A 56948-nucleotide genomic window follows, 5' to 3' on the forward strand; every position below is an offset into this window, starting at 1 on the left:
CGATATGGAGCGTGCCCTGTTCGGGGTGAGTGTGCTGACTCGCCACCGACTTGATGCTCTCCACCTTGCCCAGGATCTCATTGGCAATCTTGATCACGTCCCGTCCAGCCGGGGTGATCTGGGTCAGGTGTTTGCCGCTACGCTCGAAAATCTGGATCCCCAGCTCATCTTCCAGCATGCGCACCTGCTTGCTGATCCCTGGCTGAGAGGTGTAGAGACTCTCTGCCGTTGCCGACACGTTCAGTCTGTGGTTGGCAACCTCAACGATATAACGCAATTGTTGGAGTTTCATGATGTTAGGCTCTAAAGGCGACTTGAACTAATACTAACAAACTTTTGCCTGATAGCCTTTCCTTCTTGGCCATTTATGGCTGTGCCTGCGCCAGCAGAAAATCCCGCAAAGCCCGGTTGGCCATGGAGAGCGGATCCCCCCGCCGCCACGCCACGCAGAGATCGAGAAAGATCGGGGGCGCGAACGGGATCCCGGTCAGGGCCGGCTCTTCGTCCAGCGCCATCCGCAAGAAGGTGGTCACCGCAAAACCCTGCTTTACCACCGCCTTGAGCAGCGGGATGAGATTGCTCTCAAAGGCGATGTCGGGCTCGCAGCCCAGTCCCTGAGCCAGCGCTTCCATGTGCTCGCGGTGATAGAAACCGCGGCGAAACATCGCCAGCTCCTGACTGAAAAACTCGCTCAGCGACACACTCCTGGCCTGACGCAGCGGATGCTCCTCCCCCACCACCACCAGCATCTCTTCACGCAGCAGCTGGGCCCCTTCCAGCGCCGGCGGCAGATCGCTGGTGATGAGGATGGCGAGATCCAGCGAACCGTCCACCATCCGGCTCAACAGCTCGCGGGTACCCGCCTCCTCCACCCGGATCTTGAGGCCGGGGTAGCGGTGCTTGAAGGCCATCAGGATCGGCGGGAAGTAATAGGAGCCCATCATGTAGGGGATGCCGATGCGCACTTCTCCGCGCTCCAGTCCCTTGAGTTCGGCCATCTCGGCCTCGGCCTGGTGCATCTGGCGCAGCAGGCGCTCGGCATGGCGGCAGAGCACCTCCCCTTCCGGGGTGAGCCGCACGTTGCGATCCTGGCGGTCGAACAGGCGCAGATCGAGCTGTTGCTCCAGCTTGGCGATGGCCATGCTGATGGCGGGCTGCGCCACGTGCAACCCGTTGGCCGCCTTGGTAAAGGAGCCGGCATCCCGCACCGCCAGCAGATAGGTGAGCTGTTTGAGGTCCATATCAATTTGGTTTATCAGATGGATAACTTAAATATATTATATTTATGTTCTGGCGCGCACTAACCTGCAACAAAGCTGTCAGGAAAATTGCATATGATCGAAGTCGGTAGTCGTGAATGGATCCGCGCCACCCTGGCCCTCAGCCTGGGCTCCTTCCTGGTGTTTCTCAATCTCTATCAGACCCACCCCCTGCTGCCGCTGCTGGCCGAGGTGTTTTCCGTCAGCTCGCTGTCGGCCGGCTGGGCTCTGGCTGGCTGCACCGCTGGGCTCGCTGTCTCGCTGCTCGTCTGCGCCCGGCTGGCGGATCGCTTCGGTCGGCGCCGGATCATGTTGTGGAGCCTGGCCGGTGCCATCCTGATCTCCCTGCTCATCAGCCTGGTCAGCCAGTTTGAACAGCTGTTGCTGTTGCGGATCCTGCAGGGTGTGCTGCTGGCAGGGCTGCCCGCCACCGCCATCGCCTACATGGGGGAAGAGTTCAGCAAGCGGGCCCTGCTCTCCGCCGTCGGCGTCTACATCGCCGCCAACTCGCTGGGGGGCATCGCCGGTCGGGTGGTCGGCGGTCTGCTGGCCGGCTGGTTTGGCGACTGGCAGCACACCTTTCTCGGCATCGGCCTCATCAGCCTGGCGCTGCTGCCCCTCGTCATCTGGCTGCTGCCGGCCCAGACCCGCTTCGTGCCCGTCATCGCCAAGCCGGGCCAGTTTCGCCAGGCCATCACCAGCCACCTCGGCAATCCGCTGCTGGTGGGGGCCTACCTCATCGGCGGCCTCAACTTCATGGTGTTTCTGAACCAATTCAGCTACCTCACCTTCCTGCTGGCCAGCCCCCCCTTCTCCTTGCCGACCCAGTGGCTCGGCATGTTGTTTCTGACCTATCTGTCGGGGACGGTGGCCTCCTCCCTCAGCGGGCGCTGCGCCCATCGCTGGGGGGCACAGCGTCTGCTGCTGGTCGGCATAGCCCTGATGGCGCTCGGCAGCGCCCTGCTGCTGTGCGGCTCGCTCGGCGCCATCCTCTCAGGCCTGCTCATCTCGAGTTTCGGCTTTTTCCTTGCCCACGCCTGCGCCAGCGCCTGGGTCGGCCAGCACGTGGAACACAACCGGGCGCTCGCCTCATCGCTCTATCTGGTGGGTTACTATCTGGGGGCCAGTCTGGGTGGACTTTATCTTCACCCCTTCTGGGAGCAGGGAGGACTCGGGGGATTGGTGCTCGGCATCGAGCTGGTACTGGTCATCACGGCGGGATTGAGCCTCTGGCTCGGTCACTTGAAGGGACGCCCCGCCCGCCCCCGCATCTGCCATCCTTGATGCTATCTCGGCTATGAAACGGGGCCGGTCAAGCGGCCCCGTTTCATCAAGCCTGGTCGTAGTAGCCGGCAGGCACCGGCACCACGGCGCCGCTCGCCACCTCTTCCTCGATCACCTCGGCCAAGGTGCGCAGATGGAATTTGATCTGCCCAGAGGCCAGCATCACCGCCACATCGGGATTGCGTTCATCATTCAGGTTGCCGGTCTTGAAGGCCACCTCGGGATGGGCCGTCAGCAAGGCGTCCAGCGAAGGCACCACCAGCTCGATATGTTCCAGCCCGGCCTGATGGCTGCGATCGGGTTTCGGCGCCGCCAGCTCGATGCAGGGCACGCTGCCGTGGGCATGGGGCACTGGTTGATGCAGGCGGTAGGTGGCGATGGGCCGTCCGCCGATCATCCCCTCCACCAGCAGGTCGCCATGGGTTGCCAGCAGCCCCTTCAGGGTCAGGTACTCCACCAGTGTGGCAGCCCGATAGCAGAGGTGGTCGACCTCGATGGCGGCGGGATGGATGGCAAGTGCGTCCAGCTCGGTCAACAGCTGGCAAACAAATGGGGCCATCGGCCCCAGTGTGGTATCGAGTGGATGTGACATGATCACCATTTCTTCTTGGGTTGGAACAAGACGTCCAGTTCGTCCGCCTCTTTGTCCTTGATGTTTTGCAGCTCTTTTTCGCTGTGCTCCTGCAGATGGGCGTCGAGTCCGGCCAGCCCCTGCCGCATGTCCTCTTCCCGCGCCATCAGGTAGGGATCTTTATCCGCGACGCTGGCCAGGGCGGAGAGCCCCTTGGTGTAGAGCTGGCGGCAGGTGCCGTATTGCCCCTGGATCTGGGCATCCATGGCCCGCTTCACCAGGTTGGCGATGTTGACCTTGAGCTGCATCAGCTCGAGGCGGCGATCCTCCTGGGCAAAGCCCTGCGGATCTATCTTGCCCTTGTTGTGCTCGACCCGCAGCACGGCCCGCATCTTCTTGACCAGCTGCAACATCTGGATGGCCTGACGATCCGATTCGGGGGTCTTGAAATGCCCCTCATCCTGGCTGCTGTAGTTCTCCTGCACGTTCTTGATCTGGGTCTGCACGTCGACAATGCGCTGCTTGATCTGGGCATTGGGCATCACCAGGGCGATGGCGCGATAGGCATCGAGGATCCTGTGCTGCAACAGCAGCACTATGTTCTTGGAGAAGGGCACCAGGTTGACGTTGAGCAGCATCTCTTCGGTTTCATCAACCACCGACTTGTAGCGGGCGATGGCGTGACGCTTGTCGGCCTCAGCCTTCTGCTTATATTGCTGCATCACGTTATAGGCGATGACCAGAAACAGGAGTGCGCCAATAGACAGCAATACCAAGGTTAAAATCATAGGAAGTCCAAACTCCTGTCCCAATTCAATTGCGTGATCCTACAACAGCTTACCTAGTTAAGGTAGTCCGCACCGCAAGGCTTGCCCCCGATTTGTGCCGCAAGGTGGGCACAAACACGGGGGAAAACCGGGATCACGCGGCGCTGGCGACACCGCCATTACTCCTTAGTATCGCCCATCGGGCTCATTACTTGAGGCTAAAGCCCCGGGATCGCAGGAAATCCTGCATGAAGGGCCGCGCCTCCTTGCCAAGAATGCCCCGGATCTGGCCGCTCCAGCTCTGCTGCTTGTTGTTGCTGCTGCGGGACTGGTAATACGCCTCGATCTGCCGGTCATAGCTGGCAAGCAGCTCCCGATCCAGTTCGGTCTGATAACGGTTTTCATGCACCACCAGAACGCGGGGCAAACGGGGTTTCTGTTCGGGTGCCTGGGCGGGATGGCCGAGACAGAGGCCGAACAGCGGGATCACCTGATGCGGCAGACCCACCGCCTCGCTCACCGCAGCCGGGTTGTTGCGGATCCCGCCGATGTAGACACCGCCAAGCCCCATGGATTGGGCTGCCAGCAGGGCATTCTGGGCCATCAGGGCACCATCGATGGCGCCGATCAGCAACTGCTCGACAAAGCCGGTCTGGGCATCCGGTACCACCTCGCAGTGGCGATGATAATCGGCACAAAAGAGCAGGAACTCGGCCGCCTGGGCCACATAGGCTTGATGCCCCGCCAGTTCGGCAAGCTGGCTGCGCAGGGCCTTGTCGGTCACCCGGATGATGCTGTTGGCCTGCAGAAAGCTGGAGCTGGAGGCGGCCTGGGCCGCACTCAGGATCTGGTCGAGCTGGGCCTCGCTGATGGGGTCGGCGGTGAATTGACGAATGGAGCGATGGGCAAGAATAAGGTCGAGAGTCGGGTTCATGTTGCCTCCATATGAAGAAGCCCACACTCTACCCAAAAACAGCGGGGGGCCCAAGGCCCCCCGCGCTCGCGTCACAGCACGACCGGCTAACCGGCCAGCGGATAGTTGCCCGCCTTGCAGCTGACCACGAAGCCGCTCTCTTCCACCTGCGCCACCGACATCGGCTTGCTGAACAAAAAACCCTGAAACACGTGGCAGCCCTGGGTGCGCAGGGCGGCCAGTTCGTGTTCGTCCTCCACCCCTTCGGCCATGATGCCAAGGCCCAGGCTGGTGGCCATGGCGACGGTGGCCCGGATCACCGGCAGGTTGAGCCCCACCACGAAGGAGCGATCCAGTTTGATGGTGTCGATGGGCAGCCGGTTGAGATAGGCCAGCGACGAGTAGCCGGTGCCGAAGTCATCGATGGCAATCTTGATCCCTTGCTCGCTCAGGCCATCGAGGATCTCGATGCACCCCTTCATGTCCAGCATCAATACCGTCTCGGTCAGCTCCAGCGTGAGCAGGCCGGCATCCACGCCAAACTCCTTGAGCTGCTGGGCCACCAGCTCCGGCAGGGAGGACGAGAGCTGAAAGCCGGAGAGATTGACCGACACCGGCACGCTCACCCGCCACTCCTTCTGCCAGTGTGCCATCTGGGCCAGTGCCGTCGACAACACCCAGCCACCTATCTCGCGAATGAGCCCCATCTCTTCCGCCAGCGGGATGAATTCCACCGGCGAGACATGGCCCAATACGGGATTATGCCAGCGCAGCAGCGCCTCGTACCCGAGCAACCTGCCTTTTGCCACATCCACCTGGGGCTGGTAGCAGAGGCTGAGCTCCCCCCGCCCGATGGCCTTGGCCAGGAATTGTTTCAGGGTCAGCTTGCGATGCAGGGTCTGCTGCATGCTGGGGGTGAAGCGCTGCCAGCGCAGCCGCCCCATCTGCTTGGCCTGGTACATGGCCATGTCGGCGCGGGTGATGAGATTGTCGCCGTCGTCCGCATCATCCGGATAGATGGCGATGCCGATGCTGCCGCCGATGGTCACCTCGGGCACCCCGCTCAGCTGCAACGGCTTGGTCATCTGGGAGAGCATGAGGTCGGCCACCTCCTGCGCCCGATCGCTGGAGTGGCTGAGCGGCACCAGCGCGGTAAATTCGTCGCCACCGAGCCGGGCCAGCTCCACATCGCGCGGACAGATCTGCTTGAGCCGGCCGGCGACGCGCTCCAGCAGCCGGTCACCGGCCTTGTGGCCGTAGTTGTCGTTGACCAGCTTGAAGTTGTCCAGGTCCATGAACACCAGGGCGAAACGCCCGCCCAGCCCGCAATAGGCTTCCAGCGATTTCATCAAGCCATAGCGATTGAGCAGCCCGGTCAGCGAGTCGTGCCAGGCCAGGTGGCGATGCTCCAGCTCCTCCAGCTTACGGTCGGTGATGTCACGCATGGTGAGCAGGATCTGGGCCCCCTGCTGGATGTGACGAAACTGGTACTGAAACCAGCGCATCCCCTTGAGGGTGCGGCACTCCCCCTCGGCCACCACTTCATCGAGCCGGGAGAGCTTCTGGTAGAAAGCGTCGTCATTGCCGGAGAAGAGCTGGGAGAGGTGATGTACCTCATCACCGAAGCACATCTCGAAGTGGTGATTGCCGCTCTCGAGCCGCCCCAGGTTGTCAAACAGGCAGGCCAAGGTATCGCCGGTGGCGAGGGAGGACTCCTGATAGAGGGTGTCGGCATCGATGACCGCCTCGGTCATCATCATCAGCCGCCCCGCCAGCTGGATGCCGGAGAGGCGCAAATAAACCTGTTTCTTGACCCCCTTTGGGGAGAGGGTCCACCACTCGCTGTAGCTGCGCCCCTGCTGAAAGTCCCCGAGGTAGCGCTGCAACAGCAGATCGATGGCCTGTGCCATGTCGGCCGAGAAATCACGCGACTGCAGTTCGTCCAGCGAGCTGGCTTCCCACACGTTCAAGGCGGCGCGATTGGCCCAATAGATATGGTGATGCCGGATGTCATACACCCAGATTGGGGTATGCAACACATCCATCCCGTTCAATAACCGTTCGTCTAGCGTATTCATCTAATATGGTGATTCATGGTATGTGATCACTGGGAAACCCAGCGGCGGAGAGCCCTCCCGGGCAACCGATGCTGGTACAAAATCGGATCCAGCCCATAATGGAAACAAGCATGCGCAAGGGGCTGACTTCATATGAAAACGCTACATGTGAAACCCATGGTCAGGAAAAACGGACTCACGTTGGTATTGTTGGGCATCATAGTAAGCATTGCTATGATTTTTATACTTTTTTTACTCGGTGAACAACCACTAATCCCCCCAGTCTCCGGCCTGTTGGCGGGTCTGATGATGATCTTTATCGGCTCATTGAAGCTGGTCGAGCCCCATTTCAGCCTGTCGCTCTGTCACGATTGTCTGCAATATCACCACAAATACGGCGGTTGGATCCTGAAATGGAGAAATATTCAGCGAATCGACCAGCCACGCATTCATCTGGGCTGGGATCTGGTCCCCCTGCCCTACATAGGTTTGAAGATCAAAGATTACGACGATTTTTTGACATTGATCACACCCAGATTGGCAGTGCGCCTGCTGACCGAGCAGCGTGGCGTCCTGTTGCAGGCACTGCGCAGTGAGCAACCCGAATGCATCGGCGGGGGCTGCGGCGACCCCTTTCAGGGGGAAGGCTTGCTGGAGGAGAGTCACTTTCGCTCCCCCTCCGGTCAACGCTATGAGGGGGTGATCGCCATGCTGGCCAACCGCATGACCCGGCTGCGTGATCTGCTCGGCTACGATCTGCTGGTGCCGGACAACAGCCTGGACCGGGATCCGGCCGAATTTGTCCGACTTTTGCACCAGTATCAGCGGGAGTCGAATCTAATCCAGATCAATTAAACGCCGGATTGAGCTTGCCAAGGCTGGCCGCACTTCTTAAGGTCACTGCCTTGTTACACCCAGAACACCGCTTATGAAGTACATCGAAGAGTTCTATCTGTTCGTCAAGGTGGTACAAGAGGGAGGCTTCTCCCACGCGGCCGCTGCACTGGGCATGCCCACCGGCACCATCAGTCGACGTATTTCTCAGCTGGAAGAGCAGCTCGGCTGCTCCTTGCTACACAGATCCACCCGCAAACTCCGCCTGACCGATGAAGGACTGCGCTACTACGAGCGCCTGTGCACCCCGCTCGGTGAAATCGAGCAGGCCACCGGCGAGATCCAGGGCAAAGAGGCCGACCTCAACGGCGTAATTCGCCTGGCAGCCCCCATCGCCCTCTCCAACACCATCCTGGTCGACATGCTGGCGGACTTTGGTCTGCGCTACCCCGAGGTGCAGTTCGACATCACCCAGACCAACGATCATCAACACCTATTCGACAACGACCGGGATCTGGTGTTTTTCAACGGTGAGCTCCCCCAGTCCCTGCCCAATGCGCTCTGCCTAGGTCACATCGAATACGGCCTGTTTGCCTCCCCCCTCTATCTGGAGAAGATGGGCACCCCCTCCCATCCGGGCCAGCTGGAGGAGCATGCGCTCATCTACTGCTGGCCCCATCAGCACTGGCAACTGACCGACCGGGAGGAGCAGACGATGCAGATCAAGCGGGCCGCCAGGCTCACCGTCAACCAGACCCAGGCCGCCGTTCGCGCGGCCAGACGGCACCTGGGGATCGTCAACGCCCCGCTCCACTACGTGCACCCCTTCCTGCAGGATGAGCAGCTGGTCGCGGTGCTGCCCGACTGGAAAACCGGCAACCGCCCCTTCTACATGTTGCGTTGCCAACCTCAGTTTGCCCCGTTGCGTGTTAAGATGTTCGCTGATTTTGTTGAAAAATACTCAGCGCGCTACCGGAGCCTGCAGTGGGACAACCAATTTTCACCGGCGACCAGCCTGTCTCATTGCATCTGACCGTTGGCGGGCCACACTTATAGCAATCCTCGTTGACCAGGCCGGCCTAACACTATGAATGTATTGATATGTGATGACTCAGGATTCGCCCGTAAACAGCTGGCCCGCGCCCTCCCCGCAGACTGGGACGTGACGCTCCACTACGCCGCCAACGGGCTGGAAGGGATAGAGCAGGTCCTGATGGGGCATGGGGATCTGATCTTTCTGGATCTGACCATGCCGGAGATGGACGGCTACGGCGTACTGGAGACCCTCAAGCGCGAAGGGCTGCGCAACAAGGTGATCGTGGTCTCCGGCGACATCCAGCCGGAAGCCTATCAGCGGGTGATGGGACTGGGGGCGCTCGACTTCATCAAGAAACCGGCCGCCCCGGAGACTCTCAGCGCCCTGTTGAAGCAGCATGATCTGTGGCAGGCCAAGGGTAGCGCCGTACCGGAAGCCGCCAGCCCCGCAGCTCAGGCGATGGTCGATGCCGGCAGCGTCGATACCGGCATCAAGATCAGCCCCGAAGTACGCGATGCCTATCAGGAGCTCGCCAATGTCTCCATGGGTCAGGCCGCCGACCTGCTGGCCCGCCTGCTCAACGCCTTCGTGGTGCTGCCCATCCCCAACGTCAACGTGCTGGAGGTATCCGAACTGCACATGGCCCTCTCGGCCGCCGCCGACTCGGACACCCTCTCCGCCGTCTGCCAGGGCTTCATCGGCGCGGGCATCGCCGGCGAGGCGCTGATCCTGTTTCACGACTCCAGCTTCAAGGATCTGGCCCGGCTGATGAACCATCAGGGCACACTCGATCGCAACGCCGAGCTGGAGCTCTTGATGGACACCGCCAACGTGCTGATCGGCGCCTTCCTGCGCGGCTACGCCAGCCAGCTCGATACCCCCTTCAGTCAGGGTCACCCCGTGGTGCTCGGCCAGCACAGACCCATCAACGAGCTCATCAACACTAACAAGAGTCGCTGGCGCCGCACGCTGGCCATCGAGATCAACTACCGGGTCCAGGATTATGCGGTGCAGTGCGATCTGCTGCTGCTGTTTACCGAAGATTCCATCGCCACCATGAACAACAAAATCATGCACATGCTCTAGGAGTGACCATGGAAATCCGTGAATTTCATTGGCTGATGAACATAGTCCAGAACCTGGACGTGGGGCTGGTCGTGCTCGACAAGGAGTACAGGGTGCAGGTGTGGAACGGCTTCATGGAGAGCCACAGCGGCCGGCTGGCCGGTGAGGTGCGCGATGGCGTGCTGTTCGACCTCTTCCCCGACGTGGATCGCGCCTGGTTCGAACGCAAGGCCAACATGGTGTTCAAGCTCAACAACCGCGCCTTCAGCACCTGGGAGCAGAAACCCTATCTGCTGCGCTTCTCCAACTACCGCCCCATCACGGGCTCAGCGCCCCACATGTTCCAGAACCTGACCCTGGTGCCGCTGGCCGACTTCGGCGGTCAGGTAACCCACATCGCCGTGATGATCTACGACGCCACCGACGAGGCCATGCTGATGAGCGGCCAGCGCCAGGGATGAAGACTCTTCACTGCACAATGAAAACAGGGCGCCAAGGCGCCCTGTTTTGTTGTGAGGCGCTCAGCGGGCCCCGAGGTACTCGGTGAAGGCGTCGATCACCTCGTCGATGTCGTCATCGGTGATCTGCAGATGGATCACCAGCCGCATCTCGCCGTAACCGGAGAAGAGGATCCCCCGCTCCTTCATGAAGGCAAGCAGGGGACCGCTCTGCTCTTTTGCCAGCTGCAGGAAGACCATGTTGGTCTGCACCTGGGCCAGATCCAGGGTGATGCCGGGCAAGGCGGCCAACCCCTCGGCCAGACGTCTGGCCCGGCGGTGATCGTCCGCCAGGCGGGCGACGTGCTGTTCGAGGGCAAACAGACCGGCCTGGGCCAGGATCCCCGCCTGACGCATGCCGCCCCCCAGCATCTTGCGCAGCCGTCTGGCGCGGGCAATGAAGGCGCGAGAGCCCACCAGCAGCGATCCCACCGGTGCCCCCAGCCCCTTGGAGAGGCAGATGGAGATGCTGTCAAAGGGAGCGGCCAGTTCGTGTACACCGTGACCGCTCGCCACGGCGGCGTTGAACAGGCGCGCCCCGTCCAGATGCAGCTGTAGCCCGCGCTCGTCGACGAACTCGCGCATCGCCTGCAGGTAGTGAAGCGGCAGCACCTTGCCATTGTGGGTGTTTTCGAGGCAGACCAGCCGGGTCTGCACAAAATGGGCATCGTCAGGGGCAATGGCCGCGGCCACATCGGCCACCGCCAGCGAACCGTCAGCCTGCATGGGCACCGCCTGCAGTGCGACCGAGCCCAGCACGGCGCTCCCCTGAGCTTCATAACGATAGATGTGGGCCCCTTGGCCCACGATGGCCCCCTCCCCGCGCTGACAATGGCTCATCACCGCCAACAGGTTGGACATGGTGCCGGAGGGGACAAACAGCGCGGCCTCCTTGCCCAGCAGCTCGGCCCCGCGGGCCTCCAGTGCATTGACGCCGGGATCTTCCCCGTAGACATCATCCCCCACCTCGGCATGCAGCATGCTCTGGCGCATGGCATCCGTGGGCTGAGTGACCGTATCACTTCGTAAATCGATATAGCGCATGACATCCCTCCTGAAGCTGGAGCATGACGTTAGCCAGCCATGGCTGGCTTGGCAAGCGGACCGTTTCCGGAATGTGAAGCCGGTGACGGCTTACCAGGGCAGCGGCTGGCCCTGCAGGTCGAGGAAGCTGCCGGACTGGGCCGGCGACAACTGGTTGAGAAGATCAAGCAGACGCGGCGCCACAAGCGCCGGATCCTGCAGGGTCTCGGTTGCCAGCTCATGCAGGAAGGGCTGATTCATGGGGGTATCCATCAGCCCGGGATGGACGGTGATCACTCCGGCGGCGGGAAAGCGTTCGCGCCACTCGTGGGCCAGCGTTTTCGCCCCCATGTTGAGCGCCGCCTTGCTCATCCGGTAGCTGTAACGGCTGCCCGTCTCGTTGGCGCCGAGGCTGCCGGCCAGATCGGAGAGGGTGCAGAGCCAGAGCCGGGTGTCCGGCGTCATGCGCCGGCTCAGGCAGGCGGCCAGAGCCAGGTGCGGCCAGGCATTGGCCAGCAGGCTGTCGCACAGCCACCTGGGGTTGACCTCCTCCACCCGCCGCTCCGGCATGAAGTTGATGTCGTGCAGCAGACCTATGGTGTTGATCACCACGCTCGGCAACGCCGCCGTGTCATAGAGGGTGAACAGGGCATCGAAGGAGAGTGCGTCCACCTCCTGCAACGGGAAATAACAGGCGGGATCCACCCCTTTTGGCAGTTGCCGGCCAGCCAGCACCAGCTCCTCGCCGCGAGCGGACAACTCATGTGCCAGTGCCGTGCCCAAGCCGCCGCTGCCCAAGATCAGATAGCCCATCGCCCTCTCCCCGCTGCCCTCATCTGTTTAGAGGGTATCAGAATAATCCCTGTCCGTAGCCGGGCCATCCCCATCCGGGCTTATGTCTCATGCAGGTGCCTGCCAAATTCGCGGGCCCGCGCCAGATCGAGAAACCCGTCAGCCTGCTTGTGGCTGCGCAAGAACTGGTAATAGGCGAGCAGGATCACCTGTGCGTCTGCTTCCGGCAGCGACAATCCGGGCTTCTGCTCCTGCAACAGGCTGCCGGCCGCCTCCAGGGCTTCCCGATCCACCACCTCCGCCTGTCGATAGAGGTAGCCACAGCCGGTGGCGAGCCACTCCAGCGAGCAGTTGGCGGCCATGGCTATCTGGTTCGCCTTGCCAAGCCCGGGTTCAGCACCCTTCAGATATTTACGGATCAGAGCCTCGCTCAACCCCACCTTGCGGGCAAAAGCGCTGACGCTGCCCGTTCCGATCAAGCTCTGCAAGCGTTCGGCAAAACCGTCCATTCCCTCTCCCTCAGAACCAAAGTTCGAATTAACAAAAGCCGCATTATTGCCTTGCCAACCAGAAGAGACCAAGATGCGGGCAGCATCTTTTTACCCTTATGAGCCAAGGAGCCTCCATGTCTGTATCTCGCCTCCCCCTCCACCCCGAGGGCCCGACCTTCTCCCGTCTCATCATGGGCTACTGGCGCCTGATGGAGTGGCAACTCTCCCCGAGCGCCCTGCTGGATCTGATGAAGTACCACCTGGATCTGGGGGTCACCACCATCGATCACGCAGACATCTATGGCGGCTACCAGTGCGAGCAGGCCTTCGGCGAGGCGCTGCGCCTTGACCCCTCCCTGCGCAACCGGATGGAGATCGTCAGCAAGTGCGGCATCGCCCTCACCGCCAAGCCGGAGCACGCGCTGAATCACTACAACACCGGCAAGGCGCACATCATCGCCAGCGCCGAGGCCTCCCTGCAAAAGCTCGGCACCGATCACCTGGATCTGCTGCTGATCCACCGCCCGGATCCCCTGATGGATGCCGACGAGGTGGCCGATGCTTTCATCACCCTCAAGCAGGCGGGCAAGATCAAGCATGCCGGCGTCTCCAACTTCACAGCCCGTCAGTTCGAGCTGCTACAGTCACGCCTGCCCTTCCCGCTGGTGACCAACCAGCTGGAGATCTCGCCGCTCAATCAGAGCACCACCCTGGACGGCACCCTGGATCAATGCCAGCAGCTGCGCATCAAGCCGATGGCCTGGTCCTGCCTCGGGGGGGGACGCCTGTTCCAGGCCCCCGAATATGCCCCGCTGCGCGCCGAGCTCGAGCAGATCCGCCATGAGGTGGGCGCCGAGCAGATCGAGCAGGTGGTCTATGCCTGGGTCATGATGCTGCCAAGCCAGCCGCTGCCGCTGATAGGCTCCGGCAAGCGGGAGCGGATCGCCGCTGCCGTGGCCTCCCAGTCCATCGTCCTCAGCCGCCAGCAGTGGTTCCGCATCCGCAAGGCGGCGCTCGGTTACGACGTGCCCTGACGAACCGACCAGAGGCGCAAACAAAAACGGCATGGGGGAAACCCATGCCGTTTTGCGTTATCGAGGCTGCTCAGCGATGACGCTGGGGGCGACCACGTGGTGCATCTGTCTTCGGTTTGGCCTGGTTGACCGTAATGGTACGGCCACCAATCTCGGTGCCATGCAAACCGGCGATGGCTTTTTCGGCCTCGCCATTGACAGGCATTTCAATGAAGCCAAACCCCTTGGACTGACCGGTATCGCGATCGATGATGATATCGACCTTGTCTACCTGCCCAAATTGGCTGAACACGGTTTTCAGTTCGTCGGCCGTCATCCGGTACGACAGATTACCTACGTAAATCTTCATGCCATCCACTCTCGATTCAAGGTGCCTTCTCTATCCAATCACCAACACAAAGGTAAGGGCACACCCCCCATGCCGGACCTGCCGGGACGTCGTGTCCGGGCACTTCCCCGCTCCGTTCACTCAACTCATTGATCTGTTGGGCGAACAGAGCAGACAAGATCAATTCGAGTCACTGGCAGTATCTGAGCTTTGGCAAAGATTGTCGAGAAAATAGTCAGCTCATATGGGGAGCAGGGCGTCCAGCAGCCCCTGCAGCGTACGCCGGCCATGCCAGGCCCGCTTAAAGCCGAAACGGTAGATGCCGGGCGCTACGGCGTGGGTTCCCTCGCGGCCGAGCCCCATCAGCGCGGTGGCGGCAGCCAGTTGTTCTTCATCGAGCGCCAGATCCAGACTGAAGGCCAGCCACTGGCCATCGTGGCCCACCTTGCGATCCCGCTCGACCCCGACCAATGCCGCCCTGGGCAGCGCCAGCGCCTGATCGTTGCTGCCATTGAGCAGATAGAGGTGGGTCTCGTCCCAGGCCAGCTCCGCCAGCCGCCAGCGCTGCCAGCTGCGAGGCAGCACCATCATCAGCAGCACGATACCGCCGAACACCAGCCCGACCCAGGGCAGCAGCCCCATCTGTGGGTAACCCAGACCGATGGCGGCCAGCACGGTGAGCAGGCTCGCCAGCAGCAAAACCGCCATCACCGGATAGAAACGGCGGGCGGGGGGCATCAGCCAGACCAGCCCCGTTTTGTTCACCAGCTCACTGACCTTCATTCATCTCTCCTTATTCACAGACGCTTGGGCGCGCCATTTTTGTCGCGCATTGTGCGCGAGCCGCCCCGCAGGATGCAACCCGTGCCGCCAGCTGGATGACGGCTTCGCCGCACTCTTGATATGATTCCCTCCATCTGAGTCCATTTGCACGCTTGTCGGGAGTCTCATGCTTGCCACCACCCTGCTTTTCATGGCCAGTGCCTTTCTTGCCGAACCTCACCCCCGCCAGGCCGAGGCCATTGGCGGCTACGCCGCCGGCTGCCTCAAAAATGGAGTAGCGCTGCCGCTGAGCGGTCCCGGCTATCAGGTGATCCGCACCAAGCGACTGCGCTACTACGGCCACCCCGAGCTCATCGCCTACCTCACCACCCTGGCCAACCAGACCCGCATGGCCGGCATGCCGGATCTCTACATCGCCGATCTCGCCATGGCCCACGGCGGCCCGTTCACCTCCGGCCATCGCAGCCATCAGACCGGCCTCGATGCCGACATCTGGTTTCGCATGGCCAACCAGCCCATCTCCCGCTGGGAACAGGATGCCCCCAAGGAGTGGGCGCTGATCGACGAACCCAGCTACCGGGTGCTGCCCGGACGCTTCGGCCCCCAGCAGCTCAATCTGCTGCGCCTGGCGGCCAGCAAGCCCGAGGTGGCCCGCATCTTCATCAACCCGGTGCTCAAGGCCGAGGTATGCAAACGGGCGGCCGATGAGCCCTGGGTCGGCAAGCTGCGCCCCTGGGTCGGCCACTTCAGCCACTTTCATGTGCGCCTGCGCTGCCCAGCCGACAGCCCGGATTGCCAGCCCCAAGCCCCGATCCCGCCCGGCAACGGCTGCGGTGCCGAGCTGGCCTCCTGGCTCAAGGACAAACCACAACTGCCCAAGGTTTCGATGGCTTATCACAAACCCAGGCTGCCCGCCCGTTGTGGCGGTTGACCACAAGCTGCTATGGTGAGCCGTTATCTGTAAAAAATATCAATGGAGAACAACAAGATGGGCACTTCACTCTGGCAACGGGCAACCCGCGCCCTGTTGACCCTGACGCTGCTGCTGGGCCTGACCGGTTGCGGCATGAACAACATTCCCACCCTGGATGAGCAGGTCAAGGCGAGCTGGGGCCAGGTCGAGAACCAGTATCAGCGCCGTGCCGATCTGGTCCCCAATCTGGTGGCCACCGTCAAGGGCTACGCCAGCCACGAGCAGGAGACCCTCAAGGCGGTGACCGATGCCAGAGCCCGGGTCGGCAGCCTACAGGTGAGCGATCCTGCCCAGCTCAAGGAGTTTGAAGCGGCCCAGAACCAGCTCTCCGGCGCCCTCTCCCGCTTGATGGTGGTGGTCGAGCGCTATCCCGAGCTCAAGGCTGATCAGCAGTTCCTCACCCTGCAGGCCCAGCTGGAAGGCACCGAGAACCGCATCTCGGTGGCGCGGCGCGACTACATAGAGGCAGTGCGCCAGTTCAATACCGAGATCCGCACCTTCCCGGGCGTCATCTGGTCCAAGCTGCTCTACTCGGATCTGGAGGCCAAACCCACGTTCAGCGCCAAACCCGGTGCCGATGAGGCGCCCAAGGTCAGCTTCCAATGAACCGCGTGCTTCCCTGGTTGCTCTCCTGCCTGCTGCTGTGGACGGCGGCGGTGTCCGCCGCCCCCACCTTCCCCGCCCTGAGCGGACGGGTGGTGGACGAGGCCAACCTGATGTCCCGCAAGCAGGCCCACCAGCTCACCCAGCAGCTGGCGGCGTTCGAGAAGCGCAGTGGCATCCAGCTGGTGGTGGTCTCCATCGACACGCTGGCGGGTGACACCATCGAAGAGTACGGCTATCAGCTCGGCCGGCACTGGGGGATCGGCCAGAAAGGCAAGGACAACGGCGTACTGCTCTTGATCGCCCAGGATGAGCGCAAGGTGCGCATCGAGGTAGGCTACGGACTGGAAGGGGCCCTGCCCGACGCCATCGCCGCCAACATCATCCAGACCCGGATCCTGCCCGCGTTCAAGCGCGGCGACATGGTAGCCGGGGTGGTCGCTGGCAGCCAGGCCATCATGCAGGCGCTGGCGGGCGAGTACAAACCGGTAGACAACGCCAGCAAGGACAAGCTGGGCGGCCCCTGGCTGTTCATCCTGATGGTGATTGTGATGATCGTGCTGCACAACCTGCGTGGCGGTGGCGGCGGCGGTGGTCGAGGTGGCCGGCGTCGTGCAGCTTACCTCGCCGGTGGCTTCGGTGCCGGTCGCTCCGGCGGCGGCTTTGGTGGTGGCGGTGGTTTCAGCGGAGGGGGCGGCAGTTTTGGTGGCGGCGGCGCCTCCGGTGGTTGGTAACAGGGATTAAGAGACGACACATGATTTCGAAACAGTTCTTTCACACATTGCAGGCCAGGGTCAAACAGGCGGAGCAGGCAACCGATGCCGAGCTGGTGACCGTGCTGGCCCCCGCCAGCGACGGCTATCGCTACATCCCCACCCTGTGGGCGGCCCTGCTGGCCATGCTGACACCGCTGCTGGTGTTCGAGCTCGGCTTCTGGCTCGGCTGGTACGAGATCCTGCTGGTGCAGTGGTCGGTCTGGCTGGTACTGAGCATCCTGTTCCACTGGACCCCCATCAAGATGTACCTGATCCCGAAACAGGTGCGCCAGCACAGGGCCGCCCTGATGGCACGCCTGCAGTTTGTCGAGCAAGGGCTGCACCGCACCCGGGATCGGCTCGGGGTGCTGATCTTCGTCTCGGTGGCCGAGCACTACGTGGAGATCCTGGTGGATGACGGCATCGCCCAGCACATCGACAACGGTCAGTGGCAGGAGATCATCGATGACTTCACCCGCCGGGTGCGCAACAAGGAGGTGGAACAGGGTTTCCTCGAGTGCATCGAGCAGACCAGCGCCATTCTGACCGACGCCTTCCCCGCCACCCGGGACCAGAACGAGCTGCCGGACAGCCTGATCATCCTCGACAAGCCCTGAACAGGATTAAAAAACCGGCATTCTGTTCAAGGGATAGGCATTCGATAAAGATTATGAAAAATAAGGGGAAAAGTGGTTGACCCCGGCAGCCCTTTCCCCTAAATTACGCCCCGTTCCAGCGCAACGGCGCAACGAACGACGTGCTGGCTGAGCACGTTAAACAACAGACCAAAATTTGGTGAGGTGTCCGAGTGGCTGAAGGAGCACGCCTGGAAAGTGTGTATACGGCAACGTATCGAGGGTTCGAATCCCTCCCTCACCGCCAAATTTTAAAGAACCGACCTGATGGTCGGTTTTTTGCTTTGGGGAAGAATTATCAGCTCATGTCGAAGAGGGAGGGTGAGAACCCTCGCCGGGTTCGAGCAGAGCAGCTTGCTGCGATGAACGGCCGCAGGCCGCCCCGAAGGGGTGAGCCACGCAGTGGCGAATCATCCCTCCCTCACCGCCAAATCTTAAAAAACCGACCTGATGGTCGGTTTTTTGCTTTCAGACTCTGACGAAAGCGGCCCTCTCACCCAGCGTCGAGCAGGCCGGCAGCCACTCTCTATCCTCCAGGCAGTCCTGCTGGCTATGACCCGCCCCATGGCGCACCGCCCATTTGAACGGCCAACCTGATGGCTGATTGTGGCATTCCGCCGCCAGCTCGCCTCTGCAGCCAAGCGCCTCAAACGCAAGACCACAGTACCGCCAAATTCCCTCTGCTGGCAGCAACGTCCACCTTGGTGGCTCACCCCTTTCCATCCGGAAAACACCTCTCCCAGGCGGCAGCTGACGCTGACGCGCGTTATTGCTCACCGATTGGATATCATTTTGAAAAACTGATACTTAAGTAGCTACACTAGCCATTATCAATCTTCAGGGATGCGTAATAAATGAGCTTAATCGGCCTGGTTCTGGCATTGATCGCCATTCTGGGCGGCAACATGATCGAAGGCGGCCACCCCAGCGCCCTGCTCGATCTGCCCGCCTTCCTCATCGTGATCGGTGGTACTGTCGGCGCCGCTCTGACCCAGTTCCCCTTCTCCGTCGTCGGCAGCACCCTCAAGCGTTTCAAGTGGTTACTGACCCCTCTCAAACTCGACATGCAGGAGCAGGCCGAACTGCTGGAGAACCTGGCGGGCAACGCCAGGCGCAGCGGCATGCTGGCCCTGGAAGGGATGATCGACGACATCAAGGACCCCTTCCTGCAAAAGGGGGTGCAGATGATGGTCGACGGCTACGAGAAGACCAAGATCCACGAGGTGCTGGAGAACGAGATCGAGTTCGAGCAGGAAGATCTCGAGCAGACCGTCAAATTCTATGAGGCCATGGGGGGTTATTGCCCGACCATGGGGATCGTGGGGGCGGTATTTGGCCTCATTCACGCCATGGGGCTGCTGGATGCCCCGGACAAGCTGGGGGGCGCCATTGCGGTGGCCTTCATTGCCACCATCTACGGGGTTTCGGCCGCCAACCTCATCTTCCTGCCCTTCGGCAACCGCTACAAGGCCTTTGCCCACCAGATCCGCCACTACAAGGAGATGACCCTGACCGGCATCCTCTGCATCGTGGACGGCGAATCCCAACAACGTCTGCAAGTCACCCTCGAACCCTACTTAGGAGGCCATGGTGGCAAAAAAGAAAAAGGCTGAGGCGCCGGAGAACCACGAACGCTGGCTGGTCTCCTATGCCGACTTCATGACCCTGCTGTTCGCCCTGTTCGTGGTGCTCTACTCCTTCGCGATGGCCAAGCAGTCTGAAACCCGGGTACTGATACAGGGCTTTATCGAGTCGCTGGGTAAAATAGGCCTGATCTCTCCGCCTGCGGGTTCACCGGTCATGCAAGGGGGGACCGGCATTCTCGAGCCAGAATCCAAGACCACCCCGAGCAGCCCCGAGAAAGAGACGGTGCTGGAGAAGGATGCCCCCACGGCAGCTTCGGATCCCTTCAACGAGACCATAGGCGCCTCTGAGAAGCCGAGCGCGACGGAGTCCTGGCCTCACAAGACCCAGGAGCAGGAGTGGGTGCAGGTCACCAAGAAGAAGCTGGAGCAGCAGCTCAAGGCACAGATCGAATCCAAGGATCTGGAGGTAGAGCAGCTCGGCAGCCAGCTGGTGATCCGCATCGGTGAAAAGGCACTGTTCCCGGCCGATTCCGCCTTCCTGCAGCCCCAGTTCATTCCGCTGGTCAACAAGATCTCCGGTATTCTGGCGGATATCCCGGGCAAGGTGGTGGTCACAGGTCACACCGACAACACCCAGGCGCCGGTGGAACTGTATCGCAGCAACTGGGAGCTGTCGGTGTTGCGCTCGGCCTCCATTGTGCACACCCTGCTCACCAACCCAAAGCTCGATGCCTCCCGGGTCATCGCCCAAGGGGTGGCCGATGCCCAGCCCCGCTATCCCAACGACACCCCGGAACACCGGCAGGCCAACCGTCGGGTCGAGATCACCCTCTCCCAGGGCAAGGCCGCCGAAGAGTCCCTCCCCGTCCTCAAACCCTGATCCAGCAGACCCCGCCCGGCGGGGTCTCGCCATTTTCGATTAGTTTATTTTTCGAACTGCCCCACGATTTTTCCCCCATCACAAAAGCGAGTGAAAATGATTCTCAAATAGGAACATTGACCCCGCTTGCAAAATACGATTTTCCTCCCGCTGATTAATAATTAATCCCCTGAAATGACATGTAAATCAGTATCAAGGTGGCATAATACGTAACATCCTTGTTAAGTCTCGTGATTAATTTGGTTAGGGAAAACTCCTATGTTTGCTGATATTGCTGTCCAGCATTGGGCTTTTGCTGTCTATGTAGTTGGGGCCATCTGTATCTGCCTGATCATGATCGGCCTGGCAGCCCTGCTGGGAGGCCGCGCCTACGGCCGAGCCAAGAACAAGCCCTTCGAATCAGGCGTAGACTCCGTGGGCAATGCCCGTCTGCGCTTCTCCGCCAAGTTCTATCTGGTTGCCATGTTCTTCGTCATCTTCGACGTGGAAGCGCTCTATCTCTTTGCCTGGTCCGTCTCCGTTCGGGAGAGCGGCTGGGTCGGCTTCATCGAGGCCACCATCTTCATCTCCTTGCTGCTGGTAGGACTCATCTACCTGTGGCGCATCGGCGCCCTCGACTGGGCACCGAAAAAACGCGTCCTGACCGACAAGAAGCCAGACTGAATTACTGATTATCCCTTTGAGGTTGCACCATGAAGTACACCCTGACCCGGATTGACCCGGATGCGCCGGTTGAGCGCTACCCCCAGGAACAGCGCCAGACCGTCGAGGATCCCCTGGCTCAAGAGGCCTCACGCGGCATCATGATCGGGCGCCTCGAAGAGGTGCTGCAGGACACGGTCAACTGGGGCCGCAAGAACTCCCTCTGGCCCTACAACTTCGGCATCTCCTGCTGCTACGTAGAGATGTGTACCGCCTTCACCTCCCCTCACGACGTGGCCCGCTTCGGTGCCGAAGTCATTCGGGCCTCACCGCGCCAGGCCGATTTCATGGTGATCGCCGGCACCCCCTTCATCAAGATGGCCCCGGTCATCCAGCGCCTGTACGAACAGCTGCTCGAACCCAAGTGGGTCATCTCCATGGGGGCCTGCGCCAACTCGGGTGGCATGTATGACATCTACTCGGTCGTTCAGGGCGTCGACAAGTTCCTGCCGGTCGACGTCTACATTCCGGGCTGCCCGCCCCGTCCCGAGGCATTCCTGCAGGCCTTGATGTTGCTGCAGGACTCCATCGGCAAGGAGCGCCGTCCGCTCTCCTGGGTGGTGGGCGATCAGGGCATCTATCGCCCCCAGATGCCTGCCGAGAAGGACCGCAAGCGTGGCGAGCGGATCAACGTCACCAACCTGCGCACGCCGGATGAGATCTGACCATGAAACTGACTCGAGAATTTCCCAGCAACTACGCCATGGCCCAGTGGCAACCGAGTGATCACAAAGACGCTCAGGTAGTCGGCGAGCTGTTTGCCCATTTCGGTGCCGAACGCTTCACCATCCAGAATACCCGCACCGGCGTGCCGGTGGTCTGGCTCTCCCGCGAGCTGCTGCTGGACGTGATGGGGTTCCTTAAAAAGCTGCCCTCCCCGTTCGTGATGCTGTTTGACTTGAGCGCCACCGACGAGCGGATGCGCAGCCATCGTCACGACCTGCCCGACAGCGACTTCACCGTCTTCTATCACCTCATTTCCATCGATCGCAACGCCGACCTGATGTTGAAGGTGCCGCTCAAGGAGGGGGATCTGACGCTGCCCACCGTCAGCCGTCACTTCCCCAACGCCAACTGGTATGAACGGGAAGTGTGGGATCTGATGGGCATCAACTTCGACGGTCACCCGCACCTGACCCGCATCATGATGCCCAAGAGCTGGCAGGGTCACCCGTTGCGCAAGGATTATCCGGCGCGCGCCACCGAATTTGATCCCTTCATGCTCGATGCCGCCAAGCAGGACATGGAGCAGGGCAACCTGATGTTCAAGCCGGAAGAGTGGGGCATGAGCCGCGGCAACGAGAACGAGGACTACATGTTCTTGAACCTGGGCCCCAACCACCCCTCCGCCCACGGCGCCTTCCGCCTGGTACTGCAGCTCGATGGCGAGGAGATCCGCGACTGCGTGCCCGATATCGGCTATCACCACCGCGGTGCCGAGAAGATGGGCGAGCGCCAGTCCTGGCACAGCTACATCCCCTACACCGATCGGGTCGAGTACCTGGGGGGCGTGATGAATAACCTGCCCTACGTGCTGGCGGTCGAGAAGCTGGCCGGCATCAAGGTGCCACAGCGGGTCGACATGATCCGGGTGATGCTGGCTGAGCTGTTCCGCATCCAGAGTCATCTGCTGTTCATCGGTACCTATATCCAGGACGTGGGTGCCATGACCCCGGTCTTCTTCACCTTCACCGACCGGCAGCGGATTTACACCATCATCGAAGCCATCACCGGCGCCCGCATGCATCCGGCCTGGTTCCGCATCGGCGGCGTGGCCCACGATCTGCCCGTCGGCTGGCAGCGACTGGTGCAGGACAACCTGCTGAGCTGGCTGCCCAAGCGGCTGATGGACTATGAGAAGGCCGCCATGCGCAACAGCATACTGCGTGGCCGCACCATAGGCGTCGCCGCCTACACCACCGAACAGGCGCTGGCCTGGGGCACCACGGGTGGCGGTCTGCGCGCCACCGGCCTCAACTTCGACGTGCGCAAGTGGCGCCCCTACTCCGGCTACGATCAGTTCGAATTCGAGGTACCGGTCGGTGCCAACGGCGATGCCTACGATCGCGCCCTGGTGCGTATCGAGGAGATGCGCCAGAGCATGCGCATCATAGAGCAGTGCATGAAGAACATGCCGGAGGGGCCGTTCAAGGCGGATCACCCGCTCACCACGCCGCCGCCCAAAGAGCGCACCCTGCAGGACATCGAAACCCTGATCACTCACTTCCTGCAAGTGTCGTGGGGCCCGGTCATGCCGGCCGCCGAGTCCTTCCAGATGATCGAGGCGACCAAGGGGATCAACAGTTATTACCTGACCAGCGATGGCTCCACCATGAGCTACCGGACCCGGATCCGCACCCCGAGCTTTGCTCACCTGCAACAGATCCCCTCGGTGATCCGTGGCCAGATGGTGTCGGACCTCATCGTCTATCTGGGCAGTATCGATTTCGTTATGTCGGATGTGGACCGTTGAGTAACGGCTGTTACCAAGCGCCGTTACACGACAACAAGAACAAGCCACAAAAGGTTATGCCATGAGCCAGCAATGTCAGTGCCAACACAATCCGTCCCCGCAGGGACAGAGTTCATGCCAGGGCAAGGGGAACGATTTCATCCTGAGCCAGGCAGAACGCGATGCCATCGAGCATGAGAAACACCACTACGAAGATCCCCGTGCCGCCAGTATCGAAGCGCTCAAGATAGTGCAGCAGGCCCGCGGCTGGGTTCCTGACGGTGCCATCCACGCCATCGCCGCCGAGCTCGGTATCCCCGCCAGCGACGTGGAGGGGGTCGCCACCTTCTACAGCCAGATCTTCCGCCAGCCGGTCGGTCGCCACATCATCCGCGTCTGCGACAGCATGGTCTGCTACATCAACGGCCATGAGCAACTGTTGGCCGGCCTGAAAGAGGTGATGAACCTGGCACCCGGCCAGACCTCCGCCGACGGCCGCTTCACCCTGCTGCCAGTCTGCTGCCTCGGCAACTGCGACAAGGGGCCGGCTCTGATGATCGACGACGACACCTACGGTGGGCTCGACGCCGTCAGCCTGCTCAAGACCCTGGAGGCTTACCCATGACTCTGGCATCCCTTGGTACCGCCAATCGCATCGCCCGCGCCGCCGAGACCCATCCCCTCACCTGGCGGCTGCGCGACGACGGCCAGCCGGTCTGGCTGGATGAATACCAGAGCAAGCAGGGTTACGATGCGGCCCGCAAGGCGCTGGGCCAGATGAGCCCTGATGAAATCGTCGGCACCGTCAAGGATGCCGGCCTCAAGGGTCGCGGCGGCGCCGGCTTCTCCACCGGCGTGAAGTGGGGCCTGATGCCCAAAGACGAGAGCATGAACATCCGTTACCTGCTCTGCAACGCCGACGAGATGGAGCCGAACACCTACAAGGATCGGCTGTTGATGGAGCAGCTGCCCCACCTGCTGATCGAGGGGATGATCATCTCGGCCAAGGCCCTCAAGGCCTACCGTGGCTACATCTTCTTGCGCGGCGAGTACGTCGATGCCGCCACCAACCTGCGCCGGGCGGTAGAAGAGGCCAAGGCCGCTGGGCTCCTTGGCAAGAACATCCTGGGCTCGGGCTTTGACTTCGAGCTGTTCGTCCACACCGGCGCCGGCCGTTACATCTGCGGCGAAGAGACGGCGCTCATCAACTCCCTGGAAGGGCGCCGCGCCAACCCGCGCGCCAAGCCCCCCTTCCCCGCTGTTTCCGGCGTCTGGGGCAAGCCCACCTGTGTCAACAACGTCGAGACCTTGTGCAACGTGCCCGCCATCATCGGCAACGGTGTGGCCTGGTATCAGGGGCTGGCGCTGCCGGGTTCGGAAGATCACGGCACCAAGCTGATGGGCTTCTCCGGCAAGGTCAACAACCCCGGCCTGTGGGAACTGCCGTTTGGCATCACCGCCCGCGAGCTGTTCGAGAACTACGCCGGCGGCATGAAGCCCGGCTATCGCCTGAAAGCCTGGCAACCGGGTGGGGCCGGTACCGGCTTCCTGCTGCCCGAACACCTGGATGCCCAGATGTATGCCGGCGGCATCGGCAAGGTCGGCACCCGGATGGGCACGGGCCTTGCCATGGCGGTGGATGACAGCATCAACATGGTCTCCCTGCTGCGCAACATGGAAGAGTTCTTCGCCCGCGAGTCCTGCGGCTGGTGCACCCCCTGCCGCGACGGCCTGCCCTGGAGCGTCAAGCTGCTGCGCGCGCTGGAGCGGGGCGAGGGTCAGCCAGGGGATCTCGCCACCCTGGAGCAGCTGGTCAGCTTCCTCGGCCCGGGCAAGACCTTCTGTGCCCATGCCCCTGGCGCCATCGAGCCGCTGGGCAGTGCGATGAAGTATTTCCGGTCCGAATTCGAGGCCGGCGTCAAGGCGCCGCAGGATAGTCACAAGCAGCTCAAGGGTATCCAGCCCAACCTGCTGGGCGAGCGCTGGTAAGGCGCCCAGTGTGCCCGCAGAACCGGCGCGAGCCACAGAATTTATCTCATTGAAGTCAGGGAAGTTGTATGGCCACCATTCATGTAGACGGTAAAGAGTTCGAGGTAGACGGGGCAGATAACCTGCTGCAAGCCTGTCTCTCCCTTGGGCTGGACGTCCCCTATTTTTGCTGGCACCCGGCGCTCGGTAGCGTCGGCGCCTGCCGCCAGTGTGCGGTGAAGCAGTATCAGAATGCCGACGACAAACGCGGCCGCCTGGTCATGTCCTGCATGACCCCCTCCACCGATGGCACCTATATCTCCATCGAGGATGAAGAGGCGAAGGAGTTCCGCAAGACGGTGGTGGAGTGGCAGATGACCAACCACCCCCACGACTGCCCGGTGTGCGAAGAGGGCGGCGCCTGCCACCTGCAGGACATGACGGTGATGACCGGCCACAACAGCCGTCGCTACCGTTTCACCAAACGCACCCACCAGAATCAGGATCTGGGTCCCTTCATCAACCACGAGATGAACCGCTGCATCGCCTGCTATCGCTGCGTCCGTTACTACAAGGACTACGCCGGCGGCGAGGATCTCGGGGTCTACGGCGCCCACGACAACGTCTACTTCGGCCGGGTCGAGGATGGCACTCTGGAGAGCGAATTCTCCGGCAACCTGGTGGAGGTCTGCCCCACCGGCGTGTTCACCGACAAGACCCACTCCGAGCGCTACAACCGCAAGTGGGACATGCAGTTCGCCCCCAGCATCTGCCAGGGGTGCTCGGTCGGCTGCAACATCAGCCCGGGTGAGCGTTATGGCGAGCTGCGCCGCATCGAGAACCGCTATCACGGCGCCCTGAACCACTACTTCCTGTGCGACCGCGGCCGCTTCGGCTACGGCCACGTCAATCTGACCGACCGCCCGCGCCAACCCCTGCTGCAGGATGGCAGTGACAAGCTGGCCATCACGGTGGACGGTGCCCTGAACCGGGCTGCCGACGCCCTGCGCACCGCCAGTAACGTCATCGGCATCGGCTCGCCGCGGGCGTCGCTTGAGAGCAACTTCGCCCTGCGCGAACTGGTGGGTGCCGCCAACTTCTACAGCGGCGTCGAGCAAAGCGAATGGGAGTGCCTGCAGAAGATGCTGCAGATCCTGCAGCACGGTGGCGTGCGTACCCCCAGCCTGCGCGACATGGAAGAGGCCGACGCCGTGCTGGTGCTCGGCGAAGATGTCACCCAGACCGCCGCCCGCATTGCCCTGGCCCTGCGCCAGGCGGTCAAGGGCAAGGGCCGCGAGATCGCCCGCAAGCTGAAGGTGGATCTGTGGCAGGTCGCCGCGGTGCAGACCCTGGCCCAGAACGAGCGCTACCCGCTGCTCATCACCAGTCTCGACACCACCCGACTGGACGACGTGGCGAGCGGCACCCTGCACGCCCCCCACGCGGATCAGGCGCGCCTCGGCTTCGCCATCGCCCATTTGCTCGATGGCAGCGCCCCTGCCCTGACCGATCTCGCCCCCGAGCAACAGGCCCTGGCCGCCAGCTGGGCCGCACTGCTCGGCAATGCCAGGAAGCCGCTCATCATCGCCGGCACCGGTGCCCGCAGCCAGGCGCTGCTCGAGGCGGCCAGCAACATCGCCCGCGCCCTCAAGGGCCGTGGCCAGGCCGTGGAGCTCGCTCTGGTCGCTCAGGAGAGCAACAGCCTGGGGCTGGCCATGCTGGCCGGCAATGCCGCCCCGCTGGAAGCCGCCCTCGAGCGTATCGAAAGAGAAGAGAAGCTCGCGCTGGTGATGCTCGAGAACGATCTCTACCGCCGCGCACCGCGCAGCCGCGTCGATGCCGCCATCGACCGCCTGCAGCACCTGCTGGTGGTCGATCACCAGGACACCGGCACCGCCCAGAAGGCGGACCTGGTGCTGCCTGCCGCCAGTTTCGCCGAGGCAGACGGTACCCTCATCAACATGGAAGGCCGCGCCCAGCGCTTCTTCCAGGTTTATGCCCCCGCCTTCTACGACGCCGACATCCAGGTGCGCGAGAGCTGGCGCTGGCTGGCCGCCCTGCAAGGGGTACTGGATCGCAAACCGCTGCGCTGGAACACCTTCGACGAGGTGAGCAGTGCCTGCGCCGCCAGCGCCCCGCTGCTGACCAGCATGCGCGAGGCCGCGCCCAACGCCGGTCTGCGCATCCGCGGCATGAAGCTCGCCCGCGAGCCGCACCGCTACAGTGGCCGCACCTCCATGCTGGCGGATCAGAACGTGAGCGAGCCCAGAGTCGCCCAGGACCCCGACTCACCCTTCAACTTCTCCATGGAAGGCTACGCCGGTGCCCGCCAGCCGCTGCAACAGGTGCCGTTCGCCTGGGCGCCGGGCTGGAACTCCCCGTCCGCCTGGAACAAGTTCCAGGACGAGGTGGGTGGCAACCTGCGCGCCGGGGATCCCGGTCGCCGTCTGCTGGAAGCAGGTGAGGAGAGCCTCGGCTGGTTCGACACCATTCCCGCCCCGTTCAGCGCCAGAGAGGTGCTGCAGGTGGTGAGCTATGACCAGCTGTTTGGCGGCGAAGAGCTCTCGGCCAGAAGCCCGGTCATCCAGGCCCGCATGAGCGAGCCCGTGCTGGTGCTGAACCCTGCCGACGCCAACCGTCTCTCCCTTAATGCCGGCAGCCAGGTCGCCTTCTCCTGGGGTGGCCACCACTGGCGGTTGACCCTGCGTCTGAGCGAGCATCTGAGCGCCGGTCTGGTGGGCCTGCCGCTCGGTGTCAACGGTCTGCCGACCGCCCTGCACCAGCAATATCTCGCCAACCTGCAGGAGGCCATCGCATGAGCGACTCTCTGATCGATCTGTTGCTGGAGATCGGCAAGGCATTGATCGTGCTGGTGGGTATTGTGGGGGCCGGCGCCTTCATGAGCTTCATCGAGCGCCGTCTGCTGGCGCTGTGGCAGGATCGTTACGGCCCCAACCGGGTAGGCCCCTTCGGCCTGCTGCAGCTGGCGGCCGACATGATCAAGATGTTCTTCAAGGAGGACTGGATCCCGCCGTTCGCCGATCGGCGGATCTTCGTGCTGGCCCCCATCATCGCCTTTACCGCCTTCATTCTGGCGTTTGCGGTGGTGCCGATCACCCCCACCTGGGGCGTGGCGGATCTCAACGTGGGGCTGCTCTACATCCTGGCTATCGCGGGGCTGGCGGTCTATGCCGTGCTGTTCGCCGGCTGGTCGAGCAACAACAAGTACTCCCTGCTCGGCAGCCTGCGCGCCTCGGCCCAGACCCTCTCCTATGAGGTGTTCCTCGGCCTCTCCTTGATGGGCATCGTCATCCAGACCGGCAGCTTCAACCTGCGAGATATCGTGGAAGCGCAAGCAGGATTGTGGAACATCATCCCCCAGTTCCTGGGCTTCATCACCTTCCTGTTTGCTGGCGTCGCCGTCACCCACCGCCATCCGTTTGACCAGCCGGAAGCCGAGCAGGAGCTCGCCGACGGTTATCACATCGAGTATGCGGGCATGAAGTGGGGTCTGTTCTTCGTGGGTGAGTACATCGGCATCGTGCTGATCTCTTCGCTCATCGTGACCCTGTTCTTCGGTGGCTGGCACGGCCCCTGGCTGCCGCCCTTCATCTGGTTTGCCCTGAAGACCGCCTGCTTCATGGTGTTCTTCATCCTGCTGCGGGCCTCTCTGCCCCGCCCGCGCTTTGACCAGGTGATGTCGTTTGGCTGGAAAGTCTGCCTGCCGCTGACCCTGCTCAACATGCTGGTCACCGGCGCCGTGGTGCTGATGAATGCGCAGTGAGGCCGCAATGGACAGAAAATTTGTGATGCCGTTTGGCTGGAACGTCTGCTTGCCCGCCGCCCTGCATCCCGCTCGGGATGCAGCCGCTACGGGCTGTGGTGCTGATGAATGTGCAGTGAGGCACGACTATGAAAATTATTAACATCATCAAGGGTGTCGGCACCCAGTTACGTAGCCTCGGCATGGTGTTCTCCCATGCCTGGCGCCCCCGCGAGACCCTCAACTACCCGGAGCAGGCCGTCTATGCGGCGCCTCGCTATCGCGGCCGCATCGTGCTGACTCGCGACCCGGACGGCGACGAGCGCTGCGTGGCCTGCAACCTGTGTGCGGTGGCCTGCCCGGTCGGCTGCATCTCGCTGCAAAAATCCGAGCGGGAAGATGGTCGCTGGTACCCGGAGTTCTTTCGCATCAACTTCTCCCGCTGCATCTTCTGCGGCCTGTGCGAAGAGGCCTGCCCCACCACCGCCATCCAGCTGACGCCGGATTTCGAGATGGGCGAGTACCGCCGCCAGGACCTGGTGTACGAGAAGGAGGATCTGCTGATAAGCGGCCCCGGCAAGTACCCGGACTACAACTTCTATCGCATGAGCGGGATGGCCATCGACGGCAAGCCGAAAGGGGATGCCGAGAACGAAGCCAAGCCCATCGATGTCAAGAGCCTGCTGCCCTGAGGAGTCAATCATGGAACTGGCATTCTATGCCGCGGCCCTGGTCGCCATTTACAGCACGCTGCGGGTGATCAGCACCAGCAATCCGATGCACGCGCTGCTCAATCTCATCATCTCCCTCATCGCCGTGGCCATGATCTTCTTCTGCCTGGGCGCCTCCTTCGCGGGTGCCCTGCAGGTGATCGTCTACGCGGGCGCCATCATGGTGCTGTTCGTGTTCGTGGTGATGATGCTGAACCTGGGCTCGGCCCAGGATCAGGAGAAGCACTGGCTCACTCCCACCACCTGGGTGGGCCCGGGCCTGCTCTCGCTCATTCTGCTGGGCTTTCTGGCCTACGGCATTCTCGGGGTCACCGGCGGTGAACTCGGTCTGACCGACGTCAGTGCCAAAGCGGTCGGCATCGCCCTGTTCGGCCCTTACGTGCTGGCGGTAGAGCTCGCCTCCATCCTGCTGCTGGCGGGTCTGGTCACCGCCTATCACCTTGGCCGCGAAGACAAGAGCGGCGAGGTACTCTCGGTGCCCCGCACCCCGGCTCGTCCATCACAAGAAGGAGGTCAGCAATGAATGGCATCCCCATGGAGCACGGACTGCTGCTCGCCGCCGTGCTGTTCTGTATCGGCCTGTGCGGCCTGCTGATCCGCCGCAACTTGCTGTTTATCCTCATGAGTATCGAGATCATGATGAACGCCTCGGCACTGGCATTCGTGGTGGCTGGCAGCCGCTGGGCCCAGGCCGATGGCCAGATCATGTACATACTGGTGATTTCTCTGGCGGCAGCGGAGGCCAGTATCGGCCTCGCCCTGTTACTGCTGCTCTATCGTCGTTACCACACCCTCAACGTGGACACTGTGAGCGAGATGCGCGGATGAGCCTCCTATACCTGACTTTTCTGTTTCCGCTGCTGGGATGGCTGGTGCTGGCCTTCTCCCTCGGTCGTTTCGGCGAGCGCACCTCGGCGCTCATCGGCGTCGGCAGCATAGGGTTGTCGGCCCTCACTACCCTGTGGGTCGGCATTGATTTTCTCAACACCATGCCGGCGGGCGGCGTCTATACCCAGACCCTGTGGCAGTGGATCTCGGTGGGCAGCTTCAGTCCCAGCTTCCGCCTGGCACTGGACGGCCTGTCGCTGACCATGCTGGGGGTGGTGACCGGGGTGGGTTTCTTCATCCACCTGTTCGCCTCCTGGTACATGCGCGGGGAAGAGGGCTATTCGCGCTTCTTCACCTACACCAACCTCTTCATCGCCAGCATGCTGTTCCTGGTGCTGGCCGATGACCTGCTGTTCGTCTATCTGGGCTGGGAAGGGGTGGGTCTGTGCAGCTACCTGCTGATCGGCTTCTACTACAAGGATCGCAACAACGGCGCCGCCGCCCTCAAGGCGTTCGTGGTGACCCGGGTCGGCGACGTCTTCCTCGCCATCGGCCTGTTCATCCTCTATCGCGAGCTCGGCACCCTCAACATCCATGAGCTGCTGGTGCGTGCCCCCACCCTGTTTGCCGAAGGCTCCCCCGCCCTGTCGCTGGCCTGCCTGATGCTGCTCGGCGGCGCCGTCGGCAAATCGGCCCAGCTGCCGCTGCAGACCTGGCTGGCGGATGCCATGGCGGGCCCGACTCCGGTCTCGGCGCTGATCCACGCGGCCACCATGGTGACCGCCGGTGTCTATCTCATCGCCCGTACCCACGGCCTGTTCCTGCTGGCCCCCGAGATCCTGCATCTGGTGGCGCTGGTCGGGGCCATTACCCTGGTGCTGGCGGGCTTTGCGGCCCTGGTGCAAACCGACATCAAGCGGATCCTGGCCTACTCCACCATGAGCCAGATTGGCTACATGTTCCTGGCCCTCGGCGTTGGTGCCTGGGAAGGGGCCATCTTCCACCTGATGACCCACGCCTTCTTCAAGGCGCTGTTGTTCCTCTCCGCCGGTGCCGTGATCGTCGCCACCCACCACGAGCAGAACATCTTCAAGATGGGGGGCTTGCGCAAGAGCCTGCCGCTGGTCTATGCCTGCTTCCTGGTAGGGGGCTCAGCCCTGGCCGCGCTGCCGCTGGTGACCGCCGGTTTCTACAGTAAAGACGCCATCCTGTGGCAGGTGCAGGCCAGCGGCCAGAGCGCCCTGCTGTGGGCTGGCCTTGGCGGTGCCTTCCTCACCTCCCTCTACACCTTCCGCCTCATCTTCATCGCCTTCCACGGCGAGGCGAAGACCGAGGCTCACGCCGGGCACGGTCTGGCCCACCAGCTGCCACTGCTGGTGCTGATGGTGCTCTCCACCGGCATCGGCGCCCTGATAGTGCCGCCGCTGGCGGGGGTACTGCCGGCGGGTCCGGGGGATCACATCGAAGAGGGGCGCCACGCACTGGAGATCACCTCCGCCGTCATCGCCATCGCCGGTATCGCCCTGGCCGCTTTCCTGTTCCTGGGCGAGCGCCGCCTGGCCAGCAGCATAGCCAACAGCGCGCCGGGCAAGTTGCTCAGCACTCTCTGGTTCAATGCCTGGGGCTTTGACTGGCTTTACGATCAGCTGTGGGTCAAACCGTATCTGCTGGCGACCCGGTTGCTCGGCAAGGATCCGCTGGACTGGATGATGAACCTGCCGGCCTGGCTGGCCCAGAGCGGCCACCAGCTGCTGGTCTGGACCGTTTCCGGCAAGTTGCGCTGGTATGCAGCCTCCATGGGGATGGGCGCCGCCCTGATCCTGGCCCTGCTGCTGCTCGGCTGATCCCGTGATGCAGCCCCTGAACTCGCAGCAAGCCCACGGGCCTGCACAGTGACTAGAACATAGACGAGAGCTGATATCGTGACCTTACTCTGGATCTTGTTAATACCCTTCATCGGCGGTCTGCTCTGTTGGCAGACCGAGCGATTCGGCGAGTACTTCGTACGCTGGGTCGCCCTGCTGTCGATGAGCGCCTGCCTGCTGCTCTCCTGCGCCATCTGGTGGAGCGGTGACTTCACCCTGGCAGCCCAGGGCGGCGTACCCGTCTGGGCCGCCGAACTGCAACTGCCCTGGATCCCCCGCTTTGGCATCTCACTGCACCTGGCGGTGGATGGCTTGTCGCTGCTGATGGTGATCCTCACCTGCTTCATCGGCGTGCTGGCCATCCTCTGTTCCTGGAAGGAAATCGTGCAGCGCATCGGCTTCTTCCACCTCAATCTGCTGTGGATTTTGGGTGGCGTGCTCGGCGTCTTCATGGCGCTGGACCTGTTCCTCTTCTTCTTCTTCTGGGAGATGATGCTGGTACCGATGTACTTCCTGATTGCGCTGTGGGGCCACTCGGTCACCGACGGCAAATCCAGGATCAACGCCGCCACCAAGTTCTTCATCTACACCCAGGTCAGCGGCCTCATCATGCTGGTCGCCATCCTGGGCCTGGTGCTGACTCACCACGCCGCCACCGGCGTGTTCACCTTCAACTATCAGGACTTGTTGAACACCCCCATGAGCGAGGGGGTGCAGTGGCTGCTGATGCTGGGCTTCTTCATCGCCTTCGCGGTCAAGATGCCGCTGGTGCCGCTGCACGGCTGGCTGCCGGATGCCCACAGCCAGGCGCCGACCGCGGGTTCCGTTGACTTGGCAGGGATCCTGCTCAAAACCGCCGCCTACGGTCTGCTGCGCTTCGCCTTGCCGCTCTTCCCCGAGGCGTCCGCCGAATTTGCCCCCTACGCCATGGTGCTGGGCCTCATCGGCATCGTCTACGGCGCCATCGTGGCGTTCGCCCAGACCGACATCAAACGGCTGGTGGCCTACACCAGCATCTCCCACATGGGCTTCGTGATGATCGCCATCTATTCGGGCAGCGAGCTGGCCCTGCAGGGCGCCGTGGTACAGATGATCGCCCACGGTCTCTCCGCCGCCGGCCTCTTCATCCTGTGCGGTCAGCTCTACGAGCGTCTGCACACCCGGGACCTGCGCCTGATGGGCGGGCTGTGGGGCCGGCTGCGCTACCTGCCCGGCGTGATGCTGTTCTTCTCGGTCGCCTCTCTGGGGATGCCGGGCACCGGCAACTTCGTCGGCGAGTTCCTGATCCTCATCGGCAGCTTCCAGGTTGCCCCCGTGCTCACCATCATCGCCACCTTCGGGCTGGTACTGGCCTCGGTCTACTCCCTCATCATGCTGCAGCGCGCCTGCTTCGGTACCCCCAAGGACGAGAGCGTGCTCAAGGGGCTCGACAGCCGCGAGCTGGTGATGATGATGACCATCGCCGGTCTTTTGGTGCTGCTCGGTGTCTATCCCCAACCTGTGCTCGACACCGCGGGCAACAGCCTGCTGAGCGTGCTGCACTGGTACGCCCTGCCCTTCGCAGGAGCATTGCAATGAGAGTGACCGCTGTTAAACCGCTGGCCCTGTTGCCTTCCTTGTCCCTTACAGGAGCACTGCAATGACCTTCACCGCTTCGCAACTGCTGGCCCTGCTGCCCCTGTTGCTGACAACCGGGGCCATGGTGGCCCTGATGCTGGCCATCGCCTGGAAACGGTGCGATGACACCGCCTTCGTGGTCACCATCGCCGGCCTCAACCTCGCGCTCTTCTCCCTGCCCATCGTGATGGCGCAAGGCGATCAGGGGGTCACCCCGCTGCTGCAGATCGATGGCTACGCCGTCTTCTACATGGGCCTGGTGCTCATCGGCGCCCTGGCCACCTGTACCTTCGGTCGCTCCTGGCTCAAGGGCTATCCGGACAACCGGGAAGAGTTCTACCTGCTGCTGCTGATCGCCACCGCCGGTGGCCTGGTGCTGGCCGGCTCACGTCACCTCGCCTCCCTGTTCATCGGGATCGAGATGCTGACCCTGCCGATGTTCGGTCTGGTGGGCTACGCCTATCGCGAGCGCCACTCGCTGGAGGCCAGCATCAAGTACATGGTGCTCTCCGCCGCCGCCACCGCCTTCCTGCTGTTCGGCATGGCGCTGCTCTATGCCCAGGCCGGCAGCCTGAGCTTCAGCGATCTGGGGCTGACCCTGGCCACCACCCCGGCCCACCACCCGCTGCTGATGGGCGGTCTGGGTCTGATGCTGGTCGGCTTTGCCTTCAAGCTCTCCCTGGCACCGTTCCACCTCTGGACCCCGGACGTGTACGAAGGGGCGCCGGCCCCGGTGGCCACCTTCCTCGCCACCGTCAGCAAGATCGCGGTGTTCTGCGTGCTGCTGCGCTTCTACCTGGCGGTACCCGCCGCCGCGGATCCCATGATCCACTGGCTGCTGGCCGCCATGGCGGTGGTCTCCATCGTCATCGGCAACCTGCTGGCCCTGCTGCAGACCAACATCAAGCGGATGATGGGTTACTCCTCCATCTCCCACTTCGGCTACCTGCTGGCGGTGATCGTGGCGAGCCGTCTCGGCCAGATGCCGGTGGAAGCGGCCGGCGTCTATCTGCTGATGTATCTGTTCACCAGCCTGGGGGCCTTCGGCGTCATCAGCATGATGTCCAGCCCCTATCGCGGCAAGGATGCGGACTCCCTGCACAGCTACCGCGGCCTGTTCTGGCGTCGTCCCTACCTGACCGCCGTGCTGACCGTGATGATGCTCTCGCTGGCCGGTATCCCCATGACGCTCGGCTTCATCGGCAAGTTCTACCTGATCGGGGTGACCGTCGATGCCAAGCTGTGGTGGCTCTCCGGCGCCATCGTGCTCGGCAGTGCCCTGGGTCTCTATTACTACCTGCGGGTCATGGTCACCCTCTACCTGCGCGAGCCCGGCATGCAGCTGCGCGACGCCAAGGGGGACTGGGCCATCACCTCCGGTGGTCTGGTGGTGCTGCTCTCCGCCGCACTGGTGGTGGCACTGGGTCTCTATCCCCAGCCGGTCATCAGCCTGGTACAGGGCTTCCAGAACGTGGTGCTGCGCTGATTTCACTCCCCCAAAAAACCGGCCCAGGTGGCCGGTTTTTTATCTGCCCAAAGCTGAATGCCTGACCAGCCATCTCAAATTTATCTGCCTTTATAACGGCTTATAAGCTCTTGTCGGACACGACCGGGTATCCACTTCGCCCGCCTTGCTGATATATTGGCCATTGGCAGGAAAGGAGTTCCGAGGGATGATGCAGCCCGCTTTTCTTTCATTCGATGCGCAACCACTGGCCGATGCACTGCAGCCCTATCGCGGGGAGCGGCTCGATCTCTTGCTGGCCGAGCAGGATGCCGGGCACGTGGCCGAGCTGCAGCAGCAGTGCCGGCGGCTCGATATTCAGCTCAGCGGCGCACTCTTTCCCCGCCTCATCAGCCGCCACGGCTTTCATGAGCACGGTGCCTGGCTGCTGCCGCGCCCGGCCTCACACGCCCCCCTGCTCATCCCGCTCGATCCCGCCGCCTGCACAGACCTGCAAGTCAGCACCCTTTGCGATGCGCTGCTCCCCCAGCTTGCGCAGTGGCCAGAGGCCGCGGGCGTACCGACCCTCTTTCTGACCTTTGATGCCATGATCCCCAACATCGCCTCCCTCCTCGAGGGGATCTATCTGCACCTCGCGGACAGGGTCAATTATGCCGGCGTCAATGCCGGCAGTGGCCAGTTCCGCCCCATGCCCTGCCTGTTCGACAACCACAGATTGCTGGCGCAGGCAGTCTGCTGCACCCTGCTGCCCCACCACAGCTACCCGCTGCTCGAGCACGGCTATCAGCTCACCGCCCAGCCCATGCTGGCCACCAGCAGCGAGGGCAACAAGATTGCCTTCATCGACTGGGAGCCGGCCTTCAGTCGCTACCAGTCCCTGGTCCAGCAACAGTTCCAGCAGCGCCTGACGCCGGATCAGTTCTACCAGTACGGCGTCCACCTGCCGCTCGGGCTGCTGCGGGCCAACAGCGACGTCATCGTGCGCATCCCGGTCGCCGTCACCGACGAGGGGGCCCTGCTCTGCGTCGGGGAGGTGCCGGATCACAGCATCCTCACCCTGCTCAAGGCGCCGCAGAGCCCGACCGCCCACGCCATCGAGCTGGCCGAAAAGCTGAGCCGGCACGGCGCCCCCGAGCGCCTCGAGATCTACTACTGCGCCGGCCGTCAGCAGCACTTCGGCGAGCAGAGCACGCTGGAGCTGAAAACCCTCTTCAGCCACAGCGGTGCCCACGAGCTGGTGGGCGCCCTCTCCCTTGGCGAGATTGGCAGCCTGCGGCCGGGGGAGTATCCGCTGTTTCACAACGGCGCCATTCTCTGCAACGGGGAGGGACGACGATGAACAACGACCACGCCATGGCCATCGTCTGCGATCTTGCTCTCTGCATCGGTCGCGAGGTCACTCTGGACACCCTGTTGACCAAGGTGCTGCAGCGTTTTCTGTTTCACTGTGCCTGCCCGGTCGGGCTGGTGCTGCAGCAGTTGCCACAGGGGGAGTACAAGATCATCAAGGCGATCGGGGATGAGCAGCTGGTCAGCCATCAGGGGGAGCCGCTCGCGCTGCCCCACTGGGTCGGCGCCGGCGAGCAGTGCATCCTGCGCGCCCCGCTGCCGCTGCCCGCTGCACGCCCCTACCCCTTTGCCTACCGGCTGCGGATCGAGGGGGGTTACCTGATGCTGCTGCTCTCCCCCAATGCGGAGCAGCAGGGGGAGCGGCTCTGTCACCTGTTCAGCCCCATCCTCGGCAACCTGGCCCGCGCCATCCAGCTGTGCCGGGACAGCGAGCAGCTGGCGCTGCGCCAGCAGGCGGAGCTGGTCGACATGCAGCGCTTCAACGAATCCCTGCTCAAGGCAATTCCCATTCCGGTGTTTTACAAGGATGTCGAGGGGCGTTTCATCAGCTGCAACCCGACCTTCACCCAGATCACCGGCATCAGCAAGGTCGAGCTGCAGGGCAAGCGGGTGGACGAGCTCCTCCCCCCCGAGATGGCCGACGAATACACCCAGCGCGACCAGGAAGTGCTGCGCAGCAGGCAGCCGCAATATTTCGAGCACACCCTGTTTGACCGGGAGGGCCGCCGCTATCAGGTGCTCAACTTCAAGGATCTCTTCTACGACCATCAGGGCGAGGTGGCCGGCATCATAGGTGCGCTGGTCGACATCACCCACATCAAGGAGAGTGAGCAGCAGCAGCGCACCCTGCTGTTCCAGACCATAGCGGCGCTCTCCTCCGCCATCGCCCACAAGGATCCCAGCACCGCGGGCCACGAACGGCGCGTGCACGATCTGGCGCTGGCCATCGGCCAGCATCTGCAACTCGCGCAAGAGCGGCTGGATGGACTGGGCCTCGCCGCCATGGTGCACAACATCGGCCTGCTGCAGATCCCGGCGGAGATCCTCACCCGCCCCCGCGAATTGCGGGAGGTGGAGTTCGAGCTCATCAAGCTGCACCCGCAGGCGGGCTGTGAAATTTTGCAGCAGATAGACTTCCCCTGGCCCATCGCCACCATAGTGCAGCAGCACCATGAGAACATGGACGGCAGTGGCTATCCGCAGGGATTGCAGGGGGATGCTATCTGCCTGGAGGCGCGCATCATCCGGGTGGCCGACTCCTTGGCGGCCATGACCGCCCACCGTCCGTTTCGGCGGGCCCTCTCCTTCACCGATGCCTTCGCCGAGCTGACCCGCTATGCCGGTGTCCACTACGACGAACAGGTGGTCAGCGCCTGCTTCGCCGTCTGGCAGGCGGGCTACCGCTTCGCCCCCCTTTGACCGAGGCTGGATGACGATGAGTTCAAAACCCGCACCGCCCTTTACCCCGCTGTCCACGGCCGCCCTGCTTGGTCAGGTGATGGATCAACTGCCCTACCGGGTGCTGCTCAAAGATACCCGCTCCCTCTTCATCGCCTGCAACCGGCTGCTGGCAGACGATCTCGCTCTCAACCCGGCCGAACTGGTCGGCAAGTGCGATGCCGACTTCTTCCCGGCCGAGCTGGCCCAGCGCTATCGGGACGACGATCTCAGGGTCATGGCCAGCGGCACCACCCAGCGCCACGAGGAGCCTTATCTCAAGGGAGGCGAGGCCCGCTGGCTCAGCACCACCAAGTTTCCCCTGCACGACGAGCTGGGTCAGGTGGTCGGCGTCGGGGTCTTCTTCGATGACATCACCGAGAAGAAGCAGCAGCAGGAGCGGCTGCAACAGTACACCTGGACCCTGGAGGCTATCGGCCGCGCCCATCACGCCATGCTCAGGCCGGACGACGAGCAGACGCTGCTGCAGGAGATCTGCGACGCCATCACCTTCGATGGCCGTTTCCCCCTCGTGACCGTGCTGCAGGAAAAACCTGACCAGCACACCCTGCAGGTGCTGGCGCAGGCGGGCAACGCAACCTGGTTTGCCAGCGACGAGTGGCTGACCCGGGATCCCGCCCTGCACCAGGCCATCAGCACAGAGATGCCGTGCAACGAGGCGCTCCCCTGCGAGCTGGTACATCATTCGGCCACCCTGCGCGCCCGCCTGCTGCTGCCGCTGCAGTGGCACACCGGCGGGCACGGCGGCCTGCTCATTCACAGCGAGCAGGCCCGCCCCTTCACCGACGAGGAGGTGCACCTCTTCAGCCAGCTGGCGGACTACCTTGCCTATGGCCTGCAGGCCCGCAGCACCCAGCAGGCCTACCTCACCGCCCAGCGCGACAAGATGCTGCATGCCCGTCAGCTGGAGCTGGCGCTGGAAGATGCCCTCGGTGCCATTGCCGCCGTGCTGGAGCAGCGCGATCCCTATACCGCCGGCCACCAGAAGCACGTCGCCACCCTGGCGCTGGCCATAGGTCGCGAGCTGCAGCTCGATGAGAAGCGGTTGCGGGGACTCTATCTGGGGGCCATGGTGCACGACATCGGCAAGATCCAGGTGCCGGTCGACATCCTCACCAAGCCGGGGCGGCTCACGCCCCAGGAGTTCAACCTGGTCAAGGAGCACCCGGGCGCCGGTTATCAGGTGCTCAAGGACATCGCCCTGCCCTGGCCCATCGCCCAGATGATCCACCAGCACCACGAGTACATCGACGGCTCCGGCTACCCGGCCGGGCTCAAGGGCGAGCAGATCCTGCTGGAGGCCCGCATCCTCACGGTGGCCGACATAGTGGAGTCCATGTCCTCCGATCGCCCCTACCGCGCCGCCCTCGGCATTCCCCAGGCCAGGGCCCATATCATCCAGCTGCGCGGCACCCGGCTGGATGAAGCCGTCGTGGATGCCTGCCTGCGCATTCTCGATCGCGGTGACTTCATCCCCCACGAACTGGGTCACGGCCGCCCCTAGCTGGAACGTCGCCATAAAAAAACCGGCCACAGGGGCCGGTTTTTGTTTGCGTCGCAGGCTTAGCCCAGACGAACCCGGGCATTGCGGAACATCCGCATCCAGGCGCCATCCTCGCCCCAGTTGTCCGGGTGCCAGGAGTTGGCGACGGTGCGGAACACCCGCTCCGGGTGCGGCATCATGATGGTGGCGCGGCCATCCGTGGTGGTCACGGCGGTGATGCCGTCCGGCGAGCCGTTCGGGTTGGCAGGATACTGCTCGGTCACCTGACCACGGTTATCCACGAAACGCAGCCCCACCAGACCGCTGGCTTGCAACGACGCCAGGTGGGCGGCATCGCGCACCTCCACTCGCCCTTCCCCGTGGGAGACGGCAATCGGCATCACGGAGCCCGCCATGCCGGCGAAGAAGGCGGACGGGGAGTCCTGTACTTCCACCAGGCTGAAGCGGGCCTCGAAGCGCTCGGAGCGGTTGCGCACGAAGCGCGGCCACAGATCAGCCCCCGGGATCAGCTCGCGCAGGTTGGACATCATCTGGCAGCCGTTGCACACCCCCAGAGAGAGGGTATCGCCGCGCTCGAAGAAGCGCTGGAACTGCTCGCGGGCCCCCTCGTTGAACAGGATGGACTTGGCCCAGCCTTCGCCCGCCCCCAGCACATCGCCGTAGGAGAAGCCGCCACAGGCCACCAGAGTCTGGAACTGCTCCAGCTTGATACGGCCTTCGAGGATGTCGCTCATATGTACGTCGACGGCGGTGAAGCCGGCACGGTCAAACGCCGCCGCCATCTCCACGTGGGAGTTGACTCCCTGCTCGCGCAGCACCGCCAGACGGGGGGAAACCCCGCGGGCAATGTAGGGTGCAGCCACGTCTTCGGCCGGGTTGTAGCTGAGCTTGGCCTGCAGGCCAGGATCTGTGGCGTCCTGACGGGCGGCATGCTCCTGATCCGCGCACTCGGGGTTGTCGCGCAGGCGCTGCATCTGCCAGCTGGTCTCGCCCCAGATGGTACGCAGGGCAGTACGGCTGGCGCGATAGACCTCCTGACCAGCCCGCTGCAGGGTGATGAGATCCCCCTCGCGCACCGTGCCGAGCACGTGGGAGCAGGCCGCCAGACCGTGACCGGCCAGCAGGGTCATCACCGCTTCCTTGTCTTCACGACGCACCTGGATGACGGCGCCCAGCTCTTCGTTGAACAGGGCCGGCAGCAGGTCGCCGCCGATGCGATCCAGTTGCAGGTCGAGGCCACAGTGACCGGCGAAGGCCATCTCCACCAGGGTGACGAAGAGGCCGCCGTCGGAGCGGTCGTGATAGGCGATCAGCTTGCGATCGGCCACCAGTGCCTGAATGGCGTTGAAGAAGCCCTTGAGCTGGACCGGGTTGTCCAGGTCCGGCGCCTTGTCACCCAGCTGGCGATAGACCTGAGCCAGGGCGGAGGCGCCGAGGCGCTGCTTGCCGTTGCCAAGGTCGATGAGGATAAGGTCGGTTTCACCAAGATCGCTGCGCAGTTGCGGAGTCACGGTGTTGCGCACGTCCTCCACCCGGGCAAAGGCGGAGATGAGCAGGGAGAGCGGCGAGGTGACGCTTTGCTCCTTGCCATCCTGCTGCCAGCGGGTCTTCATGGACATGGAGTCCTTGCCCACCGGAATGGTGATGCCAAGGGCCGGGCAGAGCTCCTCGCCCACCGCCTTGACCGCCTCGTAGAGACCGGCATCTTCCCCCGGGTGACCGGCAGCGGCCATCCAGTTGGCGGAGAGCTTGACCCGCTTCAGCGATCCGATATGGGCCGGCGCCAGGTTGGTCAGGGCCTCGGCCACCGCCATACGGGCGGAAGCCGCATGAGAGAGCAGCGCCACCGGGGTACGCTCGCCCATGGACATGGCTTCGCCGTGGTAGCTGTCGTAGGTGGCGGCGGTGACGGCGCAATCGGCCACCGGGATCTGCCAGGGGCCGACCATCTGGTCGCGGTTAACGAGGCCCGTCACGGTGCGATCGCCGATGGTGATGAGGAAGGATTTTTCCGCCACAGTCGGCAAACGCAATACCCGCTCGGCGGCGTCACCGAGGGTGATGCCATCCAGTTGCAGAGCCTTGCCCTGGGCCGGCAGACTCGCTACATCGCGGTGCATCTTGGGGGTCTTGCCCAGCAGCACGTCCAGCGGCAGATCGATGGGGTGGTTGTCAAAGTGCTGGTCGGAGAGAGTGAGATGCTTCTCTTCGGTGGCGCTGCCGATGACGGCATAAGGTGCACGCTCACGCTCGCACAGCGCCTTGAACAGCGGCAGCTTCTCTTTGGCCACCGCCAGCACGTAGCGCTCCTGGGATTCGTTGCACCAGATCTCCAGCGGGCTCATGCCCGGCTCGTCGTTCGGAATGGCGCGCAGGTCGAAGCGACCGCCGCGATCGCCATCGCTCACCAGCTCAGGCATGGCGTTGGAGAGGCCACCGGCGCCCACGTCGTGAATGAAGACGATAGGGTTGTCGTCCCCCAGCTGCCAGCAGCGATCGATCACCTCCTGGCAGCGGCGCTCCATCTCGGGGTTGTCACGCTGCACCGAGGCAAAGTCGAGATCTTCCGCCGACTGACCGGAGGCCATGGAGGATGCAGCGCCGCCGCCCAGACCGATGTTCATGGCCGGGCCACCCAGCACGATGAGGGCCGCCCCTACCGGGATCTCCCCTTTCTGGACGTGCTCGCTGCGGATGTTGCCGATGCCGCCCGCCAGCATGATGGGTTTGTGGTAGCCACGCACCTCGACGCCGTTGTGGCTCGGCACCTCCTCTTCGAAGGTACGGAAGTAACCGAGAATGGCCGGACGGCCGAACTCGTTGTTGAAGGCGGCGCCGCCAAGCGGCCCCTCCTGCATGATGTCAAAGGCGCTGACGATGCGGCTCGGCTTGCCGAAATCCTGCTCCCAAGGCTGTTCGAAACCGGGGATGCGCAGGTTGGAGACGGAGAAGCCCACCAGGCCGGCCTTGGGCTTGGCGCCACGGCCTGTCGCACCCTCGTCGCGGATTTCGCCGCCGGAGCCGGTAGCGGCGCCCGGGAAGGGGGAGATGGCGGTCGGGTGGTTGTGGGTCTCCACCTTCATCAGGATGTCGACCTGCTCTTGGTGGTACTGGTATTCGCCGTTGGCGGGGCTCGGGAAGAAGCGGCCACCCTGGCTCCCTTCCATCACGGCGGCGTTGTCTTTATAGGCAGACAGGACATGATCCGGCGTCTGCTCGAAAGTGTTCTTGATCATCTTGAACAGCGACTTGGGCTGCTGCTCACCGTCTATGGTCCAGTCGGCGTTGAAGATCTTGTGGCGGCAGTGCTCGGAGTTTGCCTGGGCAAACATGTAGAGCTCGATGTCGTTGGGATTGCGACCCAGCCGGGTGAAGTTCTCCACCAGATAGTCGATTTCGTCGTCGGCCAGCGCCAGACCCAGTGCCACGTTGGCCTCGGCCAGGGCGGCGCGGCCACCGGCCAGCACGTCCACCTGGGTGAAGGGGCGCGGCTCCTGATGGGCAAACAGGGCGGCGGCCTCGTTCATCTCGCCAAACACCGTCTCCATCATGCGGTCGTGCAGCACGGCGGCCACGTCGGCGCGCTGGGCAGCGCTCAGCTCACCCTTGGCCTGCACGTAATAGGCAATGCCGCGCTCGAGCCGCTTGACCTGGGTCAGGCCGCAGTTGTGGGCGATGTCGGTTGCTTTGGAAGACCAGGGGGAGATAGTGCCGGGGCGGGGGGTAACGAGAAACAGCTGACCGCTGGGGGTGTGTTCGGGGATGGTCGGGCCGTAGCGCAGGAGCTGGCCCAAGGTCGCTCGCTCCGGGGGCGACAGCGGGCTCGAGAGCTCGGCGAAGTGCACATATTCGGCATAGACATCCTCTATCTCTACTCCTCTCTCCTGTTTCATCTGCGCGAAGCGTTGCAGCAGTTTTTGGACACGAAACTCAGACAGTGCGGGGGCACCACGCAAGATATCCATATGACCTTTCTCACCAAGTGTTGAAGTGGGGGGGAATTGAGACGCGCGTATTATAGGGATCAGGCCGACGGCGGACAAACGTTTTTCTTGTTTTGCCAAGTGTGACTCGGTCCACACTCTCTGGTATAAAGGTGCCTCTTTTTTGACAAATGCCGATTTTTTCAACAAGGGTACTCACCTACTTGCGCTGCATTTTTCGACTGTTTATCGGGCTGATGTTGCTGCTGACCCTGGTCGGTTGCGACTTCTACACCCCCTCCAGCCAGCTGGAGCAGATCCGCCAGCGGGGCGAGATCCGGGTTGGCACCATCTACGGCCCCACCTCTTATTACCAGCGTGACGACACCGCCCAGGGGTTCGATTACGAGCTGGCGAGAAGCTATGCCGACTGGCTGGGGGTCAAGCTGACCATAGTGCCTGTCTACTCCACCGCCGAGCTGGTGGATCTGCTCAAGAAGGGCAAGCTCGATCTGGCCGCGGCCGCCATCGTCATCACCCCGGAGCGGCGCCAGCTGTTTCGCTTCGGCCCCGGCTTCTACCAGGTCTCGCCCAAGCTGGTTTATCGCAACGGCTCCCCCAAGCCCAGGGACATCGGCGATCTCAAGGGCAACATAGTGGTGCCTGCCGGCTCCACCGGGGAGGATCTGCTCAAGGAGCTGGCCAAGCAGCACCCCAACCTCAAGTGGAGCACCAACCGGGATGCCGACGTGGAGGAGCTGCTCAAGCAGGTGGCCGACGGCAAGATTGACTACACGGTGGTGCAGGATACCGTGCTGGCCCGTACCCAGCGCTACTACCCCGAACTCACCGAGGGGATGACGCTCGCCAAGAACCAGACCGTGGCCTGGGCCATGACCAAGCTGCCGGACGACAGCCTCTACGCCAGCATCATCGACTTCTTCGGCCAACGCTTCATGGATGGCGCCATCGCCAAGCTCGACGAGAAGTACTTCGGCCACGTGCAGAATTTCGACTTCGTCGACACCCGCACCTTCCTGCAGCGGGCCAAGAGCCTGCTGCCCAAGTACCAGGATCTGTTCAAGACCCACGCCAAGCTGGTGGACTGGCGCCTGCTGGCCGCCATCAGCTATCAGGAGTCCCACTGGGATCCGGAGGCGCGCTCCTACACAGGGGTGCGCGGCATGATGATGCTGACCGAACCCACCGCCAAGGCGATGGGGGTCAACAACCGGCTGCACCCGGAGGAGAGCATCAAGGGGGGCGCCCGTTATCTCGAGCAGATGATGGCAAAGGTGCCCGCCTCGGTGCCCGATGACGAGAAGGTGTGGTTTGCCCTCACCGCCTACAACATCGGCTACGGCCACATGATGGATGCCCGCCGCCTGACCAAGGAGCTCGGCAAGAATCCGGACGCCTGGAGCGACGTGAAAGAGGTGCTGCCGCTGCTGCAGCAGTCGCGCTGGCATCGCAAGGTGCGCTACGGCTATGCCCGCGGCGGCGAGGCGCGCAACTACGTCAACAACGTGCGCCAGTACTACCAGAGCCTGCTTTGGCTCGACAACGAGCAGCAGAAGGCCCATCGCCGCGAAGAGCTGGATGAGGATGACAGCAGCGAGCCGGCCAGCGCCGAACGTCCCACCGTCATTGCCGAAGTGGTCAAGCAGATCACCCTGCGCTGATCCCTGTTGACAGGTTTGTTTTTCGGGTGGTTTCTCTGTTACCATCCGACCACACCGGAGCCTATCCGAATCTGTTTTTATCGCGCTATTTCATCCACTTGCACTCGGATGACAGCACGTTCAGATAGGCTCCCATCATCACCCAAGGCCGGGATGGCCACCCCATGGGAGGAGACCAAGATGCTAGCTCGCAGAAGAACGACACTGGTCAAGAAGACAAGGTGCGGCTGGAGCCCCAGACGCAAGCTCAAGCTCAACGAGATCAAACGCAAGATATGGCGGCGAAACCGCTCCTTCACCTTGCTGATAGCAGAGCACACAGCATAAACCCGGCATTAGCCGGGTTTTTTATTGCCTCAATTTTCCGTCAGCGGGCTCACCTCGAAGAGCACTGCCCGCTTCGACACCAGGCTGTTGCAGTGGTTGCAGAAGTAATCCACCGCGCCGCAGGCCTTGAGCCGCTCCAGCTCCTGCCGGCAGGTCGGGCAGAGCGCCCGGATCTGGTAACGGGCCTGGCACTGACCACAGGTGGTCTCACGGCTGCGGCTGTCCAGCTCGCCCTGGCAGGCAGGGCAGACAAGTTGACTCATGGTTGGCTCCTTGCAAAGTGAATGTGCACTGGGCGACCCCACTGCACATTCCCCTCCCCTTCGAGACCACTAGAAAAACGGCTGCCGGTGAGGGCAGCCGCTGGGCCTTATTTCTTGGCTTTGGCCTTGAGCAGGCGCTTGCGCTGGCGCTCCTGGCTCAGGGTCAGGGTGTTCTTCTTGCCCTCGAACGGGTTGACCGACTCCTGGAACTCGACCCGAACCGGCGTCCCCATGATCTTCAACGACTTGCGGAAGTAGTTGATGAGGTAGCGCTTGTAGGAGTCCGGCAGGTCGTTGAGCTGGTTGCCGTGGATCACGATGCGCGGCGGGTTGTAGCCACCGGCGTGGGCGTACTTCAGCTTGACCCGGCGACCGTTCACCATGGGCGGCTGGTGGTCTTCCTGGGCCATCTGCATGATGCGGGTCAGCATGGCGGTGCTGGTACGGCGGGTGGCGGACTGGTAGGCCTCCTGGATGGATTCGAACAGGTGGCCGACGCCGCTGCCGTGCAGGGCGGAGATGAAGTGCACGCGGGCGAAGTCGATGAAGCCCAGACGGCGATCGAGCTCGTTCTTGACGTCCTCTTTCACCTTCTGATCCAGACCATCCCACTTGTTCACCACCAGCACCACGGAGCGGCCGGTGTTGAGCACGAAACCGAGGATGCTGAGATCCTGATCGGTGATGGTCTCCTGGGCGTCGATCACCAGCAGGCAGACGTTGGCATCTTCAATCGCCTTGAGGGTCTTGATGACGGAGAACTTCTCCACCGTCTCGTGCACCTTGCCGCGACGACGCACGCCAGCGGTGTCGATGATGACGTACTTCTGCTCGTCGCGCTCCATCGGGATGTAGACGGAGTCGCGGGTGGTGCCCGGCATGTCATAGACGATGACCCGATCTTCACCCAGCATGCGGTTGGTCAGGGTCGACTTGCCGACGTTGGGACGACCGACGATGGCGAACTTGATGGGCAGGTCGGCGAACGGGGTCTCCTTGGTGTCCTCCTTGGTGTCCAGTTCACCTGCGGCCACCATGCGCAGCAGGGCCTCTTCGTCGAAGTCTTCCTCTTCTTCATCCAGCTCGGCTTCTTCGCCAGCGGCTTCGACCAGGGTCTCCAGATGGGGGGCCAGCGCCAGCTCCAGCAGGCTCAATACGCCGCGACCGTGGGCGGCCGCCATCTGGTAGACCTCGCCTAGGGCCAGACCGTAGAACTCGGAGACTGCGGAGTCGCCGTCGATGCCGTCGGTCTTGTTGGCCACCAGAAACACCTTCTTGTGGGTCTTGCGCAGGTGCTCGGCGATGGCCTGATCCGCCGCGGTCAGACCGGCGCGGGCATCCACCATGAACAGCACCACATCGGCCTCTTCGATGGCCAGCAGGGACTGCTCGGCCATCTTCAGCTCGATCCCCTCTTCGGTGCCGTCGATACCACCGGTATCCACCACGATAAATTCCAGCTCGCCCAGCTTCGCCTGGCCATATTTGCGGTCCCGGGTCAGACCGGGGAAGTCGGCCACCAGGGCGTCCCGGGTACGGGTCAGGCGGTTAAACAGGGTGGATTTCCCCACATTGGGGCGGCCCACCAGGGCTACTACAGGAGTCATAAAAGCCTCATTCTCAAGACGACAAAGGCTCCGGGTCCGAAGACCAGGAGCCGGATATTCACATTATCGGGCGATCAGGGACGCTTGACAGCGTACAGCTTGCCGCCACGGCTCTGCACATACAGGGTGTCACCGTCCACCAGAGGGGCGGCGTACAGACCACTGCTGTCGAGCTGCTGCATGGCCTTGATGGACCCGTCGGTCCGATCCAGCCAATACAGGTAACCTTCCACATCGCCGACCACCACATAGTCACCCATGATGACGGGGGCGGTCACGGTGCGGTTTTCCAGCTGGGTGTTGGACCACAGCTCGAGACCGTTGCGACGGTCGACCGCAAACAGATGGCTGCGGCTGTCGGTCAGCACGATGGCATTGCCGGTCACCGCCATGTCGCGGTAGCCGGAATACTTGCGCTTCCACACTTCGTCGCCGCTCATCAGCTTGCGCGCCATCAACTGGCCATTATACGCGATGGCATAGAGCTCATCGCCGGCGATGAGCGGCGTGGCATCCACGTCCACCATGCGGTCGAGCTCGGTGGCGCCGCGCGGGTCGGCCACCTTGGACTGGCGCACCGGCTGGCCGTTGCTCAGCAGGGCGATGCCCACCTTGCCATCGGCGCGGCCGTACAGCACGGCGCCGTTGGTGATGATGGGGGCTCCGGCGCTGCGCAGGGTCAGCGGCGGCTGCTCTTCCGCCAGGGTCCACTGCAGCTTGCCCTCGTCGGTATCGAGCGCCACCAGGCGACCCGAAGTGGTCAGTACCACCACCCGGCCATCCTCGACGGCGGGGCTCGCCACCACTTCACCCGGTACCGTGGTCTGCCACAGCACTTCCCCGTTCTCTTCGTTCAGGGCGTAGACCACCCCGTTCTCGGAGCCCAGGAACAGCTTGCCGTAGCGGGAGACCAGGCCACCGGAGAGGCGGGCGCTGCGCTTGTCGGCGTTGATTGGCAGATCCGCCAGATCGACGCTCCACAGCTCCTTGCCGCTTTCGCGGTCAAAGGCGGTGACATCACCGTCGCGGGCCGCCGCATAGATGCGCTCCTCTTCCACCACCGGCTTGAGCTGGGAGTAGAAGTCACCGATGCCGTCACCCACCGAGGAGGACCAGGCAGTATCGGCGGTGAACGCGGACTCGACCTTGGGCAGCGGAGCCATGGGGTTGAGATCCTCTTCCGAACTGAACAGGGAGCAACCCTGCAGGGCGAAGGAGACCGCAGCCCCCAACGCCACCATCTTGAACAGATTACGCATCCGGAGCCTCACCCGTGGTCACCGCTGGCAACGCCAGATCGTCCATCTTCAGCTTGAGCTCGGCGCTGCTCTGCAGACCGCCGGCATCGGCCGCCGCCTGATAGGCATCGCGAGCCTCTTCGCTCTTGCCCTGCTTTTGCAGGATGTCGCCGCGCACTTCGGCCACCTGGGCCTTGAAGGCGTCGTTGTTGATCTTGCCAAGCTGGGCCAGCGCTTCATCGGCCTTGCCCTGATCGTTCAGCACCCGGGCCAGACGCAAAGCAGCGATGGGACGAATGCTCTCGTCACCGCTGGTGGCAACCTGGGTCAGCTGCTCGGCCGCCAGATCCAGCTTGTCCGCCTTGACCGCGGCCGCCGCCAGTTGCAGCGCCGCCAGCTCGGCGTAGGAGTCGCCCTTGTGGGCGCTGATGAAGCTTTGTGCCTGCTCGAAGCCGGCCGCGTCACCCTTGGCCAGCTGGGCGCTCATCTCGTTGTAAGCCTGGGAGGCGGCTTCCTGGGTGGTCTGCTGATGCTCGTTGTAGTAGCGCCAGCCAAAGAGTCCAACCAGACCGATAACAGTTCCTGCGATCACCGAGGTTCCGTTCTCTTTCCACCAGTTCTTGATGACCTCAACCTGTTGTTCTTCGGTGGTATAAACTTCCACAGCTTACTCTCCTTTCGCTGCCAGCAGGGCAATGGCGGCGTCGACCGTGACGGTCTGTTGCTCGGCCTGGCCACGCAGATATTTGATGGTGATCTCCCCGTTTTGTACCTCGGTCTCGCCAAGGATCAGGGCAATGGCCGCGCCGCTCTTGTCGGCACGCTTGAGTTGTTTCTTGAAGTTGCCGCCGCCGCAGTGGCTCATCAGGCGCAAATCAGGCAGGGCATCACGCAGCCGCTCGGCCAGCTGGAAACCGGCCTGTTCAGTGCCCTCACCCACCATGCAGAGATAGACATCCACCGCCGGGCGGATGTCGGCATTGAGTTCGAGGGTTTCCAGCATCAGCACCAGACGCTCCATGCCCATGGCAAAGCCCACCGCCGGGGTCGGCTGACCGCCCAGCTGCTCCACCAGACCGTCGTAGCGGCCACCGGCACAGACGGTGCCCTGGGCACCCAGGCTGTTGGTGACCCACTCGAACACGGTGAGGTTGTAGTAGTCAAGGCCGCGCACCAGACGCTCGTTTACCTCGTACTTGATGCCGGCAGACTCGAGCAGGCGCTTGAGCCCCTCGAAGTGGGCCAGGCTCTCTTCGCCCAGGTGATCGAACAGACGCGGCGCGCCCACCAGGATGGCTTGTACCTTCTCGTCCTTGGAGTCGAGCACCCGCAACGGGTTGCTGTACATGCGACGCTGGCTCTCTTCGTCCAGCTCGCTCTTGTACTGCTCCAGGTAGGCGACCAGCGCATCGCGATAGGCGGCACGCTCGGCACTCTGACCGAGGGTATTGAGCTGCAGGGTCACGTGTTCGCTGATGCCGAACAGACGCCACAGACGGTGGGTCAGCATGATGAGCTCGGCATCGATGTCCGGCCCGTTGATGCCAAACAACTCGACCCCGAACTGGTGGAACTGGCGATAACGGCCCTTCTGGGGGCGCTCGTGACGGAACATGGGGCCCATGTACCACATCCGGCGTTCCTGGTTGTAAAGCAGACCGTGCTCGATACCGGCACGCACGCAGCTGGCGGTCCCTTCCGGACGCAGGCTCAGGCTGTCGCCGTTGCGGTCTTCAAAGGTGTACATCTCTTTTTCGACCACGTCGGTCACTTCACCGATGGCGCGCTTGAACAGATGGGTCTGCTCGACAATCGGCATGCGCACTTCGCTGTAGCCATAGCTGGCCACGACCTGGCGCAGGATCTGTTCTACTTTCTGCCATACCGGGCTCTGCTCCGGCAGGCAATCATTCATACCGCGAATAGCTTGGATCTGTTTTGCCACGTTGATACTCGAGAAAAAGAGGTAAAATTTGGCCGCATTATAGGGATTTTCGACCCCGAGGTAAAATCAGGGTGTTCCAATGCGGGATGTAAAATCAGCAACCTAAAGACAGGGCCACCCTGAGTGGCCCTTGGTTGCTCAACCCTCGTCCACCTGGATCTGGTTGGCCGGATCCAGCATGGCGGCCCGGGCGCGAATGCGGCGCTCTAGGGTCGGAATGAGATCCTTGTTGTCGAGCCGGTCGACCCGCTGACCCCCTTCATAGAAGGCACTCTTGTTGGCCGCGCCGGCAAGGCCCAGATCGGAGACCAGCGCCTCCCCCGGACCGTTCACCACGCAGCCGATGATGGAGACATCCATCGGGGTGATGATGTCTTCGAGCCGCTCTTCCAGCGCATTGACGGTGCCGATGACGTCGAACTCCTGGCGGGAGCAGGAGGGACAGGCGATGAAGTTGATGCCGCGGGAACGGATGCGCAGGGACTTGAGGATGTCGAAGCCCACCTTGATCTCTTCCACCGGATCGGCCGCCAGCGAGATGCGCAGGGTGTCGCCGATGCCTTCGCTCAGCAGCATGCCAAGACCGATGGCAGACTTCACCGCGCCGGCGCGAAAACCGCCCGCTTCTGTGATGCCCAGATGCAGTGGCTGCTCGATCTGCTTGGCCAGCAGGCGATAGGCGCCGACCGCCAGGAAGACGTCGGAAGCCTTGACGCTCACCTTGAAGTTGTCGAAGTTCAGACGATCCAGGTAATCCACGTGACGCATGGCCGACTCGAGCAGCGCCTCGGGGGTGGGCTCGCCATATTTTTCCTGGATGTCCCGCTCCAGCGAGCCGCCGTTGACGCCGATGCGGATCGGGATGTTGTAGTGGCGGGCACAGTCCACCACGGCGCGCACCCGCTCCTCGTTGCCGATGTTGCCCGGGTTGATGCGCAGGCAATCGGCGCCGTATTCGGCCACTTTGAGGGCGATGCGGTAGTCGAAGTGGATGTCGGCCACGATGGGGATGCGGGTCTGCTGCTTGATGAGCTTGAACGCTTCCGCCGCCTCCATGGTGGGGACAGAGACCCGGACGATGTCGGCGCCAACCCGCTCGATCCGCTGGATCTGCTCGACGGTGGCGGCCACGTCCGTGGTCTTGGTGTTGGTCATGGTCTGTACCGTGATGGGGGCATCGCCCCCGACCGGTACGTTGCCGACCATGATCTGCCTGGATTTACGACGAATGATGGGAGATTCGTGAGCGGACATGGCGGACAGATTACTCCTGCGGCAGTGAGAGGCGAGCAGTCCGGCCGTTGTTGTAACGGCTCATGTCGATGGACTTGCCCTTGTATTCGATATTGATGGCCATGGGCGCACCAATGATGAATTTGAGCGGCTCGGGTCCTTCCAGTACCAGTTCGTCATTGGCCTTCTTGAGGCCGCTGAACAGGGTCTTGCCATTGGCATCCTTGACGTCCAGCCAGCAGTCGGCGGTGAAGCTCATCTTGAGCTGGGGCACCTTGGCAGGCTCGCTCGCGGCGGTGTCGTCAGCCGGTTGCGTGGCGGCAGCGGCAGAGGTCTCGGCAGTGGTGGTCGCCACGGCGCTGCTGGCATCCGCCGGCAGAGTGGTCGCAGCGGCATCGCTCACCACGGGGGTTACGGCAGCGTCTGCGGCGGCGGAAGCGGCAGGAGCCAGTACCGGCTCGGCAACATCAACGGCCGGAGTGGCGCTCGGAGTATTGGTGTTGCGGGCTGCGCCCATTTCGGTCGCGGCCAGGGCCTCGTCACCGGCGGAGCGACGCGCCGTGCTCTGCCACCACCAGACGACGGAGAGGGCGATCAGCACCAGGATCACCAGCCAGGTGACAACCTTGAGGCGGCTGTCGTTGGCCTGCTGACGGGAGCGGCGGGAGAAGCTCTGCATGTCGATGTTGTCGGGCGGCGTCAGGCCCAGCTTGTCATAAGCGGCGAGGATGGTCTCTTCCGGAATACCGACCAGCTTGGCATAGGTACGCAGATAGCCGCGGATGAAGGTATGGGAGGTATGTTTGTCATACGTATCCGATTCGATCGCGGCAATCAGGGTCAGACGAAGGTGAATGCGGGACGCAACCTGTTCTCGCGTCCAGCCGAGCTGTTCACGGGCGTTGCGCAGCAGCTGGCCTGGGCCAACTGCCTGGGAGTCGTCTTGGAAATCGTGTGGCTGTTCAGTAGTCATTGGCTAAGTAACGCTTGGCTTGTTGCGAAGTGGGATATTGCCTTACCAGCTCAGTCCCGAATTGGTGAAGTAGTGCCGGTTTGTCCATGGCCTGCGCCAGCCGCAATCTCAACCAGAGACTGTTCTCGTTCTCGTCCGATACATCGGCAAAACGGGCGAGATAGGCCTGCACATCAGGCAGCTTGCCATCTTTCATGGAAAGCTCCGCCATGTCCAGCAATAACCTTGGATTGCGGGGATTATACCCCAAGGCCAAGCGATAGTACTCGCTTGCTTTATCATTTCTGCGATTTTGCGCGGCGCAAAGTGCCGCGTTTTCATAGGTATCGGCGATCTTGATGTAGTTCGGCTGGCTGACGGCCTGCAGGAAGGCTTTCTCCGCCTCGTCGAAACGACCGCGATTGCAAAGGAAGGCGCCATAGTTGTTCATCGCGTCAGCATTGGACGGATCCACGGCAAGGGCTTTCTGATAACTGGCTTCGGCCGCCTTGTAATCTTGCACCTGCTGGTAGAAGTAGGCAAAACCGATGTAAACCTGAGGATTGGCGGCGTCGTACTGGAGGGCGCGATCAAGGTTGAACTTGGCCTGCTCGGCGTTGCCCTGCTGCAGATACTGGATGCCCAAATCCAGACGGGTCTGGGCTGCCGCCTTGAGGTCGGGACCTACCTCACGCTGGGTGGAATTCTGGCCAGCGTAAGTGGTCTCGGTAACACAGCCTGGCAGCGCACAGAGCGCTGCCACTACGATCAATGTACGTGTATCCATTCCCTGACTATACAATGGCTTAGCAAGTTAAACCATTTTGACGGAAATCCCATCCTGTTGCATCCGATTTTTCATGGTGCGCTTGGTGCGATCGATCACCTCCCCCACCAGCTGGCCGCAGGCGGCATCGATGTCGTCACCACGGGTCTTGCGGACGATGACGGTGAAGCCGTACTCCATCAGCACCTTGGAGAAACGGTCGATGCGGCTGTTGCTCGGCTTGCCGTAGGGGTTGCCCGGGAAGGGGTTGAACGGGATCAGGTTGATCTTGCTCGGGGTGTCCTTGAGCACCTTGGCCAGCTCGTGGGCATGTTGCATGTCGTCATTGATGTGATCGAGCAGCACATACTCCACCGTGACCCGGCCGCCGTTGGCGTTGGACTTGCCGAGGTAGCGACGCACACCGGCCAGGAAGGCTTCGATGTTGTACTTGTCGTTGATCGGCATGATCTCGGAGCGAAGCTTGTCGTTGGGGGCGTGCAGGGAGATGGCCAGCGCCACGTCGATCTGGTCGCCCAGCATGTCCAGTGCCGGCACCACGCCGGAGGTGGAGATGGTGACCCGGCGCTTGGAGATGCCGTAGCCGTAGTCATCCATCATCAGGCGCATGGCCGGTACCACGTTGGCGAGGTTGAGCAGCGGCTCGCCCATGCCCATCATCACCACGTTGGTGATGGGACGCTTGCCGCCGACGATCTTGGCGGCACGCCACACCTGACCGATGATCTCGGAGACTTTCAGGTTGCGGTTGAAGCCCTGCTGGGCGGTGGAGCAGAACTTGCACTCCAGGGCGCAGCCCACCTGGGAAGAGACACACAGGGTCGCCCGATCGTCCTCGGGGATGTAGACGGTCTCCACCTCCTGGCCGCCAACCTGCAGCGCCCACTTGATGGTGCCGTCGGAGGAGCGCTGTTCGCGGCTCACTTCCGGCGCCCGGATCTCGGCGATCTCCTTGAGACGCTCGCGCAGCACCTTGTTGACGTTGTTCATCTGATCGAAATCATCACAACCAAAGTGATAAATCCACTTCATTACCTGATCTGCCCGGAACGGCTTCTCGCCCAGTTCGACGAAGAAGGCACGCATGGCATCCCGATCGAGATCCAGCAGGTTGGTTTTTGTTTCGCTCATCAAGGGCCTCAGCTCACACACTTCATAAATTATCGGCTGACCTACGTCAGGGGGCGGCATTGTACAAATTATGGGTCCGGCTTTCCACCTGGAGAATAAGGGGATATTGACCGAATGACCAAAAAACAAAAGGGAGCCGAGGCTCCCTTGAGATTCTGCTGACGAAAATCAACCGCGCGGGCAGATCTCGGCGTCAGAGAAGAAGTAGGCGATTTCACGAGCGGCAGAGGCCGGCGCATCGGAACCGTGCACGGCGTTGCGATCGATGCTCTCGGCGTAGCAGGCGCGCAGGGTGCCGGCCAGGGCTTCTTTCGGGTTGGTGGCGCCCATGATTTCACGGTGACGACGGATGGCTTCTTCGCCTTCCAGCACCTGGATCATGACGGGGCCGGAGGTCATGAAGCTGACCAGACCGTCATAGAAAGGCTTGCCCTGGTGCTCGGCGTAGAAACCGGCGGCTTGTTCGCTGCTCATGTGCAGCATCTTGGCAGCGATGACTTTCAGGCCAGCGCTCTCGAAACGGTTGTAGATGGCACCGATCAGGTTCTTGCTGACGGCGTCCGGCTTGATGATGGAGAAGGTACGTTCGATGGCCATTGAGATCTTTCCTTAACTACAGAGATTTATTGTTAGAATCCATGTTCGGCGGCGATTATACGTAAACAAAAACCGAAATAACACACAGAAAAGCAACTTTTTATTAAACAATTCCATCCCTAAAACAACATCACCACTCATCTTGGCCCAGGCCGGCAGGAAAAAATGTGCGCTTGCGCACGATCACCATGCTAACCCCCTGAAACATTGGCTATTGCCCATCTTCTGCAGCATGGGAAAGGGCACCCTCAGGTGCCCTTGATGTGGTCCTCTCAGCGGGTCTCCGCCAGCAGGGTGTGGGCGATGGTGCGCATCCCCAGGGTATTGGCCCCGGGCGCCCACAGATTGTCGCCGTTGTCGCTGAAGCAGGCAGCGAGATCCACGTGCAACCAGCCTCGCCCTTCATTGCCCACGAAGCGGGAGAGGAAGCCGGCCGCATTGGAGGCGCCGCCCGGGCCACCACCCGGCACGGGGCGGCTGTTGGCGGTGTCGGCATAGTGGGACGGACACTGCTGGCTGTGCCAGGGCTCCAGCGGCAGCGGCCAGGCAGGCTCTTGCTCCGCATCCGCATAGGCCATCGCGCGGCTCACCAGCCCCTTGTCGAGGCCAAACAGCGCGTTGTAGCGTCCGCCCAGCGCCATCACAGCCGCGCCGGTCAGGGTGGCGGCGTCGATGACCAGCGGCGCGCCCGACTCCCCGGCCAGTTGCAGACCGTCGGCCAGCACCAGGCGCCCCTCGGCATCGGTGTTGACTATCTCCACCGTGGTGCCGTTCTTGTAGGTGAGGATGTCACCCAGCTTGTAGGCGTGACCCGAGACCAGGTTCTCGGCGCAGCAGAGGATGAGCTTCACCCGCTTGTCGAGGCCGCGCAGGATGGCCAGCGCCAGCGCGCCGGTGACGATGGCGGCGCCGCCCATGTCGTGCTTCATGGTGAGCATGCCCTGGGAGGTCTTCATGGAGTAGCCGCCGGAGTCGAAGGTGATCCCCTTGCCCACCAGGGCCGCGGCCACCGGTGCCTTGGGATCCCGGCCTGGATTGAAGTCCAGCTCCAGCATCACGGGCTCGCGCTCGCTGCCACGACCGACCTGGTAGAGACCGACCCAGCCCGCCTGTTGCAGCGCCTCCCCTTTGAGGATGCGATGGCTGATCTTGTCGGGGGCCAGCTCGGTGAGGAAGGCGGCAGCTTCGACCGCCAGCTCCAGCGGCCCCAACTGCTCGGGAGTGGCATTGGTCATCTCCCGCACCCAGCGCCCGCACAGCCAGCGAGCCTCCAGCTCCTCTCTGTCCTCCTCGGACGAGGTGGCCCACTGCAGCGCCACCTCCGCCTTGGGTGTCTGCAGCCCCTGGGCAAAGGCCCACTGCTGCTCGCGCTCCCAGTGACCGGCCAGCACCAC

Annotated in this window: 53 protein-coding genes, 1 tRNA gene and 1 other RNA gene (2 of these 55 cut by a window edge); 31 read left to right on the top strand and 24 right to left on the bottom strand. The window is 62.7% G+C overall.

Going from position 1 to position 56948, the window contains the following annotated elements:
* Both cysB and ACB033_RS09865 read right to left on the bottom strand, forming a co-directional pair.
* Positions 1-292, bottom strand: partial view of an HTH-type transcriptional regulator CysB gene (gene cysB, locus ACB033_RS09860; protein WP_010634254.1) — the start only. Its footprint begins 683 nt before the window's first position; only the first 292 of its 975 coding nucleotides appear in the window; it begins with the start codon at positions 290-292; its stop codon lies off the left edge, out of view.
* Between the two features lie 73 nt (positions 293-365).
* Positions 366-1241: a LysR family transcriptional regulator gene (locus tag ACB033_RS09865; protein ID WP_139724662.1), complete on the bottom strand. Its 876-nt coding sequence runs from the start codon at positions 1239-1241 to the stop codon at positions 366-368.
* A gap of 93 nt (positions 1242-1334) precedes the next feature.
* Between ACB033_RS09865 and ACB033_RS09870 the strand changes: the two genes are divergently transcribed.
* Positions 1335-2543: an MFS transporter gene (locus ACB033_RS09870; protein WP_139724660.1), complete on the top strand. Its 1209-nt coding sequence runs from the start codon at positions 1335-1337 to the stop codon at positions 2541-2543.
* Between the two features lie 46 nt (positions 2544-2589).
* Here ACB033_RS09870 and ACB033_RS09875 read toward each other — a convergent pair whose 3' ends face one another.
* The 4 genes from ACB033_RS09875 to ACB033_RS09890 form a co-directional block, all read right to left on the bottom strand.
* A complete protein-coding gene (locus ACB033_RS09875) occupies positions 2590-3144 on the bottom strand; it encodes a VOC family protein (RefSeq protein WP_162519824.1) in 555 nt (184 codons plus the stop codon).
* Positions 3138-3902 carry a hypothetical protein gene (locus tag ACB033_RS09880; RefSeq protein WP_005299895.1) on the bottom strand — a complete coding sequence of 255 codons (765 nt, stop codon included), beginning with the start codon at positions 3900-3902 and terminating at the stop codon, positions 3138-3140. The genes ACB033_RS09875 and ACB033_RS09880 overlap by 7 nt, the downstream gene beginning before the upstream one ends.
* A gap of 187 nt (positions 3903-4089) precedes the next feature.
* Positions 4090-4815, bottom strand: a complete 726-nt coding sequence (nfsA, locus tag ACB033_RS09885; protein ID WP_139724655.1) for an oxygen-insensitive NADPH nitroreductase — start codon at positions 4813-4815, stop codon at positions 4090-4092.
* Positions 4816-4901: 86 nt separating this feature from the next.
* Positions 4902-6839, bottom strand: a complete 1938-nt coding sequence (locus tag ACB033_RS09890) for a bifunctional diguanylate cyclase/phosphodiesterase (RefSeq protein ID WP_010634259.1) — start codon at positions 6837-6839, stop codon at positions 4902-4904.
* Positions 6840-7004: 165 nt separating this feature from the next.
* Between ACB033_RS09890 and ACB033_RS09895 the strand changes: the two genes are divergently transcribed.
* From ACB033_RS09895 to ACB033_RS09910, 4 genes are all read left to right on the top strand, one after another.
* Entirely contained in the window at positions 7005-7706 is a 702-nt protein-coding gene (locus ACB033_RS09895; RefSeq protein WP_005299887.1) for a DUF2982 domain-containing protein, read from the top strand.
* A gap of 73 nt (positions 7707-7779) precedes the next feature.
* A complete protein-coding gene (locus ACB033_RS09900) occupies positions 7780-8718 on the top strand; it encodes a LysR family transcriptional regulator (protein WP_139724653.1) in 939 nt (312 codons plus the stop codon).
* Between the two features lie 54 nt (positions 8719-8772).
* On the top strand, positions 8773-9807 hold the full coding sequence (locus ACB033_RS09905; RefSeq protein ID WP_042008168.1) for a response regulator: 1035 nt from the start codon (positions 8773-8775) through the stop codon (positions 9805-9807).
* An 8-nt stretch (positions 9808-9815) separates the two neighbouring features.
* The gene (locus tag ACB033_RS09910; RefSeq protein WP_162519823.1) at positions 9816-10247 is read left to right on the top strand and encodes a PAS domain-containing protein; all 432 of its coding nucleotides are present in this window, start codon (positions 9816-9818) and stop codon (positions 10245-10247) included.
* Between the two features lie 60 nt (positions 10248-10307).
* On the opposite strand, the gene ltaE is transcribed toward ACB033_RS09910, so the two are convergent.
* From ltaE to ACB033_RS09925, 3 genes are all read right to left on the bottom strand, one after another.
* Positions 10308-11327 carry a low-specificity L-threonine aldolase gene (gene ltaE / locus ACB033_RS09915; protein WP_139724649.1) on the bottom strand — a complete coding sequence of 340 codons (1020 nt, stop codon included), beginning with the start codon at positions 11325-11327 and terminating at the stop codon, positions 10308-10310.
* A 90-nt stretch (positions 11328-11417) separates the two neighbouring features.
* Entirely contained in the window at positions 11418-12119 is a 702-nt protein-coding gene (locus ACB033_RS09920) for a short-chain dehydrogenase (protein WP_139724647.1), read from the bottom strand.
* An 80-nt stretch (positions 12120-12199) separates the two neighbouring features.
* Positions 12200-12607: a helix-turn-helix transcriptional regulator gene (locus ACB033_RS09925; protein WP_139724645.1), complete on the bottom strand. Its 408-nt coding sequence runs from the start codon at positions 12605-12607 to the stop codon at positions 12200-12202.
* Positions 12608-12723: 116 nt separating this feature from the next.
* Between ACB033_RS09925 and ACB033_RS09930 the strand changes: the two genes are divergently transcribed.
* Positions 12724-13623: an aldo/keto reductase family oxidoreductase gene (locus tag ACB033_RS09930; protein ID WP_005299866.1), complete on the top strand. Its 900-nt coding sequence runs from the start codon at positions 12724-12726 to the stop codon at positions 13621-13623.
* A 70-nt stretch (positions 13624-13693) separates the two neighbouring features.
* Here the strand turns inward: ACB033_RS09930 and ACB033_RS09935 are convergent, their stop codons facing one another.
* Together ACB033_RS09935 and ACB033_RS09940 are read right to left on the bottom strand one after the other, a co-directional pair.
* A complete protein-coding gene (locus ACB033_RS09935; protein ID WP_005299863.1) occupies positions 13694-13972 on the bottom strand; it encodes an RNA-binding protein in 279 nt (92 codons plus the stop codon).
* A 219-nt stretch (positions 13973-14191) separates the two neighbouring features.
* A complete protein-coding gene (locus ACB033_RS09940; RefSeq protein WP_005299861.1) occupies positions 14192-14734 on the bottom strand; it encodes a hypothetical protein in 543 nt (180 codons plus the stop codon).
* Between the two features lie 166 nt (positions 14735-14900).
* On the opposite strand from ACB033_RS09940, the gene mepA reads away from it, so the two are divergent.
* From mepA to ACB033_RS10060, 24 genes are all read left to right on the top strand, one after another.
* A complete protein-coding gene (gene mepA, locus ACB033_RS09945; protein WP_017781666.1) occupies positions 14901-15665 on the top strand; it encodes a penicillin-insensitive murein endopeptidase in 765 nt (254 codons plus the stop codon).
* Between the two features lie 42 nt (positions 15666-15707).
* Positions 15708-16313, top strand: a complete 606-nt coding sequence (locus ACB033_RS09950; RefSeq protein WP_017784544.1) for a LemA family protein — start codon at positions 15708-15710, stop codon at positions 16311-16313.
* Positions 16310-17044, top strand: coding sequence for a YgcG family protein (locus tag ACB033_RS09955; protein ID WP_017780022.1), 735 nt, complete (start codon positions 16310-16312; stop codon positions 17042-17044). The genes ACB033_RS09950 and ACB033_RS09955 overlap by 4 nt, the downstream gene beginning before the upstream one ends.
* Positions 17045-17064: 20 nt before the next feature.
* Positions 17065-17682, top strand: coding sequence for a TPM domain-containing protein (locus tag ACB033_RS09960; RefSeq protein WP_371140497.1), 618 nt, complete (start codon positions 17065-17067; stop codon positions 17680-17682).
* Positions 17683-17859: 177 nt separating this feature from the next.
* Positions 17860-17947: transfer RNA gene (locus ACB033_RS09965), tRNA-Ser, on the top strand.
* A gap of 54 nt (positions 17948-18001) precedes the next feature.
* A non-coding RNA gene (locus ACB033_RS09970) (RtT sRNA) lies at positions 18002-18130 on the top strand.
* Positions 18131-18554: 424 nt separating this feature from the next.
* The gene (locus tag ACB033_RS09975) at positions 18555-19313 is read left to right on the top strand and encodes a flagellar motor protein (protein WP_005299846.1); all 759 of its coding nucleotides are present in this window, start codon (positions 18555-18557) and stop codon (positions 19311-19313) included.
* Positions 19288-20166 (top strand): flagellar motor protein MotB, encoded by an 879-nt coding sequence (locus ACB033_RS09980; protein WP_017765891.1) that lies wholly within the window; start codon positions 19288-19290, stop codon positions 20164-20166. The genes ACB033_RS09975 and ACB033_RS09980 overlap by 26 nt, the downstream gene beginning before the upstream one ends.
* Before the next feature lie 258 nt (positions 20167-20424).
* On the top strand, positions 20425-20829 hold the full coding sequence (locus ACB033_RS09985; protein ID WP_005299842.1) for an NADH-quinone oxidoreductase subunit A: 405 nt from the start codon (positions 20425-20427) through the stop codon (positions 20827-20829).
* Between the two features lie 29 nt (positions 20830-20858).
* Positions 20859-21533 carry an NADH-quinone oxidoreductase subunit B family protein gene (locus tag ACB033_RS09990; RefSeq protein WP_005299840.1) on the top strand — a complete coding sequence of 225 codons (675 nt, stop codon included), beginning with the start codon at positions 20859-20861 and terminating at the stop codon, positions 21531-21533.
* Positions 21534-21535: 2 nt separating this feature from the next.
* Positions 21536-23341, top strand: a complete 1806-nt coding sequence (gene nuoC, locus ACB033_RS09995) for an NADH-quinone oxidoreductase subunit C/D (RefSeq protein WP_010634272.1) — start codon at positions 21536-21538, stop codon at positions 23339-23341.
* A gap of 61 nt (positions 23342-23402) precedes the next feature.
* A complete protein-coding gene (gene nuoE, locus ACB033_RS10000) occupies positions 23403-23945 on the top strand; it encodes an NADH-quinone oxidoreductase subunit NuoE (protein WP_024941390.1) in 543 nt (180 codons plus the stop codon).
* Positions 23942-25309: an NADH-quinone oxidoreductase subunit NuoF gene (nuoF, locus tag ACB033_RS10005; RefSeq protein WP_139724643.1), complete on the top strand. Its 1368-nt coding sequence runs from the start codon at positions 23942-23944 to the stop codon at positions 25307-25309. The genes nuoE and nuoF overlap by 4 nt, the downstream gene beginning before the upstream one ends.
* Before the next feature lie 68 nt (positions 25310-25377).
* Entirely contained in the window at positions 25378-28107 is a 2730-nt protein-coding gene (nuoG, locus tag ACB033_RS10010) for an NADH-quinone oxidoreductase subunit NuoG (RefSeq protein ID WP_371140498.1), read from the top strand.
* Positions 28104-29072, top strand: a complete 969-nt coding sequence (gene nuoH / locus ACB033_RS10015; protein ID WP_005299829.1) for an NADH-quinone oxidoreductase subunit NuoH — start codon at positions 28104-28106, stop codon at positions 29070-29072. Before nuoG ends, nuoH begins: the two co-directional genes overlap by 4 nt.
* 128 nt (positions 29073-29200) lie before the next feature.
* Positions 29201-29743, top strand: a complete 543-nt coding sequence (gene nuoI / locus ACB033_RS10020) for an NADH-quinone oxidoreductase subunit NuoI (protein WP_005299827.1) — start codon at positions 29201-29203, stop codon at positions 29741-29743.
* 10 nt (positions 29744-29753) lie between these two features.
* Positions 29754-30305 carry an NADH-quinone oxidoreductase subunit J gene (gene nuoJ, locus ACB033_RS10025; protein WP_017765895.1) on the top strand — a complete coding sequence of 184 codons (552 nt, stop codon included), beginning with the start codon at positions 29754-29756 and terminating at the stop codon, positions 30303-30305.
* Positions 30302-30610 carry an NADH-quinone oxidoreductase subunit NuoK gene (gene nuoK, locus ACB033_RS10030; protein ID WP_005299823.1) on the top strand — a complete coding sequence of 103 codons (309 nt, stop codon included), beginning with the start codon at positions 30302-30304 and terminating at the stop codon, positions 30608-30610. The genes nuoJ and nuoK overlap by 4 nt, the downstream gene beginning before the upstream one ends.
* Complete coding sequence (nuoL, locus tag ACB033_RS10035; protein WP_201988570.1) at positions 30607-32454, top strand: NADH-quinone oxidoreductase subunit L; 1848 nt, start codon at positions 30607-30609, stop codon at positions 32452-32454. Before nuoK ends, nuoL begins: the two co-directional genes overlap by 4 nt.
* Before the next feature lie 78 nt (positions 32455-32532).
* Positions 32533-34053: an NADH-quinone oxidoreductase subunit M gene (nuoM, locus tag ACB033_RS10040; RefSeq protein WP_026458937.1), complete on the top strand. Its 1521-nt coding sequence runs from the start codon at positions 32533-32535 to the stop codon at positions 34051-34053.
* 61 nt (positions 34054-34114) lie between these two features.
* Complete coding sequence (gene nuoN / locus ACB033_RS10045) at positions 34115-35578, top strand: NADH-quinone oxidoreductase subunit NuoN (protein WP_010634280.1); 1464 nt, start codon at positions 34115-34117, stop codon at positions 35576-35578.
* 187 nt (positions 35579-35765) lie between these two features.
* Positions 35766-36896 carry an FIST signal transduction protein gene (locus tag ACB033_RS10050; RefSeq protein WP_371140499.1) on the top strand — a complete coding sequence of 377 codons (1131 nt, stop codon included), beginning with the start codon at positions 35766-35768 and terminating at the stop codon, positions 36894-36896.
* Positions 36893-38326: an HD domain-containing phosphohydrolase gene (locus ACB033_RS10055; RefSeq protein ID WP_371140500.1), complete on the top strand. Its 1434-nt coding sequence runs from the start codon at positions 36893-36895 to the stop codon at positions 38324-38326. Before ACB033_RS10050 ends, ACB033_RS10055 begins: the two co-directional genes overlap by 4 nt.
* Positions 38327-38342: 16 nt before the next feature.
* Positions 38343-39869, top strand: coding sequence for an HD domain-containing phosphohydrolase (locus ACB033_RS10060; protein ID WP_252600832.1), 1527 nt, complete (start codon positions 38343-38345; stop codon positions 39867-39869).
* A 59-nt stretch (positions 39870-39928) separates the two neighbouring features.
* Here ACB033_RS10060 and purL read toward each other — a convergent pair whose 3' ends face one another.
* Positions 39929-43834 carry a phosphoribosylformylglycinamidine synthase gene (gene purL, locus ACB033_RS10065; protein ID WP_371140501.1) on the bottom strand — a complete coding sequence of 1302 codons (3906 nt, stop codon included), beginning with the start codon at positions 43832-43834 and terminating at the stop codon, positions 39929-39931.
* Positions 43835-43983: 149 nt separating this feature from the next.
* Between purL and mltF the strand changes: the two genes are divergently transcribed.
* Positions 43984-45474 (top strand): membrane-bound lytic murein transglycosylase MltF, encoded by a 1491-nt coding sequence (gene mltF, locus ACB033_RS10070; protein ID WP_319909879.1) that lies wholly within the window; start codon positions 43984-43986, stop codon positions 45472-45474.
* A gap of 77 nt (positions 45475-45551) precedes the next feature.
* Here mltF and ACB033_RS10075 read toward each other — a convergent pair whose 3' ends face one another.
* The 12 genes from ACB033_RS10075 to pepB form a co-directional block, all read right to left on the bottom strand.
* Positions 45552-45740 carry a hypothetical protein gene (locus ACB033_RS10075; protein WP_371140509.1) on the bottom strand — a complete coding sequence of 63 codons (189 nt, stop codon included), beginning with the start codon at positions 45738-45740 and terminating at the stop codon, positions 45552-45554.
* A gap of 90 nt (positions 45741-45830) precedes the next feature.
* Positions 45831-46064 (bottom strand): zinc ribbon domain-containing protein, encoded by a 234-nt coding sequence (locus tag ACB033_RS10080; RefSeq protein WP_010634287.1) that lies wholly within the window; start codon positions 46062-46064, stop codon positions 45831-45833.
* A 107-nt stretch (positions 46065-46171) separates the two neighbouring features.
* Positions 46172-47671: a ribosome biogenesis GTPase Der gene (der, locus tag ACB033_RS10085; protein WP_005299803.1), complete on the bottom strand. Its 1500-nt coding sequence runs from the start codon at positions 47669-47671 to the stop codon at positions 46172-46174.
* Positions 47672-47745: 74 nt separating this feature from the next.
* Positions 47746-48930 carry an outer membrane protein assembly factor BamB gene (gene bamB, locus ACB033_RS10090; protein WP_010634288.1) on the bottom strand — a complete coding sequence of 395 codons (1185 nt, stop codon included), beginning with the start codon at positions 48928-48930 and terminating at the stop codon, positions 47746-47748.
* Positions 48923-49573: a tetratricopeptide repeat protein gene (locus ACB033_RS10095; protein ID WP_010634289.1), complete on the bottom strand. Its 651-nt coding sequence runs from the start codon at positions 49571-49573 to the stop codon at positions 48923-48925. The genes bamB and ACB033_RS10095 overlap by 8 nt, the downstream gene beginning before the upstream one ends.
* Before the next feature lie 3 nt (positions 49574-49576).
* Entirely contained in the window at positions 49577-50854 is a 1278-nt protein-coding gene (hisS, locus tag ACB033_RS10100; RefSeq protein WP_017765907.1) for a histidine--tRNA ligase, read from the bottom strand.
* A 138-nt stretch (positions 50855-50992) separates the two neighbouring features.
* Positions 50993-52108, bottom strand: coding sequence for a flavodoxin-dependent (E)-4-hydroxy-3-methylbut-2-enyl-diphosphate synthase (ispG, locus tag ACB033_RS10105; RefSeq protein WP_010634291.1), 1116 nt, complete (start codon positions 52106-52108; stop codon positions 50993-50995).
* 10 nt (positions 52109-52118) lie between these two features.
* A complete protein-coding gene (gene rodZ / locus ACB033_RS10110; protein ID WP_043170955.1) occupies positions 52119-53060 on the bottom strand; it encodes a cytoskeleton protein RodZ in 942 nt (313 codons plus the stop codon).
* Positions 53050-53841, bottom strand: a complete 792-nt coding sequence (tapF, locus tag ACB033_RS10115; RefSeq protein ID WP_017765910.1) for a PilW family type IVa pilus biogenesis/stability lipoprotein TapF — start codon at positions 53839-53841, stop codon at positions 53050-53052. The genes rodZ and tapF overlap by 11 nt, the downstream gene beginning before the upstream one ends.
* A 12-nt stretch (positions 53842-53853) precedes the next feature.
* Positions 53854-54957, bottom strand: coding sequence for a bifunctional tRNA (adenosine(37)-C2)-methyltransferase TrmG/ribosomal RNA large subunit methyltransferase RlmN (locus ACB033_RS10120; protein ID WP_005299790.1), 1104 nt, complete (start codon positions 54955-54957; stop codon positions 53854-53856).
* Positions 54958-55125: 168 nt separating this feature from the next.
* Positions 55126-55554, bottom strand: coding sequence for a nucleoside-diphosphate kinase (ndk, locus tag ACB033_RS10125; RefSeq protein WP_005299787.1), 429 nt, complete (start codon positions 55552-55554; stop codon positions 55126-55128).
* A gap of 272 nt (positions 55555-55826) precedes the next feature.
* Positions 55827-56948, bottom strand: partial view of an aminopeptidase PepB gene (gene pepB, locus ACB033_RS10130; protein ID WP_010634294.1) — the 3' portion only. Its footprint extends 162 nt past the window's final position; only the last 1122 of its 1284 coding nucleotides appear in the window; the start codon falls outside the window, past its right edge; it ends in the stop codon at positions 55827-55829.

Origin of the sequence: Aeromonas sp. S15(2024), from assembly GCF_041402265.1 — a bacterium.
Taxonomy (GTDB): Bacteria; Pseudomonadota; Gammaproteobacteria; order Enterobacterales; family Aeromonadaceae; genus Aeromonas; species Aeromonas dhakensis.

Bases quoted from the DNA above. Each gene is read 5' to 3' on its own strand.
- ACB033_RS09875 (WP_162519824.1), bottom strand. From the start codon at position 3,144: ATGGTGATCATGTCACATCCACTCGATACCACACTGGGGCCGATGGCC.
- ACB033_RS09890 (WP_010634259.1), bottom strand. From the start codon at position 6,839: ATGGATGTGTTGCATACCCCAATCTGGGTGTATGACATCCGGCATCAC.
- purL (WP_371140501.1), bottom strand. From the start codon at position 43,834: ATGGATATCTTGCGTGGTGCCCCCGCACTGTCTGAGTTTCGTGTCCAA.
- ACB033_RS10080 (WP_010634287.1), bottom strand. From the start codon at position 46,064: ATGAGTCAACTTGTCTGCCCTGCCTGCCAGGGCGAGCTGGACAGCCGC.
- bamB (WP_010634288.1), bottom strand. From the start codon at position 48,930: ATGCGTAATCTGTTCAAGATGGTGGCGTTGGGGGCTGCGGTCTCCTTC.
- nuoJ (WP_017765895.1), top strand. From the start codon at position 29,754: ATGGAACTGGCATTCTATGCCGCGGCCCTGGTCGCCATTTACAGCACG.
- nuoE (WP_024941390.1), top strand. From the start codon at position 23,403: ATGAGCCAGCAATGTCAGTGCCAACACAATCCGTCCCCGCAGGGACAG.
- nuoG (WP_371140498.1), top strand. From the start codon at position 25,378: ATGGCCACCATTCATGTAGACGGTAAAGAGTTCGAGGTAGACGGGGCA.
- nuoK (WP_005299823.1), top strand. From the start codon at position 30,302: ATGAATGGCATCCCCATGGAGCACGGACTGCTGCTCGCCGCCGTGCTG.
- ACB033_RS09940 (WP_005299861.1), bottom strand. From the start codon at position 14,734: ATGAAGGTCAGTGAGCTGGTGAACAAAACGGGGCTGGTCTGGCTGATG.
- ACB033_RS09865 (WP_139724662.1), bottom strand. From the start codon at position 1,241: ATGGACCTCAAACAGCTCACCTATCTGCTGGCGGTGCGGGATGCCGGC.
- ACB033_RS09930 (WP_005299866.1), top strand. From the start codon at position 12,724: ATGTCTGTATCTCGCCTCCCCCTCCACCCCGAGGGCCCGACCTTCTCC.
- der (WP_005299803.1), bottom strand. From the start codon at position 47,671: ATGACTCCTGTAGTAGCCCTGGTGGGCCGCCCCAATGTGGGGAAATCC.
- nuoC (WP_010634272.1), top strand. From the start codon at position 21,536: ATGAAACTGACTCGAGAATTTCCCAGCAACTACGCCATGGCCCAGTGG.
- nuoI (WP_005299827.1), top strand. From the start codon at position 29,201: ATGAAAATTATTAACATCATCAAGGGTGTCGGCACCCAGTTACGTAGC.
- nuoL (WP_201988570.1), top strand. From the start codon at position 30,607: ATGAGCCTCCTATACCTGACTTTTCTGTTTCCGCTGCTGGGATGGCTG.
- nuoH (WP_005299829.1), top strand. From the start codon at position 28,104: ATGAGCGACTCTCTGATCGATCTGTTGCTGGAGATCGGCAAGGCATTG.
- ACB033_RS09960 (WP_371140497.1), top strand. From the start codon at position 17,065: ATGATTTCGAAACAGTTCTTTCACACATTGCAGGCCAGGGTCAAACAG.
- ACB033_RS10050 (WP_371140499.1), top strand. From the start codon at position 35,766: ATGATGCAGCCCGCTTTTCTTTCATTCGATGCGCAACCACTGGCCGAT.
- nuoF (WP_139724643.1), top strand. From the start codon at position 23,942: ATGACTCTGGCATCCCTTGGTACCGCCAATCGCATCGCCCGCGCCGCC.
- ACB033_RS09895 (WP_005299887.1), top strand. From the start codon at position 7,005: ATGAAAACGCTACATGTGAAACCCATGGTCAGGAAAAACGGACTCACG.
- ACB033_RS09905 (WP_042008168.1), top strand. From the start codon at position 8,773: ATGAATGTATTGATATGTGATGACTCAGGATTCGCCCGTAAACAGCTG.
- ACB033_RS09985 (WP_005299842.1), top strand. From the start codon at position 20,425: ATGTTTGCTGATATTGCTGTCCAGCATTGGGCTTTTGCTGTCTATGTA.
- ACB033_RS09910 (WP_162519823.1), top strand. From the start codon at position 9,816: ATGGAAATCCGTGAATTTCATTGGCTGATGAACATAGTCCAGAACCTG.
- ACB033_RS10055 (WP_371140500.1), top strand. From the start codon at position 36,893: ATGAACAACGACCACGCCATGGCCATCGTCTGCGATCTTGCTCTCTGC.
- ACB033_RS10060 (WP_252600832.1), top strand. From the start codon at position 38,343: ATGAGTTCAAAACCCGCACCGCCCTTTACCCCGCTGTCCACGGCCGCC.
- ndk (WP_005299787.1), bottom strand. From the start codon at position 55,554: ATGGCCATCGAACGTACCTTCTCCATCATCAAGCCGGACGCCGTCAGC.
- ACB033_RS09975 (WP_005299846.1), top strand. From the start codon at position 18,555: ATGAGCTTAATCGGCCTGGTTCTGGCATTGATCGCCATTCTGGGCGGC.
- ltaE (WP_139724649.1), bottom strand. From the start codon at position 11,327: ATGCGCTATATCGATTTACGAAGTGATACGGTCACTCAGCCCACGGAT.
- rodZ (WP_043170955.1), bottom strand. From the start codon at position 53,060: ATGACTACTGAACAGCCACACGATTTCCAAGACGACTCCCAGGCAGTT.
- ACB033_RS09925 (WP_139724645.1), bottom strand. From the start codon at position 12,607: ATGGACGGTTTTGCCGAACGCTTGCAGAGCTTGATCGGAACGGGCAGC.
- nuoN (WP_010634280.1), top strand. From the start codon at position 34,115: ATGACCTTCACCGCTTCGCAACTGCTGGCCCTGCTGCCCCTGTTGCTG.
- ACB033_RS09920 (WP_139724647.1), bottom strand. From the start codon at position 12,119: ATGGGCTATCTGATCTTGGGCAGCGGCGGCTTGGGCACGGCACTGGCA.
- ACB033_RS09955 (WP_017780022.1), top strand. From the start codon at position 16,310: ATGAACCGCGTGCTTCCCTGGTTGCTCTCCTGCCTGCTGCTGTGGACG.
- ACB033_RS09950 (WP_017784544.1), top strand. From the start codon at position 15,708: ATGGAGAACAACAAGATGGGCACTTCACTCTGGCAACGGGCAACCCGC.
- ACB033_RS09880 (WP_005299895.1), bottom strand. From the start codon at position 3,902: ATGATTTTAACCTTGGTATTGCTGTCTATTGGCGCACTCCTGTTTCTG.
- ACB033_RS09935 (WP_005299863.1), bottom strand. From the start codon at position 13,972: ATGAAGATTTACGTAGGTAATCTGTCGTACCGGATGACGGCCGACGAA.
- mepA (WP_017781666.1), top strand. From the start codon at position 14,901: ATGCTTGCCACCACCCTGCTTTTCATGGCCAGTGCCTTTCTTGCCGAA.
- nfsA (WP_139724655.1), bottom strand. From the start codon at position 4,815: ATGAACCCGACTCTCGACCTTATTCTTGCCCATCGCTCCATTCGTCAA.
- ACB033_RS09900 (WP_139724653.1), top strand. From the start codon at position 7,780: ATGAAGTACATCGAAGAGTTCTATCTGTTCGTCAAGGTGGTACAAGAG.
- ACB033_RS09870 (WP_139724660.1), top strand. From the start codon at position 1,335: ATGATCGAAGTCGGTAGTCGTGAATGGATCCGCGCCACCCTGGCCCTC.
- mltF (WP_319909879.1), top strand. From the start codon at position 43,984: ATGCCGATTTTTTCAACAAGGGTACTCACCTACTTGCGCTGCATTTTT.
- ACB033_RS10120 (WP_005299790.1), bottom strand. From the start codon at position 54,957: ATGAGCGAAACAAAAACCAACCTGCTGGATCTCGATCGGGATGCCATG.
- ispG (WP_010634291.1), bottom strand. From the start codon at position 52,108: ATGTCCGCTCACGAATCTCCCATCATTCGTCGTAAATCCAGGCAGATC.
- ACB033_RS09980 (WP_017765891.1), top strand. From the start codon at position 19,288: ATGGTGGCAAAAAAGAAAAAGGCTGAGGCGCCGGAGAACCACGAACGC.
- ACB033_RS09990 (WP_005299840.1), top strand. From the start codon at position 20,859: ATGAAGTACACCCTGACCCGGATTGACCCGGATGCGCCGGTTGAGCGC.